Source organism: Haliscomenobacter sp. (assembly GCF_033763495.1).
Lineage (GTDB): Bacteria > Bacteroidota > Bacteroidia > Chitinophagales > Saprospiraceae > Haliscomenobacter.
In genome coordinates this window covers 1-48069 of sequence record NZ_JANRKL010000166.1, presented here as the reverse complement: position 1 = coordinate 48069, position 48069 = coordinate 1, and the positions used below count along the sequence as shown (strand labels likewise).

Annotated in this window: 43 protein-coding genes; 20 read left to right on the top strand and 23 right to left on the bottom strand. The window is 46.1% G+C overall.

What is annotated here, in order from left to right; genetic code table 11:
• Positions 1–58: 58 nt before the first annotated feature.
• The gene (locus tag SFV55_RS17745; protein WP_320030874.1) at positions 59–631 is read right to left on the bottom strand and encodes an adenylate kinase; all 573 of its coding nucleotides are present in this window, start codon (positions 629–631) and stop codon (positions 59–61) included.
• A 178-nt stretch (positions 632–809) separates the two neighbouring features.
• Complete coding sequence (locus SFV55_RS17740) at positions 810–1478, bottom strand: C40 family peptidase (RefSeq protein ID WP_320030873.1); 669 nt, start codon at positions 1476–1478, stop codon at positions 810–812.
• A gap of 459 nt (positions 1479–1937) precedes the next feature.
• Here SFV55_RS17740 and SFV55_RS17735 point away from each other — a divergent pair, with 459 nt between their 5' ends.
• The 3 genes from SFV55_RS17735 (at position 1938) to pth (ending at position 4772) form a co-directional block, all read left to right on the top strand.
• The gene (locus SFV55_RS17735) at positions 1938–3257 is read left to right on the top strand and encodes an MFS transporter (protein WP_320030872.1); all 1320 of its coding nucleotides are present in this window, start codon (positions 1938–1940) and stop codon (positions 3255–3257) included.
• 54 nt (positions 3258–3311) lie between these two features.
• Complete coding sequence (locus tag SFV55_RS17730) at positions 3312–4130, top strand: 2,3,4,5-tetrahydropyridine-2,6-dicarboxylate N-succinyltransferase (RefSeq protein ID WP_320030871.1); 819 nt, start codon at positions 3312–3314, stop codon at positions 4128–4130.
• 81 nt (positions 4131–4211) lie between these two features.
• Positions 4212–4772 carry an aminoacyl-tRNA hydrolase gene (pth, locus tag SFV55_RS17725; protein ID WP_320030870.1) on the top strand — a complete coding sequence of 187 codons (561 nt, stop codon included), beginning with the start codon at positions 4212–4214 and terminating at the stop codon, positions 4770–4772.
• Positions 4773–4889: 117 nt separating this feature from the next.
• Here the strand turns inward: pth and SFV55_RS17720 are convergent, their stop codons facing one another.
• Positions 4890–5291 carry a cyclic nucleotide-binding/CBS domain-containing protein gene (locus SFV55_RS17720; RefSeq protein ID WP_320030869.1) on the bottom strand — a complete coding sequence of 134 codons (402 nt, stop codon included), beginning with the start codon at positions 5289–5291 and terminating at the stop codon, positions 4890–4892.
• A gap of 292 nt (positions 5292–5583) precedes the next feature.
• On the opposite strand from SFV55_RS17720, the gene SFV55_RS17715 reads away from it, so the two are divergent.
• Positions 5584–7746, top strand: a complete 2163-nt coding sequence (locus SFV55_RS17715; RefSeq protein ID WP_320030868.1) for an alpha-galactosidase — start codon at positions 5584–5586, stop codon at positions 7744–7746.
• A gap of 2 nt (positions 7747–7748) precedes the next feature.
• On the opposite strand, the gene SFV55_RS17710 is transcribed toward SFV55_RS17715, so the two are convergent.
• The 4 genes from SFV55_RS17710 to SFV55_RS17695 form a co-directional block, all read right to left on the bottom strand.
• Positions 7749–8420: a DJ-1/PfpI family protein gene (locus SFV55_RS17710; RefSeq protein WP_320030867.1), complete on the bottom strand. Its 672-nt coding sequence runs from the start codon at positions 8418–8420 to the stop codon at positions 7749–7751.
• A 32-nt stretch (positions 8421–8452) separates the two neighbouring features.
• On the bottom strand, positions 8453–9220 hold the full coding sequence (locus SFV55_RS17705; protein ID WP_320030866.1) for an alpha/beta fold hydrolase: 768 nt from the start codon (positions 9218–9220) through the stop codon (positions 8453–8455).
• A 72-nt stretch (positions 9221–9292) separates the two neighbouring features.
• Complete coding sequence (locus SFV55_RS17700) at positions 9293–10267, bottom strand: DMT family transporter (protein ID WP_320030865.1); 975 nt, start codon at positions 10265–10267, stop codon at positions 9293–9295.
• 134 nt (positions 10268–10401) lie between these two features.
• Positions 10402–12033 carry a T9SS type A sorting domain-containing protein gene (locus SFV55_RS17695; RefSeq protein ID WP_320030864.1) on the bottom strand — a complete coding sequence of 544 codons (1632 nt, stop codon included), beginning with the start codon at positions 12031–12033 and terminating at the stop codon, positions 10402–10404.
• 52 nt (positions 12034–12085) lie between these two features.
• Between SFV55_RS17695 and SFV55_RS17690 the strand changes: the two genes are divergently transcribed.
• The gene (locus SFV55_RS17690; protein WP_320030863.1) at positions 12086–13096 is read left to right on the top strand and encodes a tetratricopeptide repeat protein; all 1011 of its coding nucleotides are present in this window, start codon (positions 12086–12088) and stop codon (positions 13094–13096) included.
• Positions 13097–13099: 3 nt separating this feature from the next.
• Here SFV55_RS17690 and SFV55_RS17685 read toward each other — a convergent pair whose 3' ends face one another.
• The 3 genes from SFV55_RS17685 to SFV55_RS17675 form a co-directional block, all read right to left on the bottom strand.
• A complete protein-coding gene (locus tag SFV55_RS17685; RefSeq protein WP_320030862.1) occupies positions 13100–13393 on the bottom strand; it encodes a hypothetical protein in 294 nt (97 codons plus the stop codon).
• A 100-nt stretch (positions 13394–13493) separates the two neighbouring features.
• A complete protein-coding gene (locus SFV55_RS17680) occupies positions 13494–14141 on the bottom strand; it encodes a tocopherol cyclase family protein (RefSeq protein WP_320030861.1) in 648 nt (215 codons plus the stop codon).
• A 14-nt stretch (positions 14142–14155) separates the two neighbouring features.
• Positions 14156–14482 (bottom strand): hypothetical protein, encoded by a 327-nt coding sequence (locus tag SFV55_RS17675; RefSeq protein ID WP_320030860.1) that lies wholly within the window; start codon positions 14480–14482, stop codon positions 14156–14158.
• Between the two features lie 171 nt (positions 14483–14653).
• On the opposite strand from SFV55_RS17675, the gene SFV55_RS17670 reads away from it, so the two are divergent.
• A complete protein-coding gene (locus SFV55_RS17670; RefSeq protein WP_320030859.1) occupies positions 14654–17806 on the top strand; it encodes a carboxypeptidase regulatory-like domain-containing protein in 3153 nt (1050 codons plus the stop codon).
• A gap of 100 nt (positions 17807–17906) precedes the next feature.
• Positions 17907–18710: a segregation and condensation protein A gene (locus tag SFV55_RS17665; protein ID WP_320030858.1), complete on the top strand. Its 804-nt coding sequence runs from the start codon at positions 17907–17909 to the stop codon at positions 18708–18710.
• 15 nt (positions 18711–18725) lie between these two features.
• On the opposite strand, the gene folB is transcribed toward SFV55_RS17665, so the two are convergent.
• Complete coding sequence (gene folB / locus SFV55_RS17660; RefSeq protein ID WP_320030857.1) at positions 18726–19085, bottom strand: dihydroneopterin aldolase; 360 nt, start codon at positions 19083–19085, stop codon at positions 18726–18728.
• Between the two features lie 105 nt (positions 19086–19190).
• On the opposite strand from folB, the gene SFV55_RS17655 reads away from it, so the two are divergent.
• The 4 genes from SFV55_RS17655 to pabB all read left to right on the top strand — a co-directional run bounded on the left by SFV55_RS17655 (position 19191) and on the right by pabB (position 24449).
• On the top strand, positions 19191–20414 hold the full coding sequence (locus tag SFV55_RS17655) for an acyl-CoA dehydrogenase family protein (RefSeq protein WP_320030856.1): 1224 nt from the start codon (positions 19191–19193) through the stop codon (positions 20412–20414).
• Positions 20415–20655: 241 nt separating this feature from the next.
• Positions 20656–21870 (top strand): OmpA family protein, encoded by a 1215-nt coding sequence (locus tag SFV55_RS17650; RefSeq protein WP_320030855.1) that lies wholly within the window; start codon positions 20656–20658, stop codon positions 21868–21870.
• Positions 21871–21896: 26 nt separating this feature from the next.
• On the top strand, positions 21897–23030 hold the full coding sequence (locus SFV55_RS17645; RefSeq protein WP_320030854.1) for an OmpA family protein: 1134 nt from the start codon (positions 21897–21899) through the stop codon (positions 23028–23030).
• Between the two features lie 99 nt (positions 23031–23129).
• The gene (gene pabB / locus SFV55_RS17640) at positions 23130–24449 is read left to right on the top strand and encodes an aminodeoxychorismate synthase component I (protein WP_320030853.1); all 1320 of its coding nucleotides are present in this window, start codon (positions 23130–23132) and stop codon (positions 24447–24449) included.
• 1 nt (position 24450) lies between these two features.
• On the opposite strand, the gene uvrA is transcribed toward pabB, so the two are convergent.
• Complete coding sequence (gene uvrA / locus SFV55_RS17635; protein ID WP_320030852.1) at positions 24451–27291, bottom strand: excinuclease ABC subunit UvrA; 2841 nt, start codon at positions 27289–27291, stop codon at positions 24451–24453.
• 232 nt (positions 27292–27523) lie between these two features.
• On the opposite strand from uvrA, the gene SFV55_RS17630 reads away from it, so the two are divergent.
• From SFV55_RS17630 to SFV55_RS17620, 3 genes are all read left to right on the top strand, one after another.
• Positions 27524–28159, top strand: a complete 636-nt coding sequence (locus tag SFV55_RS17630; RefSeq protein ID WP_320030851.1) for an OmpA family protein — start codon at positions 27524–27526, stop codon at positions 28157–28159.
• Positions 28160–28369: 210 nt separating this feature from the next.
• Entirely contained in the window at positions 28370–29023 is a 654-nt protein-coding gene (locus SFV55_RS17625) for a hypothetical protein (RefSeq protein ID WP_320030850.1), read from the top strand.
• 25 nt (positions 29024–29048) lie between these two features.
• Positions 29049–31244 carry a hypothetical protein gene (locus SFV55_RS17620; RefSeq protein WP_320030849.1) on the top strand — a complete coding sequence of 732 codons (2196 nt, stop codon included), beginning with the start codon at positions 29049–29051 and terminating at the stop codon, positions 31242–31244.
• An 82-nt stretch (positions 31245–31326) separates the two neighbouring features.
• Here the strand turns inward: SFV55_RS17620 and SFV55_RS17615 are convergent, their stop codons facing one another.
• A complete protein-coding gene (locus SFV55_RS17615) occupies positions 31327–31830 on the bottom strand; it encodes a TlpA disulfide reductase family protein (protein WP_320030848.1) in 504 nt (167 codons plus the stop codon).
• A 110-nt stretch (positions 31831–31940) separates the two neighbouring features.
• On the opposite strand from SFV55_RS17615, the gene SFV55_RS17610 reads away from it, so the two are divergent.
• Positions 31941–33638 (top strand): DUF6029 family protein, encoded by a 1698-nt coding sequence (locus SFV55_RS17610; protein ID WP_320030847.1) that lies wholly within the window; start codon positions 31941–31943, stop codon positions 33636–33638.
• Positions 33639–33737: 99 nt separating this feature from the next.
• On the opposite strand, the gene SFV55_RS17605 is transcribed toward SFV55_RS17610, so the two are convergent.
• The 3 genes from SFV55_RS17605 to SFV55_RS17595 form a co-directional block, all read right to left on the bottom strand.
• Complete coding sequence (locus tag SFV55_RS17605; RefSeq protein WP_320030846.1) at positions 33738–33974, bottom strand: twin-arginine translocase TatA/TatE family subunit; 237 nt, start codon at positions 33972–33974, stop codon at positions 33738–33740.
• 178 nt (positions 33975–34152) lie between these two features.
• A complete protein-coding gene (locus SFV55_RS17600; RefSeq protein WP_320030845.1) occupies positions 34153–35103 on the bottom strand; it encodes an isopenicillin N synthase family dioxygenase in 951 nt (316 codons plus the stop codon).
• An 11-nt stretch (positions 35104–35114) separates the two neighbouring features.
• On the bottom strand, positions 35115–36161 hold the full coding sequence (locus SFV55_RS17595) for a hypothetical protein (RefSeq protein ID WP_320030844.1): 1047 nt from the start codon (positions 36159–36161) through the stop codon (positions 35115–35117).
• 137 nt (positions 36162–36298) lie between these two features.
• Here SFV55_RS17595 and SFV55_RS17590 point away from each other — a divergent pair, with 137 nt between their 5' ends.
• Positions 36299–37024 carry a porin family protein gene (locus SFV55_RS17590; protein WP_320030843.1) on the top strand — a complete coding sequence of 242 codons (726 nt, stop codon included), beginning with the start codon at positions 36299–36301 and terminating at the stop codon, positions 37022–37024.
• Between the two features lie 83 nt (positions 37025–37107).
• Here the strand turns inward: SFV55_RS17590 and SFV55_RS17585 are convergent, their stop codons facing one another.
• The 6 genes from SFV55_RS17585 to SFV55_RS17560 form a co-directional block, all read right to left on the bottom strand.
• Positions 37108–37773 carry a suppressor of fused domain protein gene (locus SFV55_RS17585; RefSeq protein WP_320030842.1) on the bottom strand — a complete coding sequence of 222 codons (666 nt, stop codon included), beginning with the start codon at positions 37771–37773 and terminating at the stop codon, positions 37108–37110.
• Between the two features lie 68 nt (positions 37774–37841).
• Positions 37842–38291: a hypothetical protein gene (locus SFV55_RS17580; RefSeq protein ID WP_320030841.1), complete on the bottom strand. Its 450-nt coding sequence runs from the start codon at positions 38289–38291 to the stop codon at positions 37842–37844.
• A gap of 302 nt (positions 38292–38593) precedes the next feature.
• Positions 38594–38857 carry a hypothetical protein gene (locus tag SFV55_RS17575; protein WP_320030840.1) on the bottom strand — a complete coding sequence of 88 codons (264 nt, stop codon included), beginning with the start codon at positions 38855–38857 and terminating at the stop codon, positions 38594–38596.
• A gap of 107 nt (positions 38858–38964) precedes the next feature.
• A complete protein-coding gene (locus tag SFV55_RS17570; RefSeq protein ID WP_320030839.1) occupies positions 38965–39318 on the bottom strand; it encodes a hypothetical protein in 354 nt (117 codons plus the stop codon).
• 180 nt (positions 39319–39498) lie between these two features.
• Positions 39499–40695: a DUF1501 domain-containing protein gene (locus tag SFV55_RS17565; RefSeq protein WP_320030838.1), complete on the bottom strand. Its 1197-nt coding sequence runs from the start codon at positions 40693–40695 to the stop codon at positions 39499–39501.
• A 90-nt stretch (positions 40696–40785) separates the two neighbouring features.
• Positions 40786–42168: a DUF1800 domain-containing protein gene (locus SFV55_RS17560; RefSeq protein WP_320030837.1), complete on the bottom strand. Its 1383-nt coding sequence runs from the start codon at positions 42166–42168 to the stop codon at positions 40786–40788.
• A 155-nt stretch (positions 42169–42323) separates the two neighbouring features.
• Here SFV55_RS17560 and SFV55_RS17555 point away from each other — a divergent pair, with 155 nt between their 5' ends.
• From SFV55_RS17555 to thiL, 3 genes are all read left to right on the top strand, one after another.
• A complete protein-coding gene (locus SFV55_RS17555; protein ID WP_320030836.1) occupies positions 42324–42878 on the top strand; it encodes a tetratricopeptide repeat protein in 555 nt (184 codons plus the stop codon).
• Positions 42879–42940: 62 nt separating this feature from the next.
• Complete coding sequence (locus SFV55_RS17550) at positions 42941–44116, top strand: thioredoxin family protein (RefSeq protein WP_320030835.1); 1176 nt, start codon at positions 42941–42943, stop codon at positions 44114–44116.
• 225 nt (positions 44117–44341) lie between these two features.
• A complete protein-coding gene (thiL, locus tag SFV55_RS17545; RefSeq protein ID WP_413776719.1) occupies positions 44342–45379 on the top strand; it encodes a thiamine-phosphate kinase in 1038 nt (345 codons plus the stop codon).
• A gap of 69 nt (positions 45380–45448) precedes the next feature.
• On the opposite strand, the gene SFV55_RS17540 is transcribed toward thiL, so the two are convergent.
• The gene (locus SFV55_RS17540; protein WP_320030833.1) at positions 45449–47218 is read right to left on the bottom strand and encodes a hypothetical protein; all 1770 of its coding nucleotides are present in this window, start codon (positions 47216–47218) and stop codon (positions 45449–45451) included.
• A gap of 173 nt (positions 47219–47391) precedes the next feature.
• Between SFV55_RS17540 and SFV55_RS17535 the strand changes: the two genes are divergently transcribed.
• Entirely contained in the window at positions 47392–47979 is a 588-nt protein-coding gene (locus SFV55_RS17535) for a hypothetical protein (RefSeq protein ID WP_320030832.1), read from the top strand.
• The last annotated feature ends 90 nt before the right edge of the window (positions 47980–48069 follow it).

The following is a 48069-nucleotide window of genomic DNA, read 5'->3' as shown; positions in this document are numbered from 1 at the left end:
CGAGCGGAGCCGAGGTGACCGATCTCTTCAACTGTTCAACACTTCAACTTTTCAACTCCTAAAGACTATCTATCTCCGCGCACAAGCGCTCAAAAATTTCGGCTTTACTGCCTACCCCATCAATTTTTATCGAAAGATTATACTCCGCATAAAAATCGAATACAGGTGATGTTTCCGCTTTGTAAACGTCAATGCGTTTGCGAATCACATCTTCATTGGCGTCATCGGGTCGGCCCGAGGACTTGCCACGTTCTATTAAACGGACGACCAACTCTTCGTCGGGTACTTCCAACATGATCAACTTGGAAATGCGCTGGTCTTTTTCAGCCATGAGCGCATTCAGCGCTTCACTTTGGGGAATGGTACGTGGGAAACCATCAAAAATGTACCCGGCTACGTCGGGATTGGCCTCCACTTTATTGCGCAACATTCCAATCGTAACAGAATCGGGTACCAACATGCCCCGATCCATGAAGCTTTGGGCTTCCAGTCCGAGGGGAGTACTATTTCCTATTTCATAACGAAAAAGATCACCTGTAGAAATGTGCAAGAGCTGATACTTATCAACCAGTTTAGCCGCTTGGGTTCCTTTACCTGATCCTGGAGGACCGAAGAGTATCAAATTGATCATGTTTAAAGTTAGGTTTTGCGTAGCAAAAGAAGCAAAAGTTATTGAAAAAATTAAGGGTTTGAAAGTTATTAATTAACCTTCAAACCCTCAAGTGATTTAATTGGAAAAAGTTGAGGGGTTGAAAAACGGTCACTGAGCGAAGCCGAAGTGCCGTTTTTTAACTCCCTCAACTTAAGTGTTACCTTCTTGGACCGATCGAAAAGCACCGAGTTTCAATTTCGGCAATCAAACCCATGGGTTCAATTGTTTCTTCGGGCACCAAGTTGAGCTGAGCAGTTACTACCTGAGCGGCAGTAGGTGCAGGGGCCACCTGCATGACTTGTGGGCCATACAACCCAACAAAGTCGGCTTTTTGTACAATTCTTCGTGCGGAAACGCTTTTGGCGCCCCAGTAGCTTGATTCATTCAGATTGTCAATAGCAACGCCTTTGGAGCAGCAGCTATGGATGAATCTGAGGCCTTTTTCGTCATTGGAGTAAACCATGGCGACGTGAAAAACCCTGCTGTTGGCCGAACGGCGGAAAAAAAGCAGATCACCAGGTTGTGCAGCGCTCAATTCAACTTTTTCGCCTTCCAGTTCCTGGTCGCGAGATGAACGTGAAACGTTGACTTTAAAATGAGCCAAAACGTAGGAAGTAAAGCCGGAGCAGTCGAAACCGGTTACCGGAGAATGTCCGGCGTAACGGTATGGCAACCCCATGTAAAGTTGTGCATAATCCAAAACGTCCTTGCGGAATCGCTTTTCTGCTTCTGCTACCGTTGTAGGCAGATCGGCAGGAATGGATACGTTAAGCGTCGTAGGTGCACAAGTTCCTAAGGCTAAACAAGTAGTTAATACTTCTAGCATATAATAAGTACGTTGGTTCGCATGAATGATTTATGTATGGGACTACATGGGATGTGTAACTGGGTGAGTATTTGATAAATATGTTCGGATGGGACCGATGCAAAGATAAAGCAAAATTTCTGAAAGTTTCACCACCCGAAAGTGTTAAAACTTTCAATTAGCTCATTATCAAGTAATTACAGGGAAAATTTGTTGAAAAAAGACTTAAAAAACCAGCGAAATTTCGCCTCATGGGAGTGGAAAAAAGTGAACATTGGCAAGATAGGAAATTTGTTTTGGATTTCGTACATCAATCTAAATAAAATGTCTACTTTGTATGACGCAAAAAATTGCGTCCCGATTTTTGAGCGGCTTTTGAATAGAAAGCGCACTTGAAATGAAGCGTTCGACTTCCTATTCAAAACCCAAAATCGGGAAGTTAATTTTTCTGCATTTTTCCGAAAAAAAGGAAGTCAATCCATGGAGAAAAACACCAATGAATCCGGCTCTTTGGCTGTACCATTTGTAAAAAACCAGCCTCGTATCCTCCGTGGTTGGGCTTTTTTTGACTGGGCCAACAGTGCTTATGCTCTTGTGATAACTGTAGCGATCTTTCCTGGCTATTTTTTGCATGTTACCGCCGATGAGGTCAATATTTTGGGTTTAAAGATCAGTGATGGTACACTTTATTCTTATTCTTTGTCTTTTGCCTACCTGTTGATTGCACTGGTTTCACCCTTACTTTCGGGAATTGCAGATTACGGGGGGCGGAAAAAAGTTTTTCTACGTTTTTTTACCACATTAGGTGCACTGGCCTGTATTGGGCTTTTGTTTTTTACCGATATGAAAACCCTCTGGGTAGGGGTTAGTTGTTTTGTACTGGCCACCATTGGTTTTTCGGGTGGCCTGGTTTTTTACAATGCCTTTTTGCCGGAGATCGCTACGGAGGATCGATACGACAAAGTGAGTGCTACAGGGTTTAGTTACGGCTTTGCAGGGAGTATCATTTTGCTGGTGAGCAACCTGATCGTGATTCAGAACTTCGGTTGGTTCGGCTTTTCCGAAAGTTTAAAAGCTGTTCCGGTTGCTTTCGTCATGGTGGGTTTGTGGTGGCTTGGTTTTGCACAAATCCCGTTGCGCCGTTTGCCGGAGGATGCACGGCACCCTTATTCCAAAGCTTTGCTGAAGCGCGGTTATGAAGAAGTAAGTAAAACGGCCCGCCGGGTTTTGGCTCGCCCCAATATGTTGCGCTACCTGTCTGCATTCTTTTTCGCCAATGCTGGTGTGCAGTCCGTATTGTACCTGGCCTCTATTTTTGCTGAAAAGGAATTGCATTTTAATACCTCAAATTTGATTGTGCTGATTTTGATCCTGCAAGTGGTTGGCATTGGAGGTGCTTATTTATTCGCCTGGATTTCCAGCAAAAAGGGCAATAAAAATGCGATGATGTACATGATGGTGATTTGGACCATGATTTGTGTTGGTGGTTATGTGGTCAGAACGGGTCTGGATTTTTACTTTCTAGCGGCTTGTGTAGGCCTGGTGATGGGGGGCATGCAGTCCCTGGCCAGGGCGACTTATGCCAAATTGTTGCCTGAAGACACTCCCGATACTGCCTCTTACTTCAGCTTTTATGATATTCTGGACAAGCTCTCCACCGTGATGGGCACTTTTGTTTTTGGGCTGATTACGCAACTCAGCGGTGGAATGCGCAATTCCGTGTTGTCACTGGCGGTGTTTTTTATCATCGGTTTGATCCTGATGAGGCGGGTGGTGGTTACGAAGGGGGAAGCTTCCTAAACTTTTTCCAATCGTTTTTCTATTTTTGCAGCTCGTTTTTAACATCCAATACAAATGAGCACGCTGCAACAAACGATTGAACAAGCCTGGGAGGACCGCAGTCTCCTGGCCCAAATGGAGGTCAAAGAAGCCGTATTTCAGGTGGTAGAGCTCCTGGACAAAGGGCAACTCCGCGTAGCCGAACCCACTGCCGACGGCAACTGGAAGGTGAACGACTGGGTCAAAAAAGGGGTAGTGATGTACTTCCCACTGCGCCAAATGGAAACCATTGAGGTAGGTCCATTTGAGTTTCACGACAAAATTCCACTCAAAAAATCATATGCTGAGATGGGTGTGCGGGTGGTGCCTCACGCCATTGCCCGTTATGGCTCTTTCCTGGAGCGTGGCGTAATCATGATGCCCAGCTACGTCAACATTGGCGCCTGGGTAGGCAGTGGTACGATGGTGGATACCTGGGCTACTGTGGGCTCTTGTGCTCAGATTGGGCGCAATGTTCACCTCAGTGGAGGTGTTGGCATCGGTGGTGTACTGGAACCACCACAAGCCGCTCCAACTATCATCGAAGACGATTGTTTCATCGGCTCTCGCTGCATTGTGGTAGAAGGAGTAAGGATTGAAAAAGAATGTGTTCTGGGTGCCAACGTAGTGCTCACCAACAGTACCCATATCATTGATGTGAGTGGACCAGAACCAGTCACCTATCGGGGGCGGGTACCTGCTCGTTCGGTAGTCATTCCTGGTTCTTACACCAAAGAATTTCCTGCCGGAACCTACCAGGTACCTTGTGCGTTGATCATCGGGCAGCGCAAAGAAAGTACCGATAAAAAGGTGTCGCTGAATGATGCGCTGCGGGATTACAGTGTAGCGGTTTAATAGAAGTTTTATGGTTCCATTCGGCACTTCGAATACGCTCAGTGACCGTATGGAGCCATAAAACTCCAGAACCTTGGAACCATGAAATATTTAATTGTCGGCCTCGGGAATATTGGTGCCGAATACGCAGACACCCGGCACAACATCGGCTTTCTGGTGGTGGATCAGTTGGCCAAAGACGCTGAGGCCAGTTGGGAAACCGAACATTTGGGTGCCTTGAGCAAGATCAAACACAAAGGACGCACCCTCATTTTGTTGAAACCTTCCACCTACATGAACCGCAGTGGCAAGGCGGTGAATTATTGGCTCCAAAAGGAAAAAATTCCCATCGAAAACCTGCTGATCATCCTGGACGACCTCAATCTGGAATTTGGCAAACAACGCCTGCGCGGCAAAGGTAGCGATGGTGGGCACAATGGGCTCAAAGACATCGACCAGGCCATAAGCAACAACTACGCCCGCCTGCGCATTGGCATCGGCAATGATTTCCGCAAAGGCCAACAGGTGGATTTTGTGCTCGGTGAATGGTCGGATGAGGAGAATGCAGATTTACCAGCTATCATCAAGTACGCCGCGGATACAAGTAAAAGTTTTGCGGCAGTGGGCCTGGCGCATACGATGAATGCGTTTAATAAAAAATGATGACTTGTTAATCGTACAGGGTACAAATGTGAAGGCACCAAGAGAATAGGTCTTTTGGTGCCTTCACATTTGTACCCTGTACTTTTTTGCTTAACCCAACATCAAAACAAGCAATTGCTACACAAAAAACAGCTGTGGTTGAAAAGTGATGGGTTTACTTGCCACCAATTTTAACAAGTCAACTGAACTCAAAATCCCGACCACTTCGTTGTGATCCCTGACCAATAAATGGTGAATGCCATTTTTCAACATCAGGTTGGCCGCAGTAGCAGTGGAGTCATCCTTGTTGATGTAGCACAGCCTGGTGCTCATCACACTCATTACGGGCAAGGTGGGATCCTTGACGTTGCGCAGATCGCTGTCGGTTACAATGCCCAGGATGTCTGCGTCAGCGCCTTCATCGGTAATGGGTACGGCACCGATGTCATGTTGGCTCATTAGTTTCCTTAAATCTTGTACAGTAGTCTCTACAGTGGCCATTACGACCGGACTACTCATGAGTTGCTTAATGGTCTTCATCAGTGTTATGGCTTTATTATGATCAAAAGTAGATTGCCCAAATTTTTGTGAGATTATGGTCATAATGCACTGATTTCAATCACAACCAAGGGTGATCTTAGTCAAGCCAAGTCAATCAGTAAAAAGTTGCTTTACAATTGGTTATCAGCGTTGCAAGGGTTGGGGTTTTGCAGCAGCGAAAAAAGGACTTTAAGTGCTTGTCTAATCTTTTGGAGAGGATAATTTCAAACTTTTTCAATTTAAATCTATTCAAGGATTAATGCAAGGGCTATATTGTTAAAAAATACCGTCTATGCGCCCTTTCCTTGCTTACTCATTTTGCTGCTTTTTCCTGTGGTATAATCTAGCTACTACACAGGTCCGGCCAGCCGACTGGCTGATTCAGCCCAGCACCGCCAAAGCTCAGGTAGTGGTTAGTTCGGATGGAAAAACCATCGAGCTCAACAATGGTTTGCTGCGCCGAAGCTTCCGTTTGCAACCCAATCTGGTTTGTTACGATTACTATAACCTCAGCAACGGCCAACAACTCATCCGAGCCCTCAAACCCGAAGCTGAAGTGACCATAGGCGGTAAAAAATACGCCATTGGTGGTTTACATGGGCAAAAAGAACAAGCCTATCTTTTGCCAGAATGGCTGGATAACTTCAGCGCGAATCCGCAGGATTTTCAATACCAAACCTATGAAATCCAGGATTTAAAACCCTTCCTCAATTGGCGTTCAGCCACCTGGACGGGCAATCCCCAGCAAGCGAAAGGTAAAGTGCTGAGTTTGACTTTTCGGCACGCGTCACCTGCACTGGTTGGCCTGAATATCAAGGTACATTACGCACTTTACGATGGCATCCCTCTTTTGTGCAAATGGGTGAGTATAGACAACCAAAGCTCAAATAGCCGTTTCAAACTGGATCGGGTACTCAACGAAATCCTCGCCATGCCCGAAGAAGAAAGTGCTGTGGTAGGCAAGCCCGAACAAATGAAAAAACCTCAAGGCATTTACATTGAAACCAACTATGCCTTCAACAATGCCATGCGTTACAACATCAGTGACCAAACCACACATTGGAAAACGGACTCGGCTTATACTTCACAAGTCAACTACAATTACGAAACACCCTGCATTTTGGAGGTGTACCCTGATTTTGCCCCTGGCATCGAACTCCAAACTGGCGAGCATTTTGAATCCATCCGGACCTACGAGTTGCTATTGGACAGTTACGACCGGGAGCGCCGGGGCTTGATGGTGCGCAAAATGTACCGTACAGTTGCGCCTTGGACCACCCAAAACCCGATTTTTATGCATCTGGTCAGCAAAAATGACGAACAGGTGCGGAACATCATTGACCAATGTGCGGAAACGGGATACGAAGGGGTCATTTTGAGTTTTGGCAGCCATTGCAACATGGAGGACACCAGCGCCGCCAACATCCAGCGTTGGAAAACCCTGACGGATTATGCCCACAGCAAAAAAATCCTGATCGGTAGCTATTCCTTGTTCAGCAGTCGGCGCATCAGCGATGAGCACGATGTGATCAGTCCGTTGACTGGAAAGCCCGGGGGAGCCTTTTTTGGAAACGCACCTTGTTTTGGCAGCGTATGGGGCCTGGCTTACCTGGAAAAACTCAAATTTTTCATGGCCAAAACGGGTTTTGATATTTTTGAAAATGACGGCCCTTATCCCGGCGATCGCTGTGCCTCAACCACTCACCCTGGCCACCATGGGCTGGAAGATTCGCAATGGCGGCAAATGGCCCTGCAAAAGAGCCTTTACCGTTGGTGCAATGAAAACGGCATTTATGTGAATGCTCCCGATTGGTATTTTTTGGACGGTACCCATAAAATTAGCCTGGGTTACCGGGAAGTCAATTTTTCTTTGCCCCGAGCGCAACAAAAAATCCTCAATCGCCAAAACATTTTTGATGGTACCTGGGAAAAAACCCCTTCGATGGGCTGGGGTTTTGTGCCATTGACTGTTTATCAGGGCGGCGGAGCAGAAGCGGTATTGGAGCCACTCTCCGAACACCTTAATGATTACGAACAACTAATGGTACAATATTATGGTGCCGGGGTGCAGGCTTGTTACCGGGGCCCAAGGTTATATGATACCGAAACGACCAAACAAACTGTCATCCGGGTGATCGACTGGTACAAGCGGTACCGCCAAATCCTGAATGCTGATATCATTCACTTGCGGCGGCCCGATGGCCGGGATTGGGATGGTATCCTGCATGTTGACCCCAATCTGCCCGAGAAAGGACTTTTGATGTTGTACAATCCACTCAAAGTGCCGATTAAACGGAGCATTCAAGTGCCTTTGTACTATACTGGTTTGGAAACAACTGCGATTTTTAAAGAAAAAGGGGGTAAAAGCCAAAAATTGAAATTAAACCGAAGTTACGAGGCGACACTAGAGGTAGAAATTCCCGCAGAGGGCTACACCTGGTACGTGGTCAACTAACTTCATTTTTTACCGGCTCTCTGTACAATCCTTTTCCGTTCTTCCTGATAAGGTGCCGCTGCCTGCTCCACTTTTTCAATAACTTCTGGTCGGGCAGTGCTGGGATGCCCGCTATCAAAAGGCGGTTGAGGATTGTACTCCATCATCAGTTGAATGGACTCGGCAGTGGTTTGATCAAACATAGCAGCTGCGATGGTCAGTCCAAAATCAATGCCTGCCGTAACGCCGCCGCCCGTAATGCGATTGCGGTCTTGTACAACCCGTTCGGTACGGACCTCCACATCAAACTGCCGCAACAAATCCAACGAAAGCCAGTGGGTAGTAGCTTGATACCCGTCCAACAAACCTGCCGCTGCCAAAATCAATGCGCCTGTACAAACCGAAGTAACGTAACGCGCATCTTGACTTTGCTGGCGCAAAAACTGGAGCAACACTTCGTCCTGCAAACAGTCGTTGATGCCTGGTCCACCGGGTACACAGAGCACATCCAACTGGGGGGCTGTATCAAAAGTACCGTTGGGTAGTATGGCCAGGCCCTTTTCGGTAACGATGGGGTCCAAGGTTTTTGCCAGTAACAAAACCTGCGTATCGGGCAAACGGGCAAATACCTCGTATGGACCGGTAAGGTCGAGTTGGGTGAGGCGGGGGAAAAGAATAAAACCGATGGTGGTCATAAGTGAGTTGAGAGGTTGAGAAGTTGAGGGGATTAACCCTGATTCAAAAATTCATTCACCATCCCTTTTAGTACCTCTGGCTGATCAGCATGGACCCAGTGACCCGCATTAGGAACGGTTTGTATGGTGCTGCGGGGAAAAAGTTCCTGGATGCGCAGAATATCTTCGTTGCGCACATACCTGGATTGTTCTCCTCGTATAAATAAGGCAGGGCCTTCAAATGGTTCAGTCTCGCTGGGTGGCTCCAAAATTTGGGCGTAATCGCGGTAAATAACCGGCAGGTTCATTTTCCACTCAAACCCACCTTCTTTCAGCCGCGACAGGTTTTTGAGCAAAAACTGCCTCACGCCCCATTCCGGAATGTATTGTTCGAGAATGGCTTCTGCGGCTTGACGGCTTTCGAGGGTGTTGAGGTCAACAGCAAAAAGCGCTGCAAAAATTTCGTCGTGCCCAGGTACGTATGTGCGGGGTGCAATGTCAACCACGATGAGTTTATCCACCATGTCAGGGTAGCTCAACGCAAACTCCATTGCCACTTTACCACCCATGGAATGCCCCAGAATGTGAGCCTTATGGATCCAATTTTGTTCCATAAAATCGTGCAAATCCTGCGCCATCGCCGGATAACTCAAACCATCCACGTGCGGCGAACGACCGTGATTGCGCAAATCCACCAGGTATACCAGGTAATGCTCGGACCAGGATTTAGCCAGGGTTTGCCAGTTGTCCAGGGTGCCAAATAGGCCATGCAATACAATGAGGGGTTCGCCCTGGCCGAGTGATTTATGGTTTAACTCCATATTGTGAAAGGTTGAGAAGTTGAGGGGGTGACGCGAAAGTAGCCTCAACTCCTCAACTTTGCCACAAAGTTATCATTTCAAACTGATCCGCAAGACCCCAATGATCACCAAAATGGTGCCCAAAAACTGCCAGATGCCAAAGGTTTCGCCCAGCAAGAAATAGCCCATCACAATTGTAGCTACCGGGCCAATGCTCCCGATAATGGCTACATTGCTGGACCCAATGATGCGAATGGCTTCACTCATCAAAAAAGTTGGCAACACGGTAGAAAGGATTGCCATGATAAGTGCGAGAACATACACTGGTGCTGGAAAATGAAACAAAGCCCACTGGAAAATGATCCCATGCTGCACAATCACGCCTACACTGGCCGCCAACATGGCTAGACAGGTGTAGCGCAAAGAACCCACTTTGGCGATGTATTGACCACTTCCGACCAGGTAAATGGCATAGGTTAGGCCGCTGAAAAAAATCAGGATACTGCCCAACAACACATTGCGGCCTTCCCCCAACTGCCCCCCATCCAAAAAGGCTAAACTCACCCCACCGTACGTCAAGGCCAAGGCAATCCACTGGATTCGAGTGACAGGTTTTTTCAAAAAAATAGCGTTGATGGCCAACACCATGGTGGGGTATAAAAACAGAATCAAACGCTCCAAACCCGCCGTGATGTAAAACAAACCCATGAAATCGAGCATACTCGCCAGGTAATACCCACAGAGGCCAAACAGGAAAATGGCAATCCAGTCGCGGGCGCTTAGTATTACGTGGCGGTTTTCTTTCAAGGCCTTTTGTTTGGCCCAAATGGCAATACCCAGGAAAAAAGGCAGCGAAAAAACCATCCGCAGGGTGAGTAGGGAAATGCTGTCAATTTCGTAGCGATAGGCCAATTTGACCAAAACGGCTTTGGCCGAAAAACAAAGCGCGGCAATCAATACCAAAACAGAAGCGATGATGCGCCGACGTTGGGAAAAATTGTTGCTTAATGCGGGTGCTGTGGACATTTGGGTGCTGGTTTGAAGGTTCCAGGGATAGTTATCTGGCATAAAAAACAGCCTTTTTTGCGAACTGGTTGCGTGCAAAAAAGGCTCATTTTCCAACCTTGAAAAACCTGGGGATTTTTCTTTAAAGGCTTATTTGGCCAAAATAATTCCCTCAACACCGTACTTTGATGCCGGATTTACTGCCGGATTATTTTGTAAAGCGACCACTTTGCCGCCTGGCGGATTTGCAATAAATAAACACCGGGACTAAACCGGGAGGTATCCAGCGCGACGGGGCTGCCCGTAATTTCCTGAATCCTGCGCCCAAAAGCATCGTAAATGTGTACCGTGTAAGGCTCTGCTTGCCGGGTGTTTTGAATGTATACCATGTCTTTACTGGGCGTTGGAAAAACCTTGAATTGGGGATCGGCCACCAAAACGTTCGGAATACCAGTAACCAAAGTTGAAAAATCGGCGGTAAAAAAATCGAAAGAACTGCTTGCTGGTAAAGGTAAGGTTTCCAGATTGCCCGTGCCCCGATACACTCCTGCCAATTGCAACTGACTCCCCACACTGTAAGCCAGGCCTCCGCTGTACAGGCCTCCACTGGCATCCAGTACTTCCACAGCAGTGGGCCGCCCCAGGGTGTCCAGTATCGCCAAAAACGAACTAAAGCCATCGCTGGGGTTGATGTCTTTTCCTCCGTAATTGAAACGTCCCAGTGTATAGCCGCTGAGGTAAATTTGCTTGTTTTGCCACAACATTCGCGAGCATTCCTGTACTTGTTCTCCTGTGAAAGTCCGCGCCCATTGGAGTGTGCCCGAGGAAGAAAAAGCCCCGAGGAACAAATCGGAATTGCCATCCTTACTCTGGATACTCAGGCCATTGTCAAAGCGGATTACCCCGACGATGTTCCCACAGAAATAAATACCCCCTTTGTCATCTGTGACAATGTCAATAGGGGTGGCTTCATATACGCCTCCACCTTTGCGCGCCCACAATACCTGGCCATCAGGGCCCCAGGCAGTTATGAATAAATCCTGGTCGCTGGTATTGGCCGCAAAAATATCATTGCCAAATTGTACACTTTTGTCAAAACTGCCTATGCCCGCCACTGCTCGCCCTGGTAATTCTGCAATACCCGCTAGGCGAGTGCTGCCCATTACCCCATGGTGTTGCAGCCATTGCATACGTCCGTCTGACTCCAAACGCATCAAAAAAAGGTCACTTTGCCCCGCTGCTGTCCATTTTTTGCCCTCTACAAAAAGGGTATCGCTAAAGGAACCACTCAGCCATATGTTGCCATTGTTGTTGAGCAATACATCGCTGATGATTTTCAGGCCCGAACCATCAATTACTTTGGCCCAGGACAATTGGCCTGAAGGCAGGTAAGACAACACAAAAATGGCCTTACCTGCATCCAGGGCTGTCAAGGTGGTATCGGGCAAAACCAGTTCTTGCCAAAATACCCCGGCACACAACAAACCTCCATTGTTCAGGGGGCGCACCGCCACAATTTCCTCATCCAGCGGGCCGCCACCATGGCTAAAATAACGGTATTGGGCGTTACCTTTAGGACGTTGTAGGATGACAAAATCGCTACCGCCCTGGCTATTCAGGGTGCGACCATCCAATTCCATTTTCCCCTGGAAAGTGAACCCCGTAGCGCAGTGCCCATCGTTGTTGCAATACAAATCTCCAGGGTTTTCGTTGCCAGAGCCACCGAATGTCTGGAGATTTTGCCATTTTTGGGCGCAAATCCAATTCGGGAGAAAAATGGCCAGGCAAATGATCAGCCCGATTTTTGCGATTATGGAATAGGTGGTCATACGAATCATATTGGCTTGTCGTTAACTTGTTCTAAAACAGAAACACTGCACCATGCATAAGTTCATCGAATATCGGTATTTTGCCCTAATCTTGTTGGTTTTTATGTCATTTGTCGGCTGTAAGAAAAAAGTCGAAGACCAGGGCCAGGGCCAAAAAACGGGCAATGCCAAGCTGGATCAGCTGAATGCCCAAATTGAGAAGAGTCCAAAAAATGCTGATTTGTATTATGCTCGGGCCGAGCAGTACTTTGAACTGGAAGGTTTTGATGAAGCCATTGCCGACCTCAACAAAGCCATCAGCATCGACTCCAGTAAAGTGGACTACTACCACCTCCTGGCCGATGCCTACATGGATTATTTTAAAAGTTTTAAAGCACTGAAAACCCTGGAAACTGCCGTAATGCGTTTTCCTCGACGCATTCCCACCCTGCTCAAATTGTCGGAATTTCAGATGATCCTGCAAATGCACAAGGAATCGATGAAAAGCATCGATCAGGTTTTACAAATTGACCCTCAAAATGCGGAAGCCTTCTTCATGTTTGGGATGAACTTCAAAGAAATGGGGGATACGGCCCGGGCCATCAATAGTTTTCAAACGGCAGTGGAAAACGACCCCGAACTGGTGGATGCCTGGATCAACCTGGGGCAATTGCATGCTACACTGGGCAATGCTATCGCCGGGCGTTATTTTGAAACGGCTACGCGCATTGATCCCAAAAACATCGAAGCCCTACACGCTCGTGGCTATTACCAGCAAAGCATTGGCGACTTGAAAGGCTCGTTGGCAACCTTCCGAAAAATCAACCGCATTGACCCAAAATACGCCGAAGGCTACTTTAATGCCGGGCTCTTGTTGATGGACATGGACTCCATTCCTGCCGCTTATGAAAAATTTGATGCGGCTATTAAAGCTTCGCCAGTACACATCCAGGCTTTTTTTTACCGGGGCGTAGCGGCGGAAATTTTGGGCAAAAAGCAACAAGCAAAGGCGGATTATGAGCAGGCGCTGAAATTGGCTCCTGATTATACAAAGGCGAAGGAGGGATTGGAGCGGGTGAGGTAGGGTTTAGAATACAATAAACACCAACACAATCAGCACCCAAATCAACCAAAACAAATACACCACCAAATTCCTTTTTTGCCGCAAACGTTCACAGTAGGCATCACTTTCTTCTTTCCAGGAGGGAACGGGTAGGAAATTTTCGCCGCCAGTTCGCCACACCGAACCCATGGTGTCCTGCCAAAAATCGTGGTATTTGCCGCCGACGCGCCGCTTTTCCATACGGACAGACAGGTGCCCCATGAAGACCATCAGGCCCAGAATAAACAAGATGATTAAGATTCGTATCACAATGAGCATAGGAAGAAATTGTCGTTTGTAGCCCGAACTAAAAAACTTAAACAAGTACCCAGGTAACTTCCGACAAATCTACATTTTTTTTAAGGCTTCACACTGTTGGCTAGTGGTTTTTTACTGGTTTTCCGACCAACTCATCCAAACCTCCGGCCAATTCCAACCCGGCATTTTTTCCCTGGCCCTGGTAACGCAATTCCCCCTTTTCATAAAAAGCAACATCCAGCTTGGCCTGCATACTTTCGTTCACCTTACCCGTCATTTGGCCACTGATGGGAGAAATCAAATTGGCTCCTGGAGCAGGGTGTGCGGTGATTTCAAGGCGGTTTTTGCGGTCAAAAAAAGCCAGTTTCACTTGGTTCTCCGTCAGTTCTACCTGCATTTTGGCTCCAGTGTAAGTAGCAAAGCGGTACAATTTTCCTTCCCACAAAAAACCAACGATGTAGCCGATAAAATGACTGCCCAACCAGGGGATATGTGCTACCGAAGCCATCAGGGACATGGGCTTGGCGCTGTCAAAATGATTGCTTTGCATCCAAATCCAGGCTTTGGGAAAAGATACGCCCCAGTCTTTTTCAATATATCCGATTCCATTACTGAAATCGACAGGCTGATCGAATACTTCCAATTGCCCTTGCAAGCGATGGTGCACACTCACTACCCCGTGGTAACACTCCATAAAAGGTACAAAACTGAACCACCCCATGATGCCCGGAGCGCCCAGCATTTTGGGCCAGGGATGCAGGTTTTGCAAGTGGAGAGTACCTTTTAATTGGGGCAGGTTGAGGGTGATTTTTTCGGCAGAAAAAAATTATTGCCCAATTGAACTGCAAAGCCATCCGTACTGGGCTGGAAGGCTTCAATGGGGAATTGGTGGTAATAGGCCTTGCATTGGATGCCATCCAAAACCTGGATAAAGGCATGCGCCTGCCCGTTTTGCGCATAACTCACGCCAGGAATTACCGCAAAAACAGCACGACTACTAGGATCAACCAATTTAAAATACCAGCCTTCAAAATAGTTGTGTTTGCGTCCCCAGCCGTGGTACATTTCGGGTTGCCAAAGGGCACGCCAACGTAAGAGTTGATCCTGCATATTGGTTTACATTTTTTTAAAAATAGAAGATTGAAGTTTCCTTCAGAGCACGTACGAAACAATGATTTAACCTTTAATTTACAATAAATTAAATTTAGTATGCCTTTAGTTAAGTGTACATAAATTAATTTTGCCCTGATCGGATTACCCTAATCAAAAAACGTACACTCAATGAAACTAGGTTTACGACTATTGCCTCTCCTGGCAATGTTGTGTTTATGCTCAAACATTTACGCACAACAAACCACTTCTTCTATCCAAGGTACTGCAACTTCTGAATCTGGCGAAGCCCTCGTTGGTGCCAGTGTAGTTGCTACACACGTTGAATCAGGCACCGTTTATGGTGTTGATACCCGTGAAGACGGTGGTTTTACCATTCCCAACATGCGGGTTGGTGGCCCTTACACCATCAAAGTTACGTATGTTGGCTACAAAGACTTCCAACTTGATGGAGTTTTTCTGCAACTGGGTAGCAAATTTACTGTTAACGCCAAATTGGCCGAAAATTCAGCCCTACTGAATGAAGTAGAAATTACCTCCAACCGCTCTGATATTTTTGGCAAAGGCCGGACAGGTTCAGAAACCAACGTTGGTTCGGACGCATTGACCAAACTGCCTACCATTACGCGTTCCGCACAAGATTTCTACCGGGCTACACCAGCTTCGGATGGGGTTTCATTTGCGGGCCGGAACGACCAGTTCAACAACTTCACCATTGATGGGGCTATTTTCAACAACCCCTTCGGTTTGGATGCAGCTACACCGGGTGGTCAGGCGGATGCCCAACCCATTTCACTGGATGCCATCGAACAAATCACCGTTTCATTGGCACCTTATGATGTTACCCAAGCTGGTTTTACTGGGGCTTCGGTGAATGCGGTAACCAAATCTGGTACCAATACACTTAAAGGTTCCGTATTTGGGTTTTTCCGCAACCAGGACTTGACCGGAGGAAAAGTAAGTGGGGAAAAAATTGTTGTCCCCGACCTTTCCCAAACCCAGTATGGATTTGCCTTGGGTGGTCCGATCATCAAGAACAAACTTTTCTTTTTTGCCAACGCCGAAATTGACGATCGTAGCGACCTGGGCTCCACGGCTATCGCTGCTGCTGCCGGGCGAACGGGTTCTAACGTATCGCGGGTAGCCAAGTCGGATTTGGACGCGGTTTCCGAAGCTTTGAACCGGAAATACCAATACAAAACCGGCCCATACGAAGACTATTTGCACAATACGAATAGTACCAAGGCCATTTTGAAGCTGGATTACCAAATCAGCAAAAACCATACCCTGACGGCAACCTACAACTTCCTGGATGCCTTCAAACAAAAACCTGCTCACCCTTCTGCGATTGGTCGCCGTGGTCCTGACTTAACTACCCTGCAATTTTTTAATTCCGGCTACCAGATCAACAACAAGATCAATTCCGGCATCATTGAATTGCGTTCCTTGTTTGGCAACTCTGCTGCCAACAAGTTGCAAGTGGGTTACACTGCCTTCCGCGATGCCCGCGATCCTTTTTCAGAGCCTTTCCCGGTCATCAACATCGCCAAGGACGGGATTCGTTACATCGTAGCGGGTCACGAGCCCTTCTCAGTTTTTAACCGCCTGAACCAGGATGTGTTCCAGTTTACCGATAACTTCAACATCTACAAAGGCAAACACAACTACACGATTGGTACCAGTCTGGAAGTGTTTAGTTTTGACAACTCCTTTAACCTGAATGCTTACGGTGGTACTTTTGGCCCCGATTACGTGAGCACAACGGCCTTTTTGGACAGCGTAAACACGGGTGCTTTTGACAATGAAGTAGCAGCAGCCCGCGCTTTTGCCAATGCCAATGGTGGAGAAAATGGAACTCCAGGCAAAGGTTGGGCACTGGCGGAAACCAATGTAGGCCAATTTGCCTTTTACCTGCAAGATGAATGGACGGTGAATAAAAAATTCACGCTGACTTACGGCATCCGTATGGACATGCCTTTGTACTTCAATACGCCTGAAAAAATTGAAGAAAACATTGCCCGCAACTGTTGCTATGACGCGAGTATCACCTGGTACAACGAGCAGGGAGACCCTCAAAAATTTGACCATACCAAATTGCCCAAGCAAGTGCCGCTGTTCTCACCTCGGATTGGCTTCAATTACGACCTGAGTAGCGATGGCAAAAGTGCTCAATTGCGCGGGGGAACGGGCTTTTTCACGGGCCGCTTGCCCTTCGTTTGGATTGGCAACCAGGTGGCCAATCCCAACTTCTTCTTCTACAACTACACCGATCCTAACTTCAAGTTCCCACAAGTATGGCGTTCCAACCTCGGCTACGACCGCAAGATGGGCAACTGGGTATTCACTCTTGATGTGCTGTATACCAAAGACCTGCAAGCGGCCATGGTACGCAACTATGGCTTGAAACTGCCAACTGGCAAACTGCAAGGCCCGGACAGTCGCCCGATTTACACCAATGCCGACCGCACTCTGGTATTTGGCGGCCCCACCAACGCTTACGTGTTCTCCAACACCAACGTGGGTTACTCCTTCAATACCAGTGTACAATTGCGCCGCAATTTCAAAAATGGCCAGGTGATGTTGGGTTACAACTTCCTGGATGCCAAAGATGCCTCTTCGGTAGAAGCTGAAATTTCCAGCGATGCTTTTGACCGCAACCCGGCCATCAATCACGTGAACAACGCGCTCTTGGCACCTTCCTTGTTTGGTACCAAGCACCGCATCATTGGTTCTGCGTTCAAAACCTTTGAATACGGTGGCCGTTGGGCAACTACCATTTCGACTTTCTTCCAGTATGCCCAAGGTGGTACCACTCAAAACGACAACGTAGCCGACTTCCGCTTCAGCTACACTTACTCTGGCGACATCAACAACGATGGTTCGGGCCTCAACGACCTGATCTTTATCCCAACCGATGCTCAACTGAGTCAGATGAACTTCCAAACTGCGGCTCAGCGTGATGCCTTTGGCAACTTTATTCGCCAGGACAAGTACCTGAGTGCCAATCGGGGCAAGTATGTTGAAAAATACGGCATCCTGGCTCCCTGGTATTCACAGTGGGATATTCGGATAGCTCAAGATATGCAAATGGGCGATGGTGGCCGTGGCATTCAGCTCAGCCTCGATATCCTAAACTTTGGCAATATGCTGAACTCCAATTGGGGCGTACGCCAATTGCCAGTAAATACCCAGCCATTGGGCGTAAGTGTAGCCAACGGAGTGCCAACCTACTCTTTTGACACTTCGCTCAAAAATACTTTTGCTGATGACTTTAGCTTGTTGTCGAGATGGCAGGCGAGAGTGGGTTTGCGGTATACGTTCTAAATCGTAAATTCAGAATATTTTAGGTAGGAATAAAGCGCTATCCACTGAGCTGTGGGTAGCGCTTTATTTTTCCCCAAATTCTCCCTAAATTCGCCCTTCTATGGCCGTAAACGATACCTATACCATTCACCTGCCTCAGTTCGAAGGCCCCTTCGATCTCTTGTTGTTCTTCATCGAGCGTGATGAATTGGACATCAATGACATTCCTATTGCCACCATCACTGACGATTTTTTGGATTACCTGCACCACCTGGAGCAGATGAACATCGACATGGCCAGCGAATTCATCCTCGTGGCTGCCACCCTCTGCCGCATCAAGGCAAAGATGTTGCTGCCCCGCAAACAACTGGACGAAGCAGGCAATGAAATTGACCCCCGCGACGAACTCGTACAACGCCTCTTGGAGTACAAACGGTACAAAAGTGTACTCGACGAAATGCGCGAAATGGAAGAGCACCGCGCCATGCAGGAAGTACGCGGCAACATTACTCAGGAACTTCAGCAGATTGCCACTAAAGCCTTGGTTGACACGGAGCTGGAATCACTCACCCTCTTCCGCCTCTTGCGTGCTTTTGAAAGTGTGATGACGCGTTTTGAAACACCCCAACCTAAGGCAGTACACCAGATTGCCCGTTTCAACCACACCATCGAAGGTCAACAGGAGTACATTTACAGCCGCATCAGCAATGGTCGCCGAGCTGATTTTGTAGCTATTTTTGGCGAGTGCAAAGACCGAATTCACGCCATCATTACCTTCCTGGCCCTGCTCGACCTGGTCAATTTACACAAAGTAAAAGTGTTGCAAGGTGAAGGCATGAATAATTTTTGGTTGGAGGAGGCCCCCAATGAAGAAATGGACTCAGAGTGGGAAGAGGAGCAAGAACTAGAGCAGGAAGAAGAATAAACCCTGATGGTACAATCATTGCGTAATGTAGACATAAGCCCGATCCACCACACCCGCCAAGGGAGGATTCATTTTACTCAACTTCACTTCTATCTTAGTGGCAAAAGGAAACTGCATTTTTAGCCGATTGTAAATGCGCTGCGCCAGGGTTTCAATCAGGCGGGTGGTTTTTTTCATTTCAATTTTGCAAATTTCGTAGATCATTTCATAATTAACCGTACCCGTGAGGTCGTCGGCAATCGTCACCTCGCGCATACTTTTGTCTCCAATTTGCACGTATACATCTACAATAAAATACGTGTTGGTAGCCTGTTCTTCTTCGTAATAGCCGTGATTGGCAAAAAACTGCATACCCTCCAGCGCAATCGTCGTCATAAAAGCGGTTTTAACGGCGCGAAAATACTAAAACTGAGCAGGATAAATCCGTATTTTTGTCTTTTGAATTAATTATTGCAATCCTAACCACAAAAAACTAACAGTATGTCCTTAGAAAATGGGGCGAGCACATCGCCAATTCAGAAGCGAGCACGTGAGGATCGCTTTCAGGGGCACGATTACTACAACATTGACGAACTGCTCAGCGAAGACCACCTCTTAGCCCGCGATGCCGTACGTACCTGGGTCAAACAAGAAGTAACTCCCATCATTGAAGAATATGCAGACCGGGCAAAGTGCCCTACTCATTTGTTCAAAGGACTGGCCGAAATTGGTGCTTTTGGGCCCAGCTTACCCGAAGAATACGGCGGTGGCGGTATGGATGAGATTGCCTATGGCATCATCATGCAGGAACTGGAACGGGGCGATTCCGGAATTCGCTCCATGGCCTCGGTACAAGGCTCCCTGGTGATGTACCCGATCTACCGCTTTGGCTCGGAGGAGCAACGCCACAAATACCTGCCCAAATTGGGCAATGGTGACTTCATCGGCTGTTTTGGTCTCACCGAACCCGACCATGGCTCCAATCCCAACGGGATGGTGACCAACATCAAAGACGATGGAGACTCCTACATCCTCAACGGCGCCAAAATGTGGATCACCAACTCCCCACTGGCTGATGTAGCCGTGGTGTGGGCCAAAGACGAAGGTGGTGTGGTACGTGGCGTAATTGTCGAACGCGACATGAAGGGTTTTTCTGCCCCCGAAATCCACGGCAAATGGTCCCTACGTGCTTCCATCACTGGTGAATTGGTTTTTGAAGATGTACGCGTGCCCAAAAGCAATGTACTGCCAAATGTACAAGGGATGAAAGGGCCATTGTCTTGTTTGTCCAAAGCCCGTTATGGCATTGCCTGGGGAGTAATTGGAGCTGCACTGGATTGTTACGATTCGGCACTGCGTTACTCCAAAGAACGCATGCAGTTTGGTCGGCCAATTGGGCAGTTCCAACTGACTCAGAAAAAATTGGCCGAAATGATCACCGAAATCACCAAGGCGCAACTGATGGCCTGGCGCCTGGGTACTTTGGCCAACCAGGGCAAAGCTACTCCCGCTCAAATTTCGATGGCCAAACGCAACAACGTACACATGGCCCTGGAAGTAGCCCGCGAAGCCCGGCAAATCCACGGCGGGATGGGCATTACCAACGAATACCCGGTGATGCGCCACATGATGAACCTCGAAACGGTGCTCACCTACGAAGGCACGCACGATATCCACCTGCTGATTACGGGTAACGATGTTACTGGACTCAATGCTTTTCAATAAAAAGTAAAGGAGAAAAGGTAATAATTTGACCGGAAACGGTAGCTTTGTAGTAGTGAAAGGCTGGGCTATTAACCAAAGGAATGGTGAAAATTTTAGTTAAAATTGAAATTTTCACCCTCCACAAGGGCCTAAGCCTTTCTTTTTTTACCTAAATGTTATAATTTGGGTAGAACAAAAGACCATTTGATATCCTTTGAACGTTCCTTTTCCAATTAGGCAAACTATCCGAAAATACTGTTATATGAGGAGTGGACTATTCATTTTTGGAGCCCTGGTACTTTTTTTCGGAGGAACCAGCAACTTTGCACAAGCCCAGGAGCAAAAGATTCAACTCAAAAACCCCTCTTTTGAGGATACCCCCCGGCACAGCCAAACGCCAAGGGACTGGATCGATTGTGGCTTTCCCGGGGAGTCAGAACCAGATGTGCAACCCAGCGGCGAGTTTGGGGTGACCATGCTGCCACAGGATGGAGATACCTATCTGGGATTGGTTGTACGCGACAATTCCACCTGGGAAAGAGTCAGTCAACGCCTCAGCGGCCCCATGGAAGGGGGCAAATGTTACGAATTCAGTATTTATCTCGCCAAAAGCCCACAATACCTGAGCCAAAGCCGGGTGACGGAGGAAAAGGTCAATTATGTACGCAACGCCAAGTTGCGGATATATGGCGGTTTCTCCCCTTGCCACCGGCAACAGTTACTAGCCGAATCACCCCTCATCAGCAGTTACAACTGGCGGCAGTTCAATTTCAAGTTTGAACCTACCGACGATTTTACCTATATCACTTTTGAAGCATTTTATCAAACGCCCAATTTGTTTCCTTACAATGGCAACATCTTGCTGGACAACGCCTCTGCTTTGACAGTTGTACCTTGTAAGGAAAAAATCGTGGCAGTCACCAAGCCCCCGGTAAATCCTTCTCCTGGAAAAGATACTTCAAATGGGCCTAAAACCGCCGGAAGCACAAAAAGACCTCCAGTTGAAAATCCTAAGCCCAGAGATTCTGAGCCCTCAAACCCGATAAAAACCCCAGTCAATACAACGACTGTCAACACCACCCCTAAAGCTCCCAAAGTCATTGAAAATCCTAACCTGGATACCCTGAACAATTTCAGTAAAGGACAAACCATCAGGATACGGTCTATTGTTTTTACCGTGAATGACACCACCTTGAACCGCAGTTCTTATGTGGACTTGGACAAATTGAACAACTTCCTGAAGCAAAATGATAAGGTGGTGATTGAAATTGGTGGTCATACCAATGGTTTGTGTGATGATGCCTACTGCAATAGTTTATCTTTGCGTCGGGCCAGAGCAGTGGCCAATTACTTGATCAAAAATGGAATCACTTCCAATCGCTTGGAAGTAAAGGGGTACGGCAAAACCCAACCACTGTCGGCGGTTAAAAACGACCCCTTAAACCAAAGGGTGGAGATAAAAATCCTTGATTTGTAGCTGGTTCCGCTTTGAAATATCATCGTATGTACAAGTTGTTTTTTGTAGCTGCTGTGTTGTTTAGCACAGTCTATTCTGGTGTTTTTGCACAAGATACCCTGATTTATTTGCAGAATCCTTCTTTTGAGGATGTACCCCAGGCCAACCACTTGCCCAGAGGTTGGGTGAATTGTAATGCTGATGCTGCCCTGGCTCCTGATATTCAGCCCAGTGGTGATTTTGGGGTAACTACTCCTGCCCAACACGGCAAGACCTACATGGCCATGGTGGTGCGCGACAACGAAACCTGGGAAAAAATCAGTCAAAAACTGAGCAGACCAATGAAGGGGGGGAAATGTTACGAATTCAAAATTTTCCTGGCCCGTAGTGAAAAATACATTGGTCAAAGTGAAGCCAAAGGTGGCCAAGCCAATTATGGCACCCCGGCCAAACTCCGGATCTACGGTGGTTTTTCCGCTTGTGACCGCCAGTTCCTATTGGCTGAAACCAATCTGATTGTTCATTTCCGCTGGCTGGAATACAATTTCCGCTTTGAACCTACTGGCGATTATACCCACATTACCTTTGAGGCTTTTTACAAAACGCCAAATTTGTTTCCCTACAATGGCAATCTTCTGCTGGATAATGCCTCCCCCATCACGCCCATTACGGAAGATTGTGAGGAAAAACCAGAAGTAGCCAAAGTTGAACAACCCAAAAAGGATAGCGTTGTCAATCCTGTTGTCACCACCCCTCCTCCTGCACAAATTCAGCCACCTGTAGCTGAGGCCAAAGTTGTACTCAATCCAAACTTCAGCGCCCTAAAAACGGAAGACCTCAGCAAGGGGCAAACCTTCCGCATGTCGAGCATCAATTTTTCCGTCAACGATACCATCATCAACCGGGCTTCTTACCCACAACTGGACGATTTGGTGAAATTTTTAACCAACAACCCGGGCGTGCTCATTGAAATTGGTGGCCACACCAATGGTTTGTGCGACGATGATTTTTGCAACCGTTTGTCCCAACGCCGGGCTGCTGCTGTAGGGAATTATTTGATCAGCAAAGGTGTTAAGAAAGAGCGCCTGGTGATGAAGGGCTATGGAAAAACCCAGCCGGTTTCGGCAGTGAAAAATGATCCGAAAAATCAGCGCGTAGACGTAAAGATTTTGGAATTATAAAGAACACTTGTGACTCCGCGACAAAAATCCTTTCTAAATGTTTAGGGTATATGCAGGGCTTTGATTAGCCTTGCAGCAAAAAGACACACCCGGCATTGAATGGTAGACCTATCGGCACCCACTTGGCGCATTTACCGCAGCAAGCTGGCTGATCCAGCAGCGCTGGAAGCTTTTAAGACCAAGCTGATCCAGTGGTTGGCTCGTTTTGAACAATTCAGCTACCTCGATTCCAATGGACATAGTCAGGATGTTTTTCAAGCTTATGATTTGCTGGTTGGAGCGGGGTGTTTGGATGCCATCCAGGCTCGGGCAGGAGAGGGGGCATTTGAACAATTGGTTCAGTTCAAAAACCAATACCCTAAAGAATACCTTTTTGGCTACCTGGCTTATGACTTGAAGAACGAGCTGGAACAATTGGATTCCCGCTATCCCGACCCGCTGGAATGGCCCGATTTGTGCTTTTTTGTGCCCGAGCACCGCATCAGTGTACAGAATCAAGTGCTGACGATTGCCTCAGCGACCCAGGCACCTGAAGACCTTTACGAGCAGATTGTACAAACCAAAATCCACGCCCCTAAACCTGCCGAAAAAATTGAACTTCAGCCCCGCATCCAGCGTGAGGAGTACTTGCGAACAGTAACACAAATCCGTCAGGAAATTGGCCGGGGGAACATTTATGAAATGAACTTCTGCCAGGAGTTTTTCCATCCAGCTTGCGAATTAGATCCTTTTAACCTGTTTCAACGCCTGCGGCTCAAAACGCAGACACCCTTCGCCGCATTTTTCCGTTGGCAGGGGCATTTTGCACTGTGTGCCAGCCCCGAGCGCTTTTTGGCCAAACGCGGGCAAAAACTGATTTCCCAACCCATCAAAGGCACCATCCGCCGGGGTAAAACTGAGGAAGAGGATGCTGCACTCAAAACAGAATTATACCTCAGCCCCAAAAACCGCTCCGAAAATGTGATGATCGTAGACCTCGTGCGCAATGATCTGGCCCGTAGCTGTCAGCCAGGCACGGTGAATGTAGAAGAGCTTTTTGGCATTTACAGCTTCAGCACTGTCCACCAGATGATTTCAACGGTGACGGGGACTTTGTCCGCCGAAGTCTCGGATATTGAAGCCATCAAAAGAGCATTCCCCATGGGCTCCATGACCGGGGCGCCCAAGCTGCGCAGCATGCAATTGATCGAGCAATTGGAACGAAGCCGCCGAGGGCTGTATTCCGGGGCCATCGGTTATTTTGCACCCAATGGTGATTTTGATTTTAATGTTGTCATCCGCAGTTTGTTGTACCAACAAGAAAGTGGATACTTGTCCTTGCAGGTTGGGGGCGCAATCGTGTTTGATTCTGATCCTGAGGAGGAATATGCAGAATGTTTGTTGAAGGCAGAAAGGTTGCGGGAAGTGCTGCGGAAGTAGATTATTTCAACTCCAATTTCAAAAACCGCGCGGTATGACTCTGCTTATGCTTCGCAATTTGCTCGGGTGTACCTGTACAAATCACCTCACCACCACGTTGGCCGCCCTCCAGGCCCATATCGATGATGTAATCGGCTACTTTGATCACATCCATGTTGTGCTCGATGACCAGCACGGTATTGCCCCGTTCCACCAACTTGTTCAAGACCTCCAGGAGATGCCGAATGTCTTCAAAATGTAGCCCGGTGGTAGGTTCATCCAGGATATAGATGGTTCGGCCTGTGTCTCGTTTGGAGAGTTCCTCGGCCAGTTTTACCCGCTGGGCCTCGCCGCCAGAGAGGGTAGTGGCCTGTTGCCCCAGGGTGATGTAACCCAAACCCACTTCCTCCAAGGTTTTGAGTTTGCGGTAAATCTTGGGGATGTTTTGGAAAAATTCCACCCCCTCGCTCACGGGCATGTCCAGTACATCATTGATGGATTTGCCTTTGTAGAGTACTTCCAGAGTTTCGCGATTGTAGCGACGGCCCAGGCAATTTTCACAGTGCACGTATACATCGGGCAAAAAGTTCATCTCGATCACCCGCATGCCCGAACCTTCACACACCTCACAGCGGCCACCCTTTACATTGAAGGAAAAACGACCGGGCTTGTAGCCCCGGATTTTGGCCTCGGGCAATTCGGCAAAAATGTTGCGGATGTCCGTAAAGACCCCGGTATAGGTAGCCGGATTGGAACGAGGGGTACGTCCGATTGGCGATTGGTCAATTTCAATCACCTTGTCCAGGTGCTCCAGGCCCCGGATTTCGGTGTAAGGCATGGGTGGCTTGAGGCTATTGTAAAAATGCTGGCGCAAAATGGGGTACAAGGTCTCGTTGATGAGGGTGGACTTGCCACTCCCCGAAACCCCCGTTACGCAGCAAAAAGTGGCCAGCGGAATAGAAATTGAGACATTTTTGAGGTTGTTGCCTTTGGCTCCGATCAATTCCAGCACCTGTCCGTTGCCCTTGCGCCTTACTTTGGGTACTTCAATGTTTCGGCGGGCACTCAGGTACTCGGAGGTGATGGTGTGTTTTTCCAAAAAAGTATGTGGAATGCCTTCAGCTACCAATTCGCCGCCGTGTTTGCCCGCTCCGGGCCCAAGGTCGATGAGGTAGTCGGAGGCCATCATGATGTCTTTGTCGTGCTCCACCACCAGTACGGTATTGCCAATGTTGCTCAGTTGGCGCAACGCTTCGATGAGTTTTTGATTGTCGCGTTGGTGCAGGCCGATGCTGGGTTCATCCAGGATGTAGGTGATCCCGGTGAGTTGGGAACCAATTTGGGTAGCCAAACGAATGCGTTGCGACTCCCCGCCCGACAAGGTTCTTGAAGGCCGATGCAGCGTCAGGTATTCCAAACCCACGTGCATGAGAAAACCCAAACGCAGGCGAATCTCCTTGAGCACGTCTTTGGCAATGAGTTGCTGGCGGTCGTTGAGAAAAATGTGCAGATTGTCCATCCATTCCACCAATTCCGCAATGTCCATGTTCGACAATTCGCCAATGTGCCGATCGTGCACCCGGTAGTGCAGGGACTCCTGGCGCAAGCGAAATCCATGGCACTCTGGGCATTCAGTAATGGTCATAAATTCCTCGGCCCAAATGCGGATTTTTTCAGAAGTCGTTTCTTCGTACCAGCGCTCCAGCATTTTGACCAAACCTTCCTGAGCCATGTTGTAGATGGCGTCTTCCGCTCCATCGTATTTAATGGCCAATTTTTGTCCTCCTCCGCGTAGGATGATTTCCATGGCTTCGGCTGGAATGTCTTTGATCGGGGTTGTTAGCGAAAACTTGTATTCTTTGGCAATGACCTTGAGTTGTTTAAAGGCCATGTTTTCCCGCAATTCACCCAGAGGTGCAAAGCCACCATCAGTGATGCTTTTGTTTGGGTCGGGAATCACCTTGGCCATGTCCACCTGGTTGATGAAGCCCAGGCCATTACAAGTAGGGCAAGCTCCGTAAGGCGAGTTGAAAGAAAAAGTATTGGGCGAAGGCTCCTCGTAGGAAATGCCCGAATCAAAATCAAAGAGGTGTTTGCTGTAGGTGGTGATTTGCTGGTTGTCCATGTTCAGGATCATCACAACCCCATTGCCAATTTTAAGGGCAGAAGCCAGGGATTCAAACAAACGACCGGGGTTGTCTGGATTGACGGTAAGGCGGTCTACCACCACTTCAATGTCGTGCACCTTGTAACGGTCTACCTGCATATCGGGCACCACATCCAGGACTTCATTGTCGACCCGGATTTTGGTAAAACCTTGTTTGCGAACCTGCTCAAACAACTCGCGGTAATGCCCTTTGCGACCACGCACCATGGGAGCGAGTAAGGAGATTTTTTTGCCCTTCAAATCCAGCAGCAGCCTTTCCCGCATTTGCTCCTCACTGAAACGTTCCATTTTTTTGCCCGTGGCATAGGAATAGGCTTCACCCACCCGCGCATAAAGCAAGCGCATGAAGTCGTAGATCTCGGTAATGGTGCCTACGGTAGAACGAGGGTTGCGACCGGTGGTTTTTTGTTCAATCGAAATAACCGGGCTCAAACCATCGATGCGTTCCACATCCGGGCGCTCCATTTCCCCAATAAACTGACGGGCGTAAGCAGAAAAAGTCTCCATGTAACGCCGTTGGCCTTCGGCATAAATGGTGTCAAAAGCCAATGAAGACTTACCACTACCGCTTAGGCCGGTGATGACCACCAATTTGTTGCGCGGAATCCGCACGTTGATGTCCTTGAGGTTGTGCTCTCGGGCGCCAATTACTTCGATAAAATCCAGGCTATCGGTTCCGTTGGGTTGGCTTGACATGGTTTGATTGTTTGGGTGGGCAACCACGGAGGGTTACTCGTACGATCCTGTGAGGGCACCCGCGAGGGGCGCCCGTACAAGAGTGTAAAAATAAAACTTAAATCAATTTTTTTCAAAAAGAAAAAACTTAAATAGATATTTTTTAAGGGAATTTGTGCAAAAACCTGCGGAAAAACGTTTAAACTTCATGCATTAAGAACTACTCGTTTTCACCCCTTCAAGTTTTGATCACATGAAACCTCATTACCGATTGTTCTCCATCAGCCTTTGTGTATTTGCCTTGCTCTTCATCAGTGTTGCTTGCAAAAATCAGGTAGAAAAAGAACCTGTTTCCGCGGAGGAAGACCCAATGGGTGCCATCGAGGACATGCTTGATGAAACCAAAGCCCTGGCCAAAGAAGAAGCCGCACAAGTAGATGAAGAAACCCTTAAAAGGCTGGAAAGTTTACGCCAGGAGCATTTTGCGGAGGGTACAGTTGGTGAAAAATTGTATCAGGCCATTGATGCGGGTAAAGACCTGTCTATAGAAGTTTTTTTGTTCAAAACCTTGAATTTTCAAGTGGATAAGGCGGACGTGCTTCCTGCAATGCAGGTGGAATTGCAGCAGCTGGCCAAAATTTTAAAAGCTTTCCCTCGCTTCAAAATTGAAATAGGTGCCCATACCGAAGGAGCAGGCGATCCGATTTTGAATCTCACCCTTTCACAAGACCGCGCCAGTGCTGTGGTAGATTTTTTGAGCAAAATGGGCATTGCCAAATCGCGCATGAAAGCTACGGGGTATGGCGATGAGTTCCCCGTAGCCGATGTAGAAATGATGGAGGGTCGGATGGCAAATGAACGGGTGGAATTGACGTTTTTGAAAAAATAAATGCTGTCCTTAACTGACTAGTTTGGTGTATAAATAAGATGTCTCTTAAATTTAAAATACAATGCGTTTTTTTTGCAAATCTAACCTTGCTAATCTCCAATGAATTCCTTACTTTTAGAGCCGATACTAAAGAATAGCATTTATGAGACATGAACTTTAAGCATAAAATCAAAGTACTTTTACTTTTTAACCCAATTAACTTTATTAGGTATGGTTTCAGGAAAAATATTTGAAATTAGAGAAGAGTTGAAGTCGAATAATATTGAAAAATCAATTAGACTTTTAGGGCAATTATTGGAGTATGATATAAGACTTGATGAAGTAATAATACAATCTGCAAGAAAAAATCACATAGAAAAAGAAATTCGTAGTGGAACAGTATCTTTTGAAAATGCACATTTGACTAATAATCAAATAATTAAATCCCTATTGGAAATCTGTAGGGATATCGAAGACAACTACAATGAGGCCAGTGCAAAAAAAACAACTTTTGGCCAAATGGAGCATTTGCTACATAAATTCCCCACTGGTCCCATGGTCGAGGCTTACATGGTTAGAACATTAATTATAGAGGCATGTGCAAAAAGTATAAAGCCTGAAAGGGCTTTGTCTGTTATTTCGGAAGTAAATGCCTATAGAAAAGAAGCCGATCCAAACGACACCGACGTCACTTTAATTGAAACATATCTTTTGCCACCTGTTGATAGAGTTTCACCTCTGGAATTTTGGACAAATGTTTTTACAGAGGCTCGTCTTCATGGCCCGCGAATGCTTGCAGCATTATTATTAAAAGTACCAGATGCTAATTTCTCTGGTGATGCTAAATATGAGAAAAAATTGTTACTCGAAAAAATAAAATCCTAAGTTTTTATACATAAAATAAAAAAGCATGAAAAATTCAACTTTCAAGACAATATTCTTAATAAGTTTATTGTCCCTCAACTCCTTATTTAATGTTTTTGGACAAATTGAGCAAGGGCTGCCAATTCCTGAAACAATAAATGCGGTGGCTAAATATGCCCAAGCTGGTGGCGATAGAACAATTCAACTACTTCAAAGTTATGGCTATAGCCCTCCTGTACAGTTACAAAATGAATGGGTTCGATATCCCTCAGTGAGGAAAATTACGATGGCTTATCAAGCAGCTGAGGCAGCTTCTCCAGGAAACGGCGAAAAATTGTTGGCTATGTTATCAAAAGACATGGCCCAAAAATACCAGGGGATACTATCAGAAAAACCCTTAGCCAAATTTTTTGGTAATATTTCTACTGAAATATCTAAAATTACTTTTAAAACAGCTTTAGCGTCAAGTAATGTAAATCTGGCTGATGACATTAAAAAGAGCATAATGGCTATTTCTAAATATACTGAATCAGGGGCTTTAGGTGGGACAAGGGGAATTTTAAAGTTTCATTTTGAAATTCATGATGATAATTTATTTGATATTTTAAATAAAAGTAAAACTCATACTGAAGCACTAGAAAAAGGGATTAGCCTAGCAAAATCTCCTCCACCTCCTCAAGAAAGATTAAAAAATGTAACGCAACAACTTTACAAATGTTATGAGGGAGCTCGAACGGATAAGGCGTTAAATTCAATTGCTGAGAATCCATATAAAAACCAAACAAGGTCTCTAAATCCAAACACACCTAAAATTCCTAATCCACAACCACCAGGTCCGTCCTCCGTTGATGCTGCATCTAATTATCAAAATCCTACAATAAAAAATAGTTCTGTAGAAAAATATAATAAATTTCTTGACAACAACTATGGTGGTCAATCTTCGAGAAAAATGGGATTCCGAAATGTAGTCAGAACCAGGGCTGGTTTTGGTGGCGTGATTTTAGGAGATACGGTAGTCGCTAGTTCTACATTACCGAAATTAGAATCAGTTAGGTGGATTTCAAATGAAATCGATAAATCAAGCTTACCGACGGGGGTATTAGAATTTATATTTGTGGATGGTAGTGAAAGAATTTTCCCATCAGTGAACTTAGAAGATGCCTACGCAGGTTACACCATTGCTTTTAATAATCCTACAAATAACAAACTAGAGGAGGCACATGGGCTAGCAGGTATATATGAACGATATGATTCAAATAACATGACAAGATGGGAAGTGATTTTGCATCCTGTGATTGAAAATCTTGAGCTAGGACTCATTGCGCTGATGTGTGATGTATTGCCTATTGCAGATGAAGAACTTAAGGAGAAAATAAGAGATTGCAATTGCGATACTAACTCTAGAGTAGAAAAATGGCTAAATGGGTATTTGCCCTCTACTTGGAAGATAACAGATGTTCCTATTTTTATCGATCAGAGCGGAAGTTTCTTGACGTTAAAAAGAATGGATATAGAGCAAAATTCGAAAGAAATTGATCAGTCTTTAATTACAATGCACGGTTTTGGACTTTTTGGGACAGAATCTCAGGAAGAAAGAGAGTTTTACTCTATTTCTCCTATCCTAATCAAAAGTACCAGAGAATATGAACGGTTGAATGATTTTGTTAAAGTATTTGCACTTATGCGCTGGGCTAAATTCAGTAATGCAACGTTTCTCAACCCCCCTGTGCCAAATGAATGGATAAAAACACCAGAAAGAGTTTGGTTATCTGAAGGTAGGGTGTTGCTAAATCCTAATATAGGTACTTCAAAGTTTAAGCGGGCAAATACTGGGAATAGCGGATTTCTTGGAGAGGCAGCAGCAGATCGTGATCTAAACGGAGTTATAGCTCCTGCTATCCCGCAAACAACTTTTTTTAAAGGAGTATCAAAATATGACACTCTTTCATATTTGTCGAGTGAAGACACATACACTGGAAATTATTACAGAATCCAACTAGAGGCACCTTATTTTAAAGATTTTTTAGTAGATCACCCAAAATATAGTTTCATTAGTCAAATTGGGAAATTAGACACTGAATTTTTGACCAATAAAAATATGGTTCGGGTTCTTATTTCTGGGTTTGAAGAGAAAAGTAATGCAATTGCAGCATTACATGAAGCGCGAAAAAATGGCTTTTCACAGGCTTTTATAGTTTACTATAAGAATGGAAACAGGTATGGAAAAGTTTCTGATAAGTAAGATAGGTAATTGATTTAATTTTTGTTGGTTTGGTTTTGAAGGAATTGATCTTTCCATTAGAACCAAACCAACAAAAATTAAATCACTTCTTTGCCAAACTTTTGATCTTCTCCTCCAAATCCAGTTCATCGCCTGGATTGTAACCCGTGTGCTCATACACGATGTTCCCCTTTTGATCGATCAAATAAGTTTGGGGGATGGTTTGAAAATTGAGGGCGGTTTTGAGTTGATTGGCTGCGTCACTGAGGAAAATGTAAGGCCAGCCTTTGGTCGTCACCATGGGTTTTACTTTGGGCAGGTCGCGTTGGGTATCAATGGTGACGGCCAAAAACTGCACATCGTATTCGTCTTTCCAGTCGCCGTACACTTCCGTAATTGCGTCCATCTCCCGCTTGCAGGGGGCGCACCAGGTGGCCCAAAAACTCAGGATCGTGATCTTGCCCTTTCCTACATAACTTTTGATCTGCACACTCTTGCCATCCAGGGTTTTGACCGTGGCATCGGGCAATGTTTTGCTGCTTTGCGCAGAGAGTGCAATCGTCAAAAGCGTCGCGGCGGCGAACATCCCGTATTTCATCAATTTCATCCTATCTGATTTTATTAAGTTTGATGCTTTAAAAATAGCTGCTTAATCCTGCACGCTAAGTAGTTGACTACACTAAATCCCTGATTAAGTCACCACTAAGACAATTCCAAATGAACCGCTTAAGTATTCCGTTCAGTGTAATCATGCTGTATCTCGCGTTTTTGCCCTTACAAATGGTGGCGCAAGATAATCCTTCTTCCAACGGTGGACAAATTTCTGGAAGCCTACAAACCAACGCCAACTTTTTCATCCGCGATTCCCTGATTGGTGCGGCCAATACGCCCCAATATGATCGCCAACTTTACGGCGCCGAAGCCTGGCTCAACCTCAACTACAACAACTGGGGCTTTGATTTTGGCCTGCGCTTCGATGCTTTTAACAACTCTAATTTACTCAATCCGACCGATTCTTATTCTGGTCAAGGAATTGGGATGTGGTTCATCAAAAAACAGGTAGACCAACTGGGCATTACTGCGGGGTACATTTACGACCAAATTGGCAGCGGCATCATTTTCCGCGCGTTTGAGGAACGCCCTTTGTTGATCGACAATGCGCTGATTGGCCTGCGGCTGGAATACAGCCTGGGAGAAAACTGGAAAATCAAGGGGTTTACGGGCAAGCAGCGGCAGCAATTTGACAGTTACCGCTCGATTATTAAAGGGGTAAGTTTGGATGGTTTTGTTAGTTCAAACGATGAAAATGCCTGGACATTGGCACCCGGATTTGGCATTGTCAATCGCACCTTGGATGATCAATCCATGAATTCATTAGTGTCGGTGTTGAATACCTATGGCGCCGACTACGTCTTTGTGCCCAAATTCAATACCTATGCTTTTACTGGCTACAATACCCTGAGTAAAGGAGCTTTCTCCTGGTATTTTGAAGGTGCCTATAAAACCCCCGACGCACAAAACGACCCTTTTGCCGAAACCATCATCAAGGGAGATACCATCACTGGGGATCGGTTTATCCAAAAAGCGGGAACGGTTTTTTACTCCAACCTGAGTTATGCAGGCGAAAAATTTGGCCTCAGCCTGGAGGGCAAACGCACCCAAAACTTCTCCTGGCGTACCCGCCCACAGGAACAGGCGAACCGGGGCACGCTGAATTTCATCCCCCCGATGGCCCGCTCCAATACCTATCGCTTGACTTCGCGTTACAATGCAGCTACCCAGGAATTGGGGGAACTGTCTTTCCAAGCGGATTTGCGCTATGCCCCCAGCAAAAAACTGAGTTTTAATGTGAATGTATCCAACATCCAAAACCTGGAGGATGAGTTGCTGTATCGGGAAATTTATGCAGAAATGACCCTGAAGATCAAACGCAACACCACCATCATTGCCGGGGTGCAGCGCCAGGAGTACAATCAGGAGGTATTCGAAGTAAAACCCAATGTGCCGCTGGTAAGGACCATCACGCCGTTTTTTGAATACCAATACAAATTCACCCCGCGCAAATTGTTGCGCATTGAAGCTCAATACCTGTTTATGCAAGAAGATCCGAGGGTGGAATTGGGTGCCGATTTTGGTTCCTGGGCCTGGCTGCAGGCAGAATATACCCTGGCCCCGCATTGGACTTTCGCCGCGGCCAATATGTTCAATGCAGTGCCAGGAGTGGCTAGCCCGGTGGAAAATGGCAAACGTAAAGCCTTGTACTACCCGCGCTTCGACGTGTTTTACACCATCAAATCAAACCGTTTTTCATTGAGTTACATCAAACAAGTGGAAGGAGTGGTGTGCACAGGTGGGATATGCCGTTTGGAGCCGGCATTTAGTGGGTTTCGTTTTGCGGTGACCAGTACCTTTTGAAAGTTTAGGGGTTGAGGAGTTTAGAAGTTTAGGCAAGTTAGCGTCTAAACCGCTGCGGCAGCCTCAACTTCTCAACCCCTCAACTTCTCAACGCATAAACTATTTTGGTCCCTCGATATTTGAAGGCTGTTGCTGCGCTTTGTTGTCAACTTCACGCATTCCTTCTTTCAATTCAGACTCAATAGTAGATTTGGCGGCGTTGAATTCGCGAATCCCCTTGCCGATACCACGCATCAGTTCTGGAATTTTTCTACCACCAAACAACAGCAGGATCGCGAAGAAAATCAAGAGGACTTCCGATCCGCCAAGCGCAAACAACAACATCATTGTTCCCATGACGATCTTTTTTTTTGAATGATCTATGGATTCTCTTTCGAAAACCCTTGATAAGCACCCCAGAGGGATGCTCTAATGTTAGACAGCCCGCAATGTACGAAGGTTTAAGCAGTAACGCTAGAAAAAATATGGCGAAACGGGCAGAACTTTGACGTAAACCGGGCATTTTTTTAAGTACTTATTTTTTTAAGCCAATTTCCCGCAACCTTTCATCCAGGTACTCACCCGCTGTAATGGGTTCATAATGTAGCGGGTTATCAGCAGTCACACAGGATGGCAAACAGCTCAAATCCATGTCACTGACCGGGTGGAGGAAGAAAGGAATCGACAAACGGGGCAGGTGCCACTCTTCCCGTGGCGGATTGACCACCCGGTGGGTAGTTGACTTCAGGTAATTGTTGGTCAACCGCTGGAGCATATCCCCAACATTGATCACAATTTCGTCCTCCTCTGGCACAATGGCCATCCATTTTTCCTCTTTATTCAGCAGTTCAAGTCCCCCTGCAGACGCGCCAACCAACAAGGTGATCAGGTTGATGTCCTCGTGTTGTTCAGCCCGGATAGCTGAAGCGGGCTCCTGGGTAATGGGCGGGTAAAAAATGGAACGCAAGATGCTGTTTCCGTAGGTGATCTGGGATTCAAAATAACTTTCGCCCAGATTCAGGTGAATGGCAATGGCTTTCAACAATTGGGCTCCGGTGCTTTCAAAAGCTCGATACAACTGGAAACCCAATTGAGCAAAAGCTGGTTCTTCTGTCGTTTGTACATTATCCGGGTATTTTGCTTTGGAAGGATGGCCTTCAGGTACCTCTTGCCCGATTTGAAAAAACTCTTTCAAATCGGCTACTTTGGATTGCTTGGCGTGTTCTTTGCCAAAGGAGGTATACCCCCGTTGTCCAGCCAGGCCAGGGACCTCGTACTTCCTTTTGGTTTCTTCCGGAAGAGCGAAAAAACGTTTGGAAGCGGCGTAAAAATCATCAATCAAGTTTTTGGATATACCGTGATTGACAACGCCTACAAAGCCAATGTTGTGGAAGGCATCGCCTAACTCTTGTACAAAAGCAGTTCGTTCTGCTGCAGAACCATTGACAAACTTGGAAAGGTCAACTAATGGAATTGCGCGTTTCATATTGGTTTTGATTACAGTTTAGGCTTATAACGAGCCCGTTTAAGAATCGTTTGGCTATCCGTCAAACGGAATAGTTCTTTCAGTGGGGTATCGGGATTTTGTTCCATGTAAGCTTTGATGATCTGCCAACCCAGCCAATCTCCCGTGCGACCAGGTGCTTCGGCGGGCATGCCGGGGGAATTGGGACTGTATTCTACAAATTTGCGAATCTTTTGCCATTCCGTGTTGTACAACAGGTTTTGTTGCAAAAAATAAGCCCAAATGTTGTTCTCGTTTTCATTCAACCATTTCCATTGGCTGGTCGAAACTTCCATTTTGGCTGTATCGGCAACGAAGGGCAACAAATGGTCGAGCAGGTACATTTTTTTGCCATTGTGGATCATGTGATCCAGCAGGGTTTCACCAGCAGGGGCTTCTCCTACAATGTCCGTAACCAGTGGCCAGAGGGTTTTGACCGCAATGTGTTCTTTGTTAAAAGTACGAGTCAGGTACTGTGAAAAATTGGGGTTGTCGGGGTTGAAATTGAGGTAGGGGTATTTTTCACCCAAAAAGAAATCGAGACCAATGGCCAGGTCGTCGTTGGCATACACAAAATTTCCGATGGAGTACTCGGAGATGAAGGTAGTCAGGGTCGGGACCTTCCGCTGGGGAAAATAATACTTGTAATAGCGGAATGCCTCTTCCAGTTGCGCGATGCTTTCCTTGGGCAAATCGGGATAAATCACCTGACAAGTATCGTACAAATGGCGCACAGCAGGGTGGGTCATAAAACCTTTGACAAAGGCTACTTCGCCCTCCGGGGCCACTTCTTTGGAGGTAGCGCCCAAAATGTTGTCAAAATAAATGGTGGCAAACTCGCCATATTTTGACTTTAGGAAAGGCAACTCTTCGGCCAGTTTGTTCGTATCCATTTTGAACAAGTCTTGCTCAAAACGGCGAATTGTTAATTTTACCGGGGAAATGCCGGAAACATCTGGTAAATCGTCCCTTTTGTCAGACTTACAACCCGCAAAAAACGTTAATACACAGAGTAAAATCAAAACGTTTTGCCAACTCATACCGGATTAGACTTTTTTTTTATTGGTGAGAATCTAATTTTGTAGTTGAGGCGTTGAAATAAACGGCCACTGAGCGAAGCCGAAGTGCCGTTTATCTCAACGCTTCAACCAACTAGCCAACACAAAACAATCGAAACATGAAAAAAATTATTGCAGTAGCAGCATTTTTATGCATCGCGCTAACGCAGTTATCTGCCCAGTTTGAAGATGTAAGGTTTGGATTTCAACTAAGCCCCGCTTTCACGGGTATGAACACTGACAACAAAAACATCAACCGCAACGGTACAAACCTGGGACTCAAACTAGGGATGATGACCGAATTGTACTTCCGCCAAAACTACGCTATTTCTACCGGAATTGGCTTTGCGTTCAACCATGGTGGGTCCTTGACTTATGAATACGGTGGAAAATATTGGGTGCAGTCGGATTTGGGCCCGGATTTGGATAGCTTGCCTGCCGGGGTGAAACTGAAGCATAGCTTGCAGTTTATCGAAATTCCGCTGCTGGTCAAAATGCGGACGCGGGAATTTGGCCGCATGCGTTACTTTCTGGAACCGGGGGTGTTCCTCAACTTTAAATCAAAATCAACGGGTAGCATTGAAGGGCGTGGCATCGGCTCCGATGCCGAAAAAATCAACATCAAAAAAGACATCAACGGCATCAGCATGCTTTGGGGCTTGAATGGTGGGCTTGAATACAGCCTGGCTGAAACGACTTCCCTGGTGGCGGGCATTGGCTTTCAATCGGGTTTTACCGATTTGACTGAAGACAAAGGCACCGTTTTTGACCCTTCGGGTAACAAACGTGAAAACTCCAAGGCAACGGGGAGCGCGATAGTGCTGAAGTTGGGGATTATTTTTTAAGAGCATCTGAAGTTCGTGGGTTCGGGGTTTTATGGGAGAGCCATCCTTTAATTCTCGAATCCACGAGCGATTTTATCGTTTTATCAAACGACAGGGGCTCTATCTAGGTCGCTATAAGGGTAATGTCCTGCTTGTTTCAATTTATCAAATAGTTTATCGATGCCATTTTTTCTAGCATATTCCATTTCGCTTCTAAAAACTTGAATGCATAGCAGCAAATGATGTTGCCTATCACCAATGTAAAATTTCTTGTTTTCAGGTTCATATAAATCAAAGATTAAACAAGTATTTTCTTCACCTTCATCGTTGGGTATTTCACAAGTTTCATTTGGGTTTAAAATAGCTTCTCTTGAATAAAATCCAATTGTTGTAAAAAAACTACAGACTTTTCGTTCAATAAAATTGAAAGGAGTCTTCGTATCACTGTTGTGTTCGTAATTGTGCTTGGTGAAAGCCACAAGTTCATATGTCCCATGCCTGTTTGGCAAAGGGCCAGTTCCATCTGGTTCTAAAAGTTCCATCGTCGCAAAACCTGTACCCTTGATGTGATTGGGAAAATAATACATATCAACTGCACCTCCGACTGCGAAAGAAATGATTGCATGCCCAACTAAGTCGTGCATTTTACCCAAAACATTTTCAAGTCCTTGTAATTTGAGTTCATAATCCGTTTCATATTCTTGTTCAGTAAAATCTTTTGCCGCTTGCTGGTGGGTTATACCGAACAATTTTTTAAAAAAATTCAACATACGTAAATCATTGGATTGTTGATCTAGTTATTTTTTCTCATCCCTAAAAGAATATTGGGTTGTATTTTTTACTGCGCTTGAGGCACGCTTTTTTCACTCGCCGACCAATCAGTAATTGATTTTGCCAATGTTTCAATTAATCCAACCATGTCGAATTCTTTGATTTTTTTCTGCTCACTTGCAACATAGAACACTTCAATAAAAAAGTTAGCCAAGTATTCTTTGAACTCTGGCAGTGTCGCAGCCATCACTTTTTCATAATCCATCCGCCAGAAAATCTCCAAAAGTTTAGCCTTTCGGTGAAAAATAATTTCATTGGTATGTCTTTTCTGCTCTGGGAGCATAATCAACGCAACAAACCAAACACCTTTCAATCCCGAGCCAAAAGCTTCGATATTGATTCTTTCATCCAAAAATCTTCCTAGCTCATAAGTTAGCTGCACCTTGTCGAAAGGCACTTCATGCCAACACGCACTGGAAGTGTAAATAGGTCTTTGTATGACTGTTTGGTTGTTCATTACTGCAATTTAAGTGTTTTTCATCAAAAATCAACCTTATTGCCAGGCGGTCGAATTAAAGGAGTTGATCTTTTTAAATTTTCAGGTAATAATGCATAGTTGTAAATTTTAATTTTTTCGAGCTTTTGACAAGTCGTCAAATCTCCTATATATTCTGTTGCGTAGACTAAACCTAGAGGAATGCCCACATTCCCATACCTACGATTTTTACCCATGCGTGTCGAGCCATATTTCCATACTTCACCTTTTTCTAGGTAAATCAGTGTTTGTTTTCCACAACTATAACAAGGATAATAGCCAGCTTACGATGCATATATTACATATTGCTCTGCTTCATCATATTCTGCCAACTCCTTTTGTAACTTTTCCTTTCGATGTGGCGCTAACTCATACTGCCCATCTTTTTCTATCAAAAAATCAAAGTCTTCAACATTGAAAGCCGTATAAATAGTGGCTACGACGACAATAAGCAACCACCAGAGCCTTCGGTGAGGTTTTGGGTTGGGTTGTTCAGGCGTTTCCTGCTCAGGCTGAACCGAGGGGGGCGACAGCGTCCTGGTGTTCATTTTTTTTGTAGGTTTTTAAAAGAATTCAAACATAATATTTTTAATTCAAACAAGCAAATCTTGTAGCATACTTGTTTGAATTCTTTTAAACCCTACATTTTGCTCAATTATTTAGCCTTTTTCCCCTTCTTTGGCCGATTCGCCTTCATCGCGTCCAGCTTCGCTTTTTGCTCATCGTTCAACACCAGACGAATTTCTTCTTGCATGGATTGTAACAGCGGTGCCATCGCCTCACGCCGTGCAGTTTGTTCGGTATTGCTGTCCCGAGCCTCTTTAAGTTTGGGGCGGTAAGTGCTGATTACCGATTTAATCTTGGTTTCCTGGTCGGCACTCAGGCTGAGTTTGACCCGCATCGAGTCAAGATTCGGCAATTGACCGGGGCCTCCTCCCGGGCGTTGAGCACTCAAATTCAGTGCAAACAAAAACAAACAGGCAAAGAAGCTGATTTTTAAAAACTTCATGGTTTATATGTATTTTAAAGATTAAGGAACGGAAATAAAATAAAGTAAACACTTGACCGGCTCTTTTTTGATTTTGCTGCGTTACTCGTCAGTTGCGTAGGCTGGCTATGCGCCTTCCTCGCGCCTTGCCAAATCAAAAAATAACTCGGTCAACTTGTTTACTTTATTTCATTTCCGTTCCTAAACAAGTTCCAAACCCTTAAAGGACTGACCCAAAATTTGGGGCGCTGGCGCATCCAGCCAACGATTGAGCACGGTTGTGTAAATATCCCGGAAGTCCACCTGGTATTTCAAGTCCCCGTCATCCAGGTTTTTCAGGTCGGCAGGGCCGTTGAAAAAGCCTGCTTTTTTCAGGTTTCCGCCCATCAGGAAGAGGTTGTTGGCGGTGCCATGATCGGTACCTGCACTGGCATTTTGTTTGACCCGGCGGCCAAATTCCGAGAAGGTCATGATCAAAACATCATTCAGCAGGTTGTTCTGCTTGAGGTCTTGTACAAAAGCCTTCATGGCCTCCGCGTATTGCTGGAGCAGGCGTTCCTGACGGTTGCGCTGATTGGCGTGGGTATCAAATCCGGTCAGGCTGGCGTAATAAATGCGCGTATCCGTATCGGCAGTGATCAATTGGGAGATCATCTTCAGGTCCTTGGCAAATTCACTCTGCGGATAAGCCACCGTAGAGCGATACACCTTGGATTTTTCGAACAAATAGTCCGCCGAAGATTGGGTGTCCACCAGGGTTTTGTACAAATAAGCCACATTTTCTTCGTGGTGGGCCGTACTTGGGGTTTTTCCCACGGCTTGCAGGATTTTGTTGTCGGTCGTCCGTTTGAGTTGGGCGGGGTCACTCATGGCGAAACCACGGCGTTTTTCACCCTTAAGCGCCAAACTCAAAGTGTCGTCTAGCTCGATGGCCTGATAAGGAGACGCACAACCAGCACAATTGCTGTCGAGGTAACGCCCCAACCAACCACTGTTCAGGTACTCGGTGCTTTCGCTGGCGGTGTGCCAAATGTCCATGGAGCGGAAGTGCGAACGATCGGGGTTGGGGTATCCCACACTGTTGACAATGCTCATCACCCCCTCATCGTACAAACCTTGCAGAGCTTGCAGCGCGGGATTGAACCCCAACTCGTCGCTCACCTTCAGCACTTCGGTTTTTGGGATTGCGAGATTAGGCCGGTTTTGGTAATACAGGTCGTTTTGGTAAGGGACAATGGTGTTGAGGCCGTCGTTGCCGCCCGAAAACTGCACCACTACCAACACTTTACCCGCCCGCCGGGCCATCAATTGGCCAAAGGAAATATCGTTGAGGAAGGCCGGAATCATCATGGCTGTACTGGCCAACGCCGACTGCTTCAGGAAGTTTCTTCTTTTCATTTTTATAAAGTTGAGGGGTTGAGGAGTTGAGAAGTTGAGTGTCGCTCGCAGTAGCCTAAACACCTAAACTTCTCAACTCCTCAACTTTTATTAGCACATTTGATATTCCGGCAAAGTCATCAGACGCGTGGTCATTTGGCGAATGATGGTTTCGCGGTCGGTAGCAGGCAATTCTTTGGTGTAGGTTTCAATCGGCAATGCCGTGGGCGTCAGCAATAGGTATTTGGCCAATTCTGTAGCAATTTCGTTGCTGCTGTTGCCTTTGATGCCGGCACTTAATGGCTGGAGGTTGATGGTGTTGCTCAGTCGGCGATTGCCTTTTTCGCGGGCTTCGTCCTCAAACTCACCTTTGGTACGCAAGCTGAATTCGGTTGAATTGAACAAATAACCCGGCAAATTTAGGCGCAACATCAGGGTAGAATTGTCGATCCAGGTTTTACCTCCTGGCCAACCAGCCACATTGGGGGGATTGAAAAGAATTTGCCCCAAAGCCCGTTGGATAAACAGCATGCCCAATGGTTGCTCGAACTTCAGCTCCACGCTACGCATCAACCCTGCGGTGAACTCAATCGGCGACTTGATGCGGTTGCCCCTATTTTGGGCCGCATAAAACCAATCGCTGCTGAAAATGCTCTGCATCAACTTGCCAATGTCGTAGCCTGACTGGAAAAACTGCTTGCTAAGGGCACTGACCAGGGTTTCATCCACTTGATCGTTGACAAAATGTTTATAAATTTTGCGCACGATGAACTGGGCAGTTTGGGGCTTTTCCAGGATGATGTTGATGATGTCTTTGCCATCAAACGTGCCTGTTTTGCCAAAAAAGGTTTTGCTGCCGTAATCGTGCCACATGGGGCGGAAGATGTAGTCGCCACGCAAATCGCTGGACCAGCCGGTAAAAGCCCGGGCCGCTTCTTTGATGTCCTTTTCGGTGTAATTGCCACGCCCCAGGGTGAAGAGTTCCATCAATTCGCGGGCGAAGTTTTCATTGGGTTTTTCCTTGCGGTTTTGTTGGTTATTCAGGTAGCGAATCATGGCGGGGTCTTGGGCAATGGCCAGCACCATGTCGCGGAAATTGCCTAGGGCGTGTTTGCGCAGGGTATTCAGGTATTGGATGCCCAGTTTGCCAAAATCGGGCTTGCAGGCAAAGTGGCCATGCCAAAAGAAGGTCATCCGTTCCAGTAGGGCACTTTCTTTGGGGTTGGCCATACGATTGACCCAATTGACATTGTATTCAAAAATGCGGCGTTTTTCTTCCCGCAGCATTTGTTCGAACAGTTCGCGGTTTTCCCGCCTTTTTTCCATGTCTTCGGGCAGGCCCATTTCTGCAACGGGTAGACTCACTTGCGCCTGGCGAGCTTGCGCGAACAACTCATCGATGGCCTTGCTGATGGGCCAGTCCTTTTTTTGTTGCCACTCTGTGGGGCTGAGGCCAAAACCCGCGCGCCAATAGAGGTGTTTTATTTTTTCCATGTCCGCAATTTGTATTTGTGATGGTTTTGACGTCGGATAAGATACAGGGTTTAATCCAAAAATCTTAAAGTGGTGTTAAAAATGACAAGCATAAAAAAATTCAACATTCCTTACAAAATCACGTGTAATTTTGTACTTGTTCCAACGTAGATGACATGAAGACATTGAGACGATCATTTTGCTACACAATATTAGGTGCTACGATTTTGCTTTGGGCATGCAGCTCCAAGCCCAAGGGAGTAGAAACTGCCACCGAGGCCCAACTCGTCAGTACCCTGGGCCAATTGGAAAGCCAACTGCGCGAAAGTATTGGAACCACCCTGGATACCACCAAAATAAATACCTTTGTACAAAATGCAAAGACCCTGGCCGAACGTTTTCCTCAAGACTCCCTCGCACCTTTATATTTGTTCAAAGCTGCGGAGTTGCGCCACGCCAGCGGGAAATGGGCCGAGGCCATTGATCTTTGGGGTACGATTGATACAAAATTCAAAAATTACCAGCGCAGCCCTGAGGCTTTATTCATGCAGGGCTTTGTGTCGGAGAATGACTTGCAAGATCGAAAACAAGCCATTCGGTATTATGAGGTATTTTTGGCAAAACATCCCGAACATCCGATGGCTGACGATGCCAGAGCTTTGATCGAGAACCTCAAAAAAGGAATCACTGATCAGGAACTGATCGAACAATTTGAACAACAGCAACAATAGTTTTGTATACAGCACGGGTAAAGGCTTAAAAACTGGAACCTGTGAAATTAAAAATCATTCCTATGAAGAAGATATGCTCCACTCTGGTCGTTTTTTTCGCCCTGATCGGTTTTGTAGCGGCGCAAGGCATTGAGTTTTTCCACGGCACCTGGGTAGAAGCCCTGGCTGAAGCCAAAAAGCAGGAAAAACCCATTTTTGTAGACGCCTACACCACTTGGTGCGGCCCCTGCAAAATGATGTCCAAAGACGTGTTTACCCATGCTGATGTGGGCGCTTTTTTTAATGAAAACTTCATCAGCATGAAGATTGACATGGAAAAGCCAGAGGGGGAAAAATTTCAAAAAACCTACCCCGTTTCGGCCTATCCTACCTTGCTTTTCATCGGCAACGATGGTAAAGTGATCAAAAAAGTAGTGGGTGCCAAACAAGTGGAAGATTTCATCAAGGAAGGCAAAAGTGCCCTTGGTCGGGTAGAAAATACCGAGGCTTATGCAGAGGCTTACGAAAAAGGAGACCGCAGCCCCGAACTGGTGTACAAATACGTGCGCTCCATGGCGCGGAATGGCAAACCCAATCCCCGCATTGTCAACGATTATTTGCGGACCCAAAAAGACCTGAACTCCGAATTGAGCCGCAAAATCATCTTCGAAGGCACCTCCGAAGCAGACAGTAAAGCTTTTGAGCTGCTGGTACAACAACGCAAGGAAATTGCTGCCCTGGTAGGCGGAGAAGATGCGGTAAATGCCAAAATTTACGGTGCCTGCAAAGCCACTGCGCAGAAGGCCATTACCATGCAAAACGATGAATTGCTGAAAGAGGCCAAGAAAAAAATGCAAAGCTACCTTCCTGGACGCGCCGCCGCATTTTCTGCCCGGATGGACATGGAAATGGCCAACAAACAGGAAAATGATAAAGATTACCTGAAAGCCGCCAAAGCTTATGCTAAAGCTGCCGAGAGTGAACCAGTCACCGAAATGCGTACCATTGCTTTCGATTTGAAAAAGCGGAGTGCCGAGCAGGCGGATGCCCTGGATATTGCCATCGACTTGATGAAAACAGCTTCTGAAAAAAGCGATCAGTCCATTTACACCCTCAGTTATGCCGACCTGCTGCTGACCAAAGGTAAACTGGCCGAAGCCAAAGCAGCCGCTGCCAAAGCATTGAAACTGGCTGAGAAAGAAGGGGAAGAAAGTATGCAGCGGGCAAAAATGGTTTTTGACAAATTGTCCGCGCCCTAAAGCAAACTCTTGAAAAGGCAACTGGCGCTGGTACAAGTCTCCAGCTGGTACAAGTCTGGAGACTTGTACCATTATTGACACGTCTCTGACGTGTGTTTGCTCAGTATTTTCGCGTTGCTCATGCGTCAGAGACGCGAAAATATTGGTACAAGTCTGGAGACTTGTACCAGCTAAACCAACCAGCCAAACCACCTAAACCCAGTTTTGAACCAGCTAATCAACTTCATGCAAGATCAACAAGTACCACGTACCGATATTGGCACTTTAGGCGAATTCGGCCTGATTGACCATTTGACCCGTCAGTTTCCCCTGGAAAATGCCTCTTCTCTGAAAGGAGTAGGCGACGATGCCGCTGTGATTGACAACACCGGCTATCTGACCGTAGTTTCTACCGACATGCTCGTCGAAGGCATCCACTTTGACTTGATGTACACTCCGCTCAAACACCTGGGCTACAAATCCATCACCGTCAACCTCTCGGACATTTACGCCATGAATGCCCAACCCAAGCAGGTGACGGTCAGCATTGCCTTGTCCAATCGCTTCTCCCTGGAAGCAGTGGAAGAGATTTACGAGGGCATGCGCCTGGCCTGCAAGCACTATGGGGTAGACCTCGTGGGGGGCGATACCAGCTCGTCCAACAAGGGCCTGATTTTGTCCATTACCGCCATTGGCCAGGGTACCGCTGAGAAATTAGTCTACCGCAATACCGCCAAAGTAGGCGACCTCATTTGTGTCACTGGCGACCTGGGAGCAGCCTATCTGGGTTTGCAAATACTGGAGCGGGAAAAACAAATTTTCCTGGATACCCCTGGCGTCCAGCCCGATTTAGAAGCACAGGATTACATCATCGGGCGCCAACTGAAGCCAGAGGCGCGCAAGGATGTGATTGAGATGTTTGAAAAAAATCAACTGGTGCCTACCGCGATGATTGACATTTCAGATGGCTTGGCTTCGGAGTTGTTTCATATCTGTACGCAGTCGGGCGTAGGTGCTTACCTGGAAGAGTCGGGCATCCCCATCCATCCTGATACCCAAATGCAGGCCATCAAATTCGGGCTTGACCCAGCTACTTGCGCCCTGAATGGCGGTGAGGATTATGAATTGCTCTTCACCATCAATCCGAAAGATGTGGATAAAATCCGCTTCTTGCCGGATATCTACATTGCGGGTGAAATTGTGGAGGCAAAGGATGGTTTGAAACTACATACCAAAGGTGGCAACATTCATCCATTAAAAGCTCAGGGCTGGCAGCACTTGTAAAGTACCAACTAATTTACCAAAATGCCTATTTTCTTAGTTGTCCTATCCATGCGAAATGGATCAAATTTCTTAACGGTTTGACCAAACGGTATTATTCAAAAATGCACTAGGGTTAAATCTTGCAATCTGGTCAAATTCGCTTTCCGACAGTTGATCCATAAGATCAGCAAGGATATTTTTATCCGACAGGTGGTTGCGTACAACATAAAAATCAGTTCCAAATAACACCCTAGATTTTAGGCCTGGGTTGAGCAAAGTTTGTTTGAGCAAAGGTTGAATCTGGGGATTGTACAAAATATAACTCAGATCGGCGTAGACATTTGGAAATTGTAACATCAGACTACTAATGATAGAATACCAATCGGCACTTCTCCATATTTGAGCCAACTTATCCTGTCTCTTTTCCAATGCTTCATCATCTTCATGCTTTTCCTCCTCGGCCGAAAAATCAATCCCCTTTGAAGGGTATTGAATCATTTGATGGCCGTAATTCCCTCTGTCCTGTTCCATGAAACGCTTCCATTCGTCATCACCTCCATAATGCCCAAAGCATAATTTTAATTCACGAAGATTCTGTTTTAAATTGGGTTCATCTTCTTGGTAACCAAAGAGATCATGAATACGCTTATCCTTACTTTTAGCAATCAGTTGCCTTAAAAACCGCTCATCCAATAAACATAGATAATTGAGGGGATGCGTAAAATTGTTGACAAAGTCTTTATTTTTTATTTCCAACAAGTCCAAAGCTTCTTCAATGCCTTTACTCGGACATTGCTTGAAGACTGGGTGTTTATCCCACTGTTTTTCCTTTTTTCCCCGGTAAAAAATTGTTCCTCGAATGCAATGAGTTAAAATTGGCAAATCATTATCAGCCGCATATTTCCAAAGGGGCAATAACACTTCATCGAAGGGATAATAGCCAAGAGAAGGATAAATCTTAAAACCACTAAAACCGTGTTTTTCAATGTATTCTTTGATGAAACAATCTTTAAGGATGACTTTGCCATTCTGTACCTCATAGTCGAAATGTTTAGCTTCTTCCTTTTTCAACCGACGAGGATCTATAAAAACAAAAGGGAAAACACTATCCTTATGGTTTTTTTTAATCCTGAGTAAACCTTCCATTTGGGCGGCATAATTATTTGCTTCTTTTAAACTGCCAGCTCCCATGAATTCCATATCCATTGGCAACAATACAAAACCAGCCCCTGTCGGATACTGCTTTTTTAAGCGATTAAAAACCTTATATTGCTCTTTATAAAAGGCATAACGCCCAATGTTTAGATAGCGTTTTGCCAAAGCTTTACTATCGGAGCCAGGAAGAATGCCCAAAAAAGCCCATATTTTTTTCAAAATAAAAAAAATGAAGTTCCTCCCCAGTTTAAAAAAAATAAAAACAATCAAAACCAATAGTGATTTAAGTAAGAGTGATTTGGGTATGTACAGCAAATTATAATCCAATAACCATTTTCGTAAGGCATTAACAATATCGTTGTAATTAGCTTGTGGTTTGATGATCAGGACGAATCCATCATAGAGAATAAAGAAAGCATGAATGGTAATCATTAGCCCAAACAAAAAAATCAACCCTTTGGCCAGTAAATTTCGATCGCCAAGTATTTTTAGCCTAAACAAGATTTGATGGATTTTTACCCACCAGGCTTTATGTTTCCACTCATTAATATGGTTATACCACATCCGGAATAAAGAAACCACCAAACTAAGTGGAAGGAAGTAATAGAATGGCCAGGGCACAAAAGTTTTGGCTAGGTAAGGAGGGACATGATCACCTGTGAATACATGTGAATGGCAATTAATGATAGGGGGTTTAACGTCCATAAGTGAAATCTTTTTGGGTTATGTAATAGATGTATTAGTACTTCATTGTGATTATTTAAAAGACAGATTAAACCGAGTTGAAAATTAGTTAAAAATCGCCAGACTTTCAATAGTCTTCCATCAAATAGGGGTATCCCCCATCTTCTTGCATCTTACTTCCAAACAAGCAAGCAATGAAAAAAATACTGATCCTGACTTTGGGCCTTTTTGCCGCAGGAGCAATGTACGCCCAGCGTGAAGAAACCCTTTTCAATCAAACCCGATTGGATTTGACTGGTTTTTGGTTTACGGATAGCCACAACTTTACTTTCCTTGAGGACGATACTGAGTATTTTTCCGGAGGGAATTTTGCCTTTGAATTTGGCCGCTCTCTAATGCTAGGTTGGTCCTGGCAACGCATGAAGGACAGCTATCCGCTGCCTACCGAAAATGGCGTGTACGACCTACGTCACCGTGGATTGCTCCTGGGTTACGCGCCAGCCACTACTAAAGTGCTGCACCCTTACATGAGTGCCGTAATCGGTGGTGGCCGCATTGAATTTGATGACAACAACTCCTTCAGCCGTGATCGTGTATTTGTGCTTCAACCCGCTGTGGGCCTGGAAGTGAATGTGTTCCGCTGGTTCCGGATTGGTGCCGAGGGCGGTTACCGCCTGGTGAGTGATGTAGATGGCGGCGGGCTACAAAGCAGTGACGTATCGAAACCTTTTGCGCAGTTGCAATTGCGGTTTGGGTATTCTTGGGGAAGTTCTTGGTGGTAAAAAAGTTGAGAAGTTGAGGGGTTGAGTAGTTGGGGGTGGCGGGGGGCTATTGTTAGGGGGGGTGTGGGATATACTGGGGGGCGGGGCCAA

Excerpts from the sequence above, each read along its gene's own strand:
- SFV55_RS17625 (WP_320030850.1), top strand. The coding sequence starts at position 28,370 with ATGGTTTCAGGAAAAATATTTGAAATTAGAGAAGAGTTGAAGTCGAAT.
- pth (WP_320030870.1), top strand. The coding sequence starts at position 4,212 with ATGAAATATTTAATTGTCGGCCTCGGGAATATTGGTGCCGAATACGCA.
- SFV55_RS17700 (WP_320030865.1), bottom strand. The coding sequence starts at position 10,267 with ATGCCAGATAACTATCCCTGGAACCTTCAAACCAGCACCCAAATGTCC.
- SFV55_RS17600 (WP_320030845.1), bottom strand. The coding sequence starts at position 35,103 with ATGAAACGCGCAATTCCATTAGTTGACCTTTCCAAGTTTGTCAATGGT.
- SFV55_RS17705 (WP_320030866.1), bottom strand. The coding sequence starts at position 9,220 with ATGGAGTTAAACCATAAATCACTCGGCCAGGGCGAACCCCTCATTGTA.
- SFV55_RS17535 (WP_320030832.1), top strand. The coding sequence starts at position 47,392 with ATGAAAAAAATACTGATCCTGACTTTGGGCCTTTTTGCCGCAGGAGCA.
- SFV55_RS17730 (WP_320030871.1), top strand. The coding sequence starts at position 3,312 with ATGAGCACGCTGCAACAAACGATTGAACAAGCCTGGGAGGACCGCAGT.
- SFV55_RS17650 (WP_320030855.1), top strand. The coding sequence starts at position 20,656 with ATGAGGAGTGGACTATTCATTTTTGGAGCCCTGGTACTTTTTTTCGGA.
- SFV55_RS17695 (WP_320030864.1), bottom strand. The coding sequence starts at position 12,033 with ATGACCACCTATTCCATAATCGCAAAAATCGGGCTGATCATTTGCCTG.
- SFV55_RS17630 (WP_320030851.1), top strand. The coding sequence starts at position 27,524 with ATGAAACCTCATTACCGATTGTTCTCCATCAGCCTTTGTGTATTTGCC.
- SFV55_RS17655 (WP_320030856.1), top strand. The coding sequence starts at position 19,191 with ATGTCCTTAGAAAATGGGGCGAGCACATCGCCAATTCAGAAGCGAGCA.
- SFV55_RS17715 (WP_320030868.1), top strand. The coding sequence starts at position 5,584 with ATGCGCCCTTTCCTTGCTTACTCATTTTGCTGCTTTTTCCTGTGGTAT.
- uvrA (WP_320030852.1), bottom strand. The coding sequence starts at position 27,291 with ATGTCAAGCCAACCCAACGGAACCGATAGCCTGGATTTTATCGAAGTA.
- SFV55_RS17590 (WP_320030843.1), top strand. The coding sequence starts at position 36,299 with ATGAAAAAAATTATTGCAGTAGCAGCATTTTTATGCATCGCGCTAACG.
- SFV55_RS17670 (WP_320030859.1), top strand. The coding sequence starts at position 14,654 with ATGAAACTAGGTTTACGACTATTGCCTCTCCTGGCAATGTTGTGTTTA.
- SFV55_RS17735 (WP_320030872.1), top strand. The coding sequence starts at position 1,938 with ATGGAGAAAAACACCAATGAATCCGGCTCTTTGGCTGTACCATTTGTA.
- SFV55_RS17645 (WP_320030854.1), top strand. The coding sequence starts at position 21,897 with ATGTACAAGTTGTTTTTTGTAGCTGCTGTGTTGTTTAGCACAGTCTAT.
- SFV55_RS17665 (WP_320030858.1), top strand. The coding sequence starts at position 17,907 with ATGGCCGTAAACGATACCTATACCATTCACCTGCCTCAGTTCGAAGGC.
- pabB (WP_320030853.1), top strand. The coding sequence starts at position 23,130 with ATGGTAGACCTATCGGCACCCACTTGGCGCATTTACCGCAGCAAGCTG.
- SFV55_RS17570 (WP_320030839.1), bottom strand. The coding sequence starts at position 39,318 with ATGAAGTTTTTAAAAATCAGCTTCTTTGCCTGTTTGTTTTTGTTTGCA.
- SFV55_RS17675 (WP_320030860.1), bottom strand. The coding sequence starts at position 14,482 with ATGCAGGATCAACTCTTACGTTGGCGTGCCCTTTGGCAACCCGAAATG.
- SFV55_RS17540 (WP_320030833.1), bottom strand. The coding sequence starts at position 47,218 with ATGGACGTTAAACCCCCTATCATTAATTGCCATTCACATGTATTCACA.
- SFV55_RS17710 (WP_320030867.1), bottom strand. The coding sequence starts at position 8,420 with ATGACCACCATCGGTTTTATTCTTTTCCCCCGCCTCACCCAACTCGAC.
- SFV55_RS17610 (WP_320030847.1), top strand. The coding sequence starts at position 31,941 with ATGAACCGCTTAAGTATTCCGTTCAGTGTAATCATGCTGTATCTCGCG.
- SFV55_RS17555 (WP_320030836.1), top strand. The coding sequence starts at position 42,324 with ATGAAGACATTGAGACGATCATTTTGCTACACAATATTAGGTGCTACG.
- SFV55_RS17685 (WP_320030862.1), bottom strand. The coding sequence starts at position 13,393 with ATGCTCATTGTGATACGAATCTTAATCATCTTGTTTATTCTGGGCCTG.
- SFV55_RS17720 (WP_320030869.1), bottom strand. The coding sequence starts at position 5,291 with ATGAAGACCATTAAGCAACTCATGAGTAGTCCGGTCGTAATGGCCACT.
- SFV55_RS17620 (WP_320030849.1), top strand. The coding sequence starts at position 29,049 with ATGAAAAATTCAACTTTCAAGACAATATTCTTAATAAGTTTATTGTCC.
- SFV55_RS17615 (WP_320030848.1), bottom strand. The coding sequence starts at position 31,830 with ATGAAATTGATGAAATACGGGATGTTCGCCGCCGCGACGCTTTTGACG.
- SFV55_RS17560 (WP_320030837.1), bottom strand. The coding sequence starts at position 42,168 with ATGGAAAAAATAAAACACCTCTATTGGCGCGCGGGTTTTGGCCTCAGC.
- SFV55_RS17565 (WP_320030838.1), bottom strand. The coding sequence starts at position 40,695 with ATGAAAAGAAGAAACTTCCTGAAGCAGTCGGCGTTGGCCAGTACAGCC.
- SFV55_RS17580 (WP_320030841.1), bottom strand. The coding sequence starts at position 38,291 with ATGAACAACCAAACAGTCATACAAAGACCTATTTACACTTCCAGTGCG.
- SFV55_RS17740 (WP_320030873.1), bottom strand. The coding sequence starts at position 1,478 with ATGCTAGAAGTATTAACTACTTGTTTAGCCTTAGGAACTTGTGCACCT.
- SFV55_RS17575 (WP_320030840.1), bottom strand. The coding sequence starts at position 38,857 with ATGAACACCAGGACGCTGTCGCCCCCCTCGGTTCAGCCTGAGCAGGAA.
- thiL (WP_413776719.1), top strand. The coding sequence starts at position 44,342 with ATGCAAGATCAACAAGTACCACGTACCGATATTGGCACTTTAGGCGAA.
- folB (WP_320030857.1), bottom strand. The coding sequence starts at position 19,085 with ATGACGACGATTGCGCTGGAGGGTATGCAGTTTTTTGCCAATCACGGC.
- SFV55_RS17745 (WP_320030874.1), bottom strand. The coding sequence starts at position 631 with ATGATCAATTTGATACTCTTCGGTCCTCCAGGATCAGGTAAAGGAACC.
- SFV55_RS17595 (WP_320030844.1), bottom strand. The coding sequence starts at position 36,161 with ATGAGTTGGCAAAACGTTTTGATTTTACTCTGTGTATTAACGTTTTTT.
- SFV55_RS17585 (WP_320030842.1), bottom strand. The coding sequence starts at position 37,773 with ATGTTGAATTTTTTTAAAAAATTGTTCGGTATAACCCACCAGCAAGCG.
- SFV55_RS17605 (WP_320030846.1), bottom strand. The coding sequence starts at position 33,974 with ATGGGAACAATGATGTTGTTGTTTGCGCTTGGCGGATCGGAAGTCCTC.
- SFV55_RS17550 (WP_320030835.1), top strand. The coding sequence starts at position 42,941 with ATGAAGAAGATATGCTCCACTCTGGTCGTTTTTTTCGCCCTGATCGGT.
- SFV55_RS17690 (WP_320030863.1), top strand. The coding sequence starts at position 12,086 with ATGCATAAGTTCATCGAATATCGGTATTTTGCCCTAATCTTGTTGGTT.